General features: G+C 56.2%; 54 protein-coding genes and 2 tRNA genes (1 of these 56 running past the window's edge). 25 read left to right on the forward strand and 31 right to left on the reverse strand.

The window, feature by feature from the left end:
- Nucleotide 1: 1 nt before the first annotated feature.
- A complete protein-coding gene (tyrS, locus tag ACT3TC_RS12935; protein WP_444640306.1) occupies nt 2-1,201 on the reverse strand; it encodes a tyrosine--tRNA ligase in 1,200 nt (399 codons plus the stop codon).
- A 115-nt stretch (nt 1,202-1,316) separates the two neighbouring features.
- Between tyrS and ACT3TC_RS12940 the strand changes: the two genes are divergently transcribed.
- The 6 genes from ACT3TC_RS12940 (at nt 1,317) to metW (ending at nt 6,600) form a co-directional block, all read left to right on the forward strand.
- Entirely contained in the window at nt 1,317-2,459 is a 1,143-nt protein-coding gene (locus ACT3TC_RS12940; protein ID WP_444640307.1) for an anhydro-N-acetylmuramic acid kinase, read from the forward strand.
- Between the two features lie 129 nt (nt 2,460-2,588).
- Nucleotides 2,589-3,299 carry a YggS family pyridoxal phosphate-dependent enzyme gene (locus tag ACT3TC_RS12945; protein ID WP_441679865.1) on the forward strand — a complete coding sequence of 237 codons (711 nt, stop codon included), beginning with the start codon at nt 2,589-2,591 and terminating at the stop codon, nt 3,297-3,299.
- A 14-nt stretch (nt 3,300-3,313) separates the two neighbouring features.
- Nucleotides 3,314-4,138 carry a pyrroline-5-carboxylate reductase gene (gene proC, locus ACT3TC_RS12950; protein ID WP_172117573.1) on the forward strand — a complete coding sequence of 275 codons (825 nt, stop codon included), beginning with the start codon at nt 3,314-3,316 and terminating at the stop codon, nt 4,136-4,138.
- A 28-nt stretch (nt 4,139-4,166) separates the two neighbouring features.
- A complete protein-coding gene (locus ACT3TC_RS12955; RefSeq protein WP_172117574.1) occupies nt 4,167-4,760 on the forward strand; it encodes a YggT family protein in 594 nt (197 codons plus the stop codon).
- A gap of 65 nt (nt 4,761-4,825) precedes the next feature.
- Nucleotides 4,826-6,007, forward strand: coding sequence for a homoserine O-succinyltransferase MetX (gene metX / locus ACT3TC_RS12960; RefSeq protein WP_444640308.1), 1,182 nt, complete (start codon nt 4,826-4,828; stop codon nt 6,005-6,007).
- Complete coding sequence (metW, locus tag ACT3TC_RS12965) at nt 6,007-6,600, forward strand: methionine biosynthesis protein MetW (protein ID WP_444640309.1); 594 nt, start codon at nt 6,007-6,009, stop codon at nt 6,598-6,600. The genes metX and metW overlap by 1 nt, the downstream gene beginning before the upstream one ends.
- Here the strand turns inward: metW and sfsA are convergent.
- Nucleotides 6,541-7,362: a DNA/RNA nuclease SfsA gene (gene sfsA, locus ACT3TC_RS12970; protein ID WP_444640310.1), complete on the reverse strand. Its 822-nt coding sequence runs from the start codon at nt 7,360-7,362 to the stop codon at nt 6,541-6,543. The genes metW and sfsA overlap by 60 nt on opposite strands.
- On the reverse strand, nt 7,359-8,519 hold the full coding sequence (locus ACT3TC_RS12975) for an aminotransferase class I/II-fold pyridoxal phosphate-dependent enzyme (RefSeq protein WP_444630425.1): 1,161 nt from the start codon (nt 8,517-8,519) through the stop codon (nt 7,359-7,361). The genes sfsA and ACT3TC_RS12975 overlap by 4 nt, the downstream gene beginning before the upstream one ends.
- 185 nt (nt 8,520-8,704) lie before the next feature.
- On the opposite strand from ACT3TC_RS12975, the gene dksA reads away from it, so the two are divergent.
- The 11 genes from dksA (at nt 8,705) to ACT3TC_RS13030 (ending at nt 21,065) form a co-directional block, all read left to right on the forward strand.
- Nucleotides 8,705-9,142: an RNA polymerase-binding protein DksA gene (gene dksA / locus ACT3TC_RS12980; RefSeq protein ID WP_087108663.1), complete on the forward strand. Its 438-nt coding sequence runs from the start codon at nt 8,705-8,707 to the stop codon at nt 9,140-9,142.
- A gap of 81 nt (nt 9,143-9,223) precedes the next feature.
- A complete protein-coding gene (gene gluQRS, locus ACT3TC_RS12985) occupies nt 9,224-10,114 on the forward strand; it encodes a tRNA glutamyl-Q(34) synthetase GluQRS (RefSeq protein ID WP_444640311.1) in 891 nt (296 codons plus the stop codon).
- A 10-nt stretch (nt 10,115-10,124) separates the two neighbouring features.
- Entirely contained in the window at nt 10,125-10,301 is a 177-nt protein-coding gene (locus ACT3TC_RS12990; RefSeq protein ID WP_172117580.1) for a hypothetical protein, read from the forward strand.
- Complete coding sequence (locus tag ACT3TC_RS12995) at nt 10,291-13,233, forward strand: ATP-binding protein (protein ID WP_444640312.1); 2,943 nt, start codon at nt 10,291-10,293, stop codon at nt 13,231-13,233. The genes ACT3TC_RS12990 and ACT3TC_RS12995 overlap by 11 nt, the downstream gene beginning before the upstream one ends.
- A complete protein-coding gene (locus ACT3TC_RS13000; RefSeq protein WP_193053257.1) occupies nt 13,211-14,593 on the forward strand; it encodes a sigma-54-dependent transcriptional regulator in 1,383 nt (460 codons plus the stop codon). Before ACT3TC_RS12995 ends, ACT3TC_RS13000 begins: the two co-directional genes overlap by 23 nt.
- Nucleotides 14,594-15,433: 840 nt before the next feature.
- Nucleotides 15,434-16,819 carry a polynucleotide adenylyltransferase PcnB gene (gene pcnB, locus ACT3TC_RS13005; protein WP_444630421.1) on the forward strand — a complete coding sequence of 462 codons (1,386 nt, stop codon included), beginning with the start codon at nt 15,434-15,436 and terminating at the stop codon, nt 16,817-16,819.
- Nucleotides 16,820-16,826: 7 nt separating this feature from the next.
- Nucleotides 16,827-17,327 carry a 2-amino-4-hydroxy-6-hydroxymethyldihydropteridine diphosphokinase gene (gene folK, locus ACT3TC_RS13010; protein ID WP_444640313.1) on the forward strand — a complete coding sequence of 167 codons (501 nt, stop codon included), beginning with the start codon at nt 16,827-16,829 and terminating at the stop codon, nt 17,325-17,327.
- A 184-nt stretch (nt 17,328-17,511) separates the two neighbouring features.
- Nucleotides 17,512-18,303 (forward strand): 3-methyl-2-oxobutanoate hydroxymethyltransferase, encoded by a 792-nt coding sequence (gene panB / locus ACT3TC_RS13015; protein ID WP_444640314.1) that lies wholly within the window; start codon nt 17,512-17,514, stop codon nt 18,301-18,303.
- A gap of 37 nt (nt 18,304-18,340) precedes the next feature.
- On the forward strand, nt 18,341-19,189 hold the full coding sequence (gene panC, locus ACT3TC_RS13020; RefSeq protein ID WP_444640315.1) for a pantoate--beta-alanine ligase: 849 nt from the start codon (nt 18,341-18,343) through the stop codon (nt 19,187-19,189).
- A gap of 49 nt (nt 19,190-19,238) precedes the next feature.
- The gene (gene panD, locus ACT3TC_RS13025) at nt 19,239-19,619 is read left to right on the forward strand and encodes an aspartate 1-decarboxylase (RefSeq protein WP_087108680.1); all 381 of its coding nucleotides are present in this window, start codon (nt 19,239-19,241) and stop codon (nt 19,617-19,619) included.
- 267 nt (nt 19,620-19,886) lie between these two features.
- A complete protein-coding gene (locus ACT3TC_RS13030; protein WP_193053253.1) occupies nt 19,887-21,065 on the forward strand; it encodes an acetyl-CoA C-acetyltransferase in 1,179 nt (392 codons plus the stop codon).
- A 100-nt stretch (nt 21,066-21,165) separates the two neighbouring features.
- Here ACT3TC_RS13030 and ACT3TC_RS13035 read toward each other — a convergent pair whose 3' ends face one another.
- The 16 genes from ACT3TC_RS13035 to rlmE all read right to left on the reverse strand — a co-directional run bounded on the left by ACT3TC_RS13035 (nt 21,166) and on the right by rlmE (nt 38,313).
- Nucleotides 21,166-22,335, reverse strand: coding sequence for an MFS transporter (locus tag ACT3TC_RS13035; RefSeq protein WP_444640316.1), 1,170 nt, complete (start codon nt 22,333-22,335; stop codon nt 21,166-21,168).
- Nucleotides 22,336-22,461: 126 nt separating this feature from the next.
- Complete coding sequence (pnp, locus tag ACT3TC_RS13040; RefSeq protein ID WP_444640317.1) at nt 22,462-24,624, reverse strand: polyribonucleotide nucleotidyltransferase; 2,163 nt, start codon at nt 24,622-24,624, stop codon at nt 22,462-22,464.
- Nucleotides 24,625-24,807: 183 nt separating this feature from the next.
- Nucleotides 24,808-25,077 (reverse strand): 30S ribosomal protein S15, encoded by a 270-nt coding sequence (rpsO, locus tag ACT3TC_RS13045; RefSeq protein ID WP_018917553.1) that lies wholly within the window; start codon nt 25,075-25,077, stop codon nt 24,808-24,810.
- A gap of 201 nt (nt 25,078-25,278) precedes the next feature.
- Entirely contained in the window at nt 25,279-26,199 is a 921-nt protein-coding gene (gene truB, locus ACT3TC_RS13050; protein ID WP_444640318.1) for a tRNA pseudouridine(55) synthase TruB, read from the reverse strand.
- The gene (gene rbfA, locus ACT3TC_RS13055; protein WP_172117592.1) at nt 26,199-26,609 is read right to left on the reverse strand and encodes a 30S ribosome-binding factor RbfA; all 411 of its coding nucleotides are present in this window, start codon (nt 26,607-26,609) and stop codon (nt 26,199-26,201) included. The genes truB and rbfA overlap by 1 nt, the downstream gene beginning before the upstream one ends.
- 18 nt (nt 26,610-26,627) lie before the next feature.
- Nucleotides 26,628-29,159, reverse strand: coding sequence for a translation initiation factor IF-2 (gene infB, locus ACT3TC_RS13060; RefSeq protein ID WP_172117593.1), 2,532 nt, complete (start codon nt 29,157-29,159; stop codon nt 26,628-26,630).
- A 27-nt stretch (nt 29,160-29,186) separates the two neighbouring features.
- Complete coding sequence (nusA, locus tag ACT3TC_RS13065; protein ID WP_172117594.1) at nt 29,187-30,701, reverse strand: transcription termination factor NusA; 1,515 nt, start codon at nt 30,699-30,701, stop codon at nt 29,187-29,189.
- 72 nt (nt 30,702-30,773) lie between these two features.
- Nucleotides 30,774-31,235: a ribosome maturation factor RimP gene (gene rimP / locus ACT3TC_RS13070; protein ID WP_172117595.1), complete on the reverse strand. Its 462-nt coding sequence runs from the start codon at nt 31,233-31,235 to the stop codon at nt 30,774-30,776.
- Nucleotides 31,236-31,542: 307 nt separating this feature from the next.
- Nucleotides 31,543-31,619, reverse strand: a tRNA-Met gene (locus tag ACT3TC_RS13075).
- A gap of 152 nt (nt 31,620-31,771) precedes the next feature.
- A tRNA-Leu gene (locus ACT3TC_RS13080) sits at nt 31,772-31,858 on the reverse strand.
- Between the two features lie 34 nt (nt 31,859-31,892).
- On the reverse strand, nt 31,893-32,252 hold the full coding sequence (gene secG / locus ACT3TC_RS13085; protein ID WP_172117596.1) for a preprotein translocase subunit SecG: 360 nt from the start codon (nt 32,250-32,252) through the stop codon (nt 31,893-31,895).
- Between the two features lie 4 nt (nt 32,253-32,256).
- On the reverse strand, nt 32,257-33,006 hold the full coding sequence (gene tpiA / locus ACT3TC_RS13090; protein WP_444628508.1) for a triose-phosphate isomerase: 750 nt from the start codon (nt 33,004-33,006) through the stop codon (nt 32,257-32,259).
- Nucleotides 33,007-33,084: 78 nt separating this feature from the next.
- Nucleotides 33,085-34,434, reverse strand: coding sequence for a phosphoglucosamine mutase (glmM, locus tag ACT3TC_RS13095; protein ID WP_172117598.1), 1,350 nt, complete (start codon nt 34,432-34,434; stop codon nt 33,085-33,087).
- Complete coding sequence (gene folP, locus ACT3TC_RS13100; protein WP_444640319.1) at nt 34,431-35,345, reverse strand: dihydropteroate synthase; 915 nt, start codon at nt 35,343-35,345, stop codon at nt 34,431-34,433. Before folP ends, glmM begins: the two co-directional genes overlap by 4 nt.
- Before the next feature lie 97 nt (nt 35,346-35,442).
- Nucleotides 35,443-37,461, reverse strand: coding sequence for an ATP-dependent zinc metalloprotease FtsH (gene ftsH / locus ACT3TC_RS13105; RefSeq protein ID WP_444640320.1), 2,019 nt, complete (start codon nt 37,459-37,461; stop codon nt 35,443-35,445).
- A 204-nt stretch (nt 37,462-37,665) separates the two neighbouring features.
- Nucleotides 37,666-38,313: a 23S rRNA (uridine(2552)-2'-O)-methyltransferase RlmE gene (gene rlmE / locus ACT3TC_RS13110; RefSeq protein WP_172117600.1), complete on the reverse strand. Its 648-nt coding sequence runs from the start codon at nt 38,311-38,313 to the stop codon at nt 37,666-37,668.
- Between the two features lie 115 nt (nt 38,314-38,428).
- Between rlmE and yhbY the strand changes: the two genes are divergently transcribed.
- On the forward strand, nt 38,429-38,755 hold the full coding sequence (gene yhbY / locus ACT3TC_RS13115) for a ribosome assembly RNA-binding protein YhbY (protein ID WP_087108709.1): 327 nt from the start codon (nt 38,429-38,431) through the stop codon (nt 38,753-38,755).
- Nucleotides 38,756-38,883: 128 nt separating this feature from the next.
- Here yhbY and greA read toward each other — a convergent pair whose 3' ends face one another.
- From greA to carA, 3 genes are all read right to left on the reverse strand, one after another.
- Entirely contained in the window at nt 38,884-39,360 is a 477-nt protein-coding gene (gene greA, locus ACT3TC_RS13120; RefSeq protein WP_444640321.1) for a transcription elongation factor GreA, read from the reverse strand.
- Entirely contained in the window at nt 39,357-42,587 is a 3,231-nt protein-coding gene (gene carB, locus ACT3TC_RS13125) for a carbamoyl-phosphate synthase large subunit (RefSeq protein ID WP_444640322.1), read from the reverse strand. The genes greA and carB overlap by 4 nt, the downstream gene beginning before the upstream one ends.
- A gap of 69 nt (nt 42,588-42,656) precedes the next feature.
- Entirely contained in the window at nt 42,657-43,802 is a 1,146-nt protein-coding gene (carA, locus tag ACT3TC_RS13130; protein ID WP_444640344.1) for a glutamine-hydrolyzing carbamoyl-phosphate synthase small subunit, read from the reverse strand.
- 45 nt (nt 43,803-43,847) lie between these two features.
- Here carA and ACT3TC_RS13135 point away from each other — a divergent pair, with 45 nt between their 5' ends.
- The gene (locus tag ACT3TC_RS13135; protein WP_444628504.1) at nt 43,848-44,072 is read left to right on the forward strand and encodes a hypothetical protein; all 225 of its coding nucleotides are present in this window, start codon (nt 43,848-43,850) and stop codon (nt 44,070-44,072) included.
- Between the two features lie 243 nt (nt 44,073-44,315).
- Here ACT3TC_RS13135 and dapB read toward each other — a convergent pair whose 3' ends face one another.
- Complete coding sequence (gene dapB / locus ACT3TC_RS13140) at nt 44,316-45,119, reverse strand: 4-hydroxy-tetrahydrodipicolinate reductase (RefSeq protein ID WP_172117603.1); 804 nt, start codon at nt 45,117-45,119, stop codon at nt 44,316-44,318.
- A gap of 161 nt (nt 45,120-45,280) precedes the next feature.
- A complete protein-coding gene (locus tag ACT3TC_RS13145) occupies nt 45,281-45,565 on the reverse strand; it encodes a DUF2218 domain-containing protein (RefSeq protein WP_193056522.1) in 285 nt (94 codons plus the stop codon).
- 283 nt (nt 45,566-45,848) lie between these two features.
- Here ACT3TC_RS13145 and ACT3TC_RS13150 point away from each other — a divergent pair, with 283 nt between their 5' ends.
- The 3 genes from ACT3TC_RS13150 to ACT3TC_RS13160 are packed head-to-tail and all read left to right on the forward strand — an operon-like array spanning nt 45,849 to nt 48,779.
- Nucleotides 45,849-46,976, forward strand: coding sequence for an ABC transporter substrate-binding protein (locus ACT3TC_RS13150; RefSeq protein WP_444640323.1), 1,128 nt, complete (start codon nt 45,849-45,851; stop codon nt 46,974-46,976).
- Nucleotides 46,966-48,036, forward strand: coding sequence for a FecCD family ABC transporter permease (locus ACT3TC_RS13155; RefSeq protein ID WP_172117604.1), 1,071 nt, complete (start codon nt 46,966-46,968; stop codon nt 48,034-48,036). The genes ACT3TC_RS13150 and ACT3TC_RS13155 overlap by 11 nt, the downstream gene beginning before the upstream one ends.
- Complete coding sequence (locus tag ACT3TC_RS13160) at nt 48,030-48,779, forward strand: ABC transporter ATP-binding protein (RefSeq protein ID WP_444640324.1); 750 nt, start codon at nt 48,030-48,032, stop codon at nt 48,777-48,779. The genes ACT3TC_RS13155 and ACT3TC_RS13160 overlap by 7 nt, the downstream gene beginning before the upstream one ends.
- Here the strand turns inward: ACT3TC_RS13160 and ACT3TC_RS13165 are convergent.
- From ACT3TC_RS13165 to grpE, 4 genes are all read right to left on the reverse strand, one after another.
- Nucleotides 48,757-49,656 carry a DMT family transporter gene (locus ACT3TC_RS13165; RefSeq protein ID WP_444640325.1) on the reverse strand — a complete coding sequence of 300 codons (900 nt, stop codon included), beginning with the start codon at nt 49,654-49,656 and terminating at the stop codon, nt 48,757-48,759. The two genes, ACT3TC_RS13160 and ACT3TC_RS13165, sit on opposite strands and share 23 nt — an antisense overlap.
- A gap of 98 nt (nt 49,657-49,754) precedes the next feature.
- Nucleotides 49,755-50,906 carry a molecular chaperone DnaJ gene (dnaJ, locus tag ACT3TC_RS13170; RefSeq protein WP_172117607.1) on the reverse strand — a complete coding sequence of 384 codons (1,152 nt, stop codon included), beginning with the start codon at nt 50,904-50,906 and terminating at the stop codon, nt 49,755-49,757.
- A 111-nt stretch (nt 50,907-51,017) separates the two neighbouring features.
- Nucleotides 51,018-52,949, reverse strand: a complete 1,932-nt coding sequence (dnaK, locus tag ACT3TC_RS13175) for a molecular chaperone DnaK (RefSeq protein WP_444640326.1) — start codon at nt 52,947-52,949, stop codon at nt 51,018-51,020.
- 131 nt (nt 52,950-53,080) lie between these two features.
- Entirely contained in the window at nt 53,081-53,707 is a 627-nt protein-coding gene (grpE, locus tag ACT3TC_RS13180; RefSeq protein WP_193053241.1) for a nucleotide exchange factor GrpE, read from the reverse strand.
- A 222-nt stretch (nt 53,708-53,929) separates the two neighbouring features.
- On the opposite strand from grpE, the gene recN reads away from it, so the two are divergent.
- A complete protein-coding gene (gene recN, locus ACT3TC_RS13185) occupies nt 53,930-55,603 on the forward strand; it encodes a DNA repair protein RecN (RefSeq protein WP_444640327.1) in 1,674 nt (557 codons plus the stop codon).
- 121 nt (nt 55,604-55,724) lie between these two features.
- On the opposite strand, the gene fur is transcribed toward recN, so the two are convergent.
- The gene (gene fur, locus ACT3TC_RS13190; protein WP_172117611.1) at nt 55,725-56,177 is read right to left on the reverse strand and encodes a ferric iron uptake transcriptional regulator; all 453 of its coding nucleotides are present in this window, start codon (nt 56,175-56,177) and stop codon (nt 55,725-55,727) included.
- A 72-nt stretch (nt 56,178-56,249) separates the two neighbouring features.
- Here fur and ACT3TC_RS13195 point away from each other — a divergent pair, with 72 nt between their 5' ends.
- Nucleotides 56,250-56,720, forward strand: a complete 471-nt coding sequence (locus tag ACT3TC_RS13195; protein WP_193053239.1) for an outer membrane protein assembly factor BamE — start codon at nt 56,250-56,252, stop codon at nt 56,718-56,720.
- 5 nt (nt 56,721-56,725) lie between these two features.
- On the opposite strand, the gene ACT3TC_RS13200 is transcribed toward ACT3TC_RS13195, so the two are convergent.
- Nucleotides 56,726-57,037, reverse strand: coding sequence for an RnfH family protein (locus ACT3TC_RS13200; RefSeq protein ID WP_172117612.1), 312 nt, complete (start codon nt 57,035-57,037; stop codon nt 56,726-56,728).
- Complete coding sequence (locus ACT3TC_RS13205; protein ID WP_087108740.1) at nt 57,027-57,461, reverse strand: type II toxin-antitoxin system RatA family toxin; 435 nt, start codon at nt 57,459-57,461, stop codon at nt 57,027-57,029. The genes ACT3TC_RS13200 and ACT3TC_RS13205 overlap by 11 nt, the downstream gene beginning before the upstream one ends.
- A gap of 126 nt (nt 57,462-57,587) precedes the next feature.
- Between ACT3TC_RS13205 and smpB the strand changes: the two genes are divergently transcribed.
- Nucleotides 57,588-57,671: the start of an SsrA-binding protein SmpB gene (gene smpB, locus ACT3TC_RS13210; protein WP_444621370.1), read on the forward strand. The gene runs 408 nt beyond the window's last position; the window shows 84 of its 492 coding nt (coding positions 1-84); its start codon is at nt 57,588-57,590; its stop codon lies beyond the right edge, outside the window.

Genomic DNA, 57,671 nt, shown 5'->3' on the forward strand with positions numbered 1-57,671 from the left:
TTCAAACAAGCGTCACACGACCGTAACGTTTCTTGCCTGCCTGTATAACGTAGGCCTTACCCGTTGCCAGCATGGTGTCCTGCGCAACCACGTCGCCATCGACTTTAATACTCCCGTTCTTAAGCATGTCTTTCGCCTGGGCACTGTTTTTGGTCAGGCCTGAACGGTTGAGTACGGCAGCAATGGGGGCTTGATCAGCGCCTTCAAAATCCACTTCTATTTCTGGCAGATCGTCAGGCAGTTCGCCATCGGCCAGTTGGTTACCTGCGGACTTGTGCGCATTAGCGGCGGCTTCTTCACCGTGGTAGCGAGCAATCAACTCACGCGCCAGCTCCATTTTCACGTCACGTGGGTTCGCACCCTGCTCAACACTCTGCTTAAGCGCATCAAGCTCTTCGTTGGATTTCAGCGACAGTAGCTCAAAGTAGCGCCACATTAAGCTATCGGGCATTGAAACCAGCTTGTTGAACATGGAACCCGGTGCTTCATCAACGCCCACGTAGTTACCGAGCGACTTCGACATCTTCTGCACGCCGTCAAGACCTTCCAGCAACGGCATGGTGATAACAACTTGAGGCTCCTGGCCGAAGTGCTTTTGAATTTCACGCCCCATCAGCAGGTTGAACTTCTGGTCGGTGCCGCCCAACTCGATATCCGCTTCCAGCGCCACAGAGTCATAGCCCTGGACCAGCGGATACAGAAACTCATGAATGGCGATAGGCTGATTGGCTTTATAGCGTTTTTCAAAATCATCCCGCTCAAGCATACGCGCAACGGTGCTTTGTGCGGCCAGCTCAATCATCTTGGCGGCGGTCAGCTCGCCAAACCACTCCGCATTAAAGCGCACCTCGGTCTTTTCAGGATCAAGGATCTTGAAAACCTGCTCTTTATAGGTTTCCGCGTTGGCTTTCACATCGACTTCGGTCAGTGGCTTGCGGGTGATGTTCTTACCCGTCGGGTCACCAATACGTCCAGTGAAGTCACCGATCAGAAAAATAACGGTATGCCCCAGGTCCTGGAATTGACGCATTTTGGTCAGAAGCACGCTGTGACCCAAATGCAGGTCAGGGGCTGTGGGGTCAAAACCAGCTTTGATACGCAGCTTGCGCCCGGAGGCCAGCTTCTTTTTAAGCTCGTCCTCTACGAGGATTTCATGCGTACCCCGCGCCAACAGCGCTAAAGCCTGATCCACCTCACTCATTGCCTCTCTCCACTCTAAACGTTGCCCCATTGGGCATACAGATGAACAATAGCCGACGATGTTACCATGCCTGCCCGACCTGGTTGAGCCTTCGCACCGCCTTGGATACTGCTTTATGAAAACGCTCCCCACTGCTCCCACGCTTTATTATATGGGTTTAATGTCAGGCACCAGCCTTGACGGTATTGATGCAGCGCTTATTGCGATCACTCCCACCGCCCCGCCTCGGCTGGTGGCCACCCATGCCGAGCCCATGCCGGAAGCATTGCACAGCGCACTATTAACGCTATGTAACGCAGAGCAGGTAAGTTTCGCCCAGTTGGCCTTGGCCGAAAATGCCTTTTGCCATCTTCAGGCGCAGGCTATTAATACCCTTTTGGCCCAGCAAGGTCTTTCACCCAGCCAGATCAGTGCAATCGGCAGCCATGGCCAAACTATCGAGCACGCTCCCGATGGGCATAGTGGCGGCCCCGCCTACACGCTGCAGTTGGATAACCCAAGCCTATTGGCGGAACTGACAGGCTGTACGGTCGTCGCCGACTTTCGCCGCCGCGACTTGGCGGCAGGCGGCCAGGCGGCCCCACTTGCGCCCGCCTTTCATCAGGCGCTATTCGGCAGGCAAACGGTAGAACAACTCATCCTCAACCTGGGCGGGATTGCCAATGTTACCTGGCTGCCGCGCCATGCTGAACAGCCGGCATTAGGGTTTGATACCGGCCCGGCTAATGTATTACTGGACGCCTGGTTTGCAAAACATTATCCCGGCCGCTTTGATCAAAACGGCAGCTGGGCCAAAAGCGGCCAGGTAGATAGCGCTCTCTTGGCGCGTTGCCTCAACGAACCCTACTTTCGCCAACCGCCGCCGCGCAGCACCGGGCGCGAACTGTTTCACTTAACGTGGCTCAAGCAGCACCTTACCGGCACGGAATCACCCGAAGATGTGCAGGCCACACTTGCCGAGCTAACAGCGATCAGCGTGGCCGAAGGCATTAAGCACTTATTGCCTGACAACCAACCCGCAACCCTAATCACCTGCGGCGGAGGCGCCCACAACGCCTACTTAATGGCACGCCTTGCCCATTACCTACCTAACGCCACGTTTACCTCGCCATCGGCTTACGGCTGGCCAGAAGACTGGATTGAAGCAGGTGCCTTTGCCTGGCTTGCCCATCAGCGTTTGCACCATTTACCTGGCAACTTACCCTCGGTCACGGGTGCCAGCGGCCTGCGTGTATTAGGGGGCATTTACTCACGCTAAGCGTCAGGCGATGGAAGCTGCTGATATTTATTAGCGAAAAGAGGCCGTTCATACGCATTCTACTTTGCCGAGGATGCTCGCAGTTCGGTAATATCCCTCTCACTTCCAACTGCGGTAAGGTGCTTGAGTATGATGGACATCGCGCTTCCTGAGTCGCTCGCCCAAGCGCGAGAACGTCTGCATCAGGCGCTTTTAGAGGCCAAGCGTCCTTTAAATGACGCAACGCTGCTTGCGGTGAGTAAAACCAAGCCAGCCCCTCTGATTCGCCAGGCTTATGCACTTGGTCAGCGGGCGTTCGGCGAAAACTACCTGCAAGAAGCATTAGACAAGCAGACCGAACTTGCTGACCTGAACGATATTGTGTGGCATTTCATTGGCCCGCTACAGTCGAATAAAACCCGCGCGGTGGCAGAGCACTTTGACTGGATGCATAGCGTTGACCGTTTAAAAATTGCCAACCGGCTCAGCGAGCAGCGCCCAGGTCATTTAGCGCCGTTAAATATATGTTTACAGGTTAATATTAGCCGTGAGGCGTCTAAATCGGGGGTGATGCCTGAAGACGTTAGGGCGCTGGCCCATGAGGTAGCCCAGCTACCCCGTTTACGGCTGCGCGGTTTAATGGCAATTCCCGCACCAGCGGACACGCTAGAGGCGCAGCGTAAGCCGTTAGCCGAACTAAGGCACCTGCTGACAGAACTACAGACAACGCTGCCTCAGGCCCCATTAGATACGCTTTCAATGGGCATGAGTGATGACCTTGAAGCCGCCGTCATGGAAGGTGCCACACTGGTACGCTTAGGCACCGCTATTTTCGGTGCGCGCGGCGCAGTCAATTCATAACAAAGGACACGCACATGACAAATAAGATCACTTTCATCGGCGCAGGCAATATGGCGACCGCTATTATCGGCGGCCTTATCGACAGCGGTGTTGCACCCACGGACCTTACCGCCACCGCGCCCAGCAGCAGCGAGCTTGCGCCGGTAAAAGAGCGCCTGGGTATTAATATTCACACCGACAACAACGTTGCCGTCAGTCACGCTGACGTGGTGGTGCTGGCCGTTAAGCCGCAAATCATGCGGGTGGTATGTGAAAAGCTGCGGGAGACTATTCAGCAACAGCGCCCGCTGGTGATCTCCATTGCAGCAGGCCTGGACGCCGCGACCATCGACCAGTGGCTGGGAGGCAATAACGCCCTGGTCCGCTGCATGCCCAATACACCTTCGCTGGTGGGATACGGCGCCAGCGGCCTGTTCGCCAATTCAGCCGTGAGCGATGCCCAGCGCGATATCGCCACTCAGCTAATGGAAGCTGTCGGCATTGTTGAGTGGGTGGAAGAAGAGCCGCTTTTGGACGCGGTAACGGCGGTTTCCGGTAGCGCCCCGGCCTATTTCTTTTTAATGCTTGAAGCCATGGAAGAGGCTGCCGTAACGCTTGGCTTACCGGCTGAAACGGCGCGCCGCTTGGCCATCCAAACGGCGCTGGGCGCCGCTACCATGGCGCAGAAGAGTGACAAAGACCCTGCCACGCTCAAGCAGAACGTGATGTCGCCAGGCGGCACCACTGAGCGCGCGATTCATCATCTGGAAGAGGCGCAGTTGCGCACTACCATTGCCGATGCCATGGAAGCCTGTGCCAAGCGCGCCCAGGAAATGGCCCGTGAATTAAGCAGCCACTGAATCATCTAACGTAACGGAGACACCAGCAATGGGCAGTCAATTGGGTAGCGCCGGGTTAACGCTAGTTAACTCGCTGATCAATATCTATTTATTTTTACTGATGCTGCGATTCTTATTGCAGGCATCGCGGGCGGACTACTATAACCCGCTAAGTCAGTCGGTGGTTAAGATCACCCAGCCTGTCGTAAGGCCTTTTCAGAGCTTTTTGGGCCCTGTGGCGGGCCGTTTCGACCTTGCCACGCTCGCCGCAGGCTTTGTGCTAAAAGTAGTGAGCATGGTGGCTATCTTCATGGTGATCGGCATTGGCATCCCGCCCATTGCCGGGCTACTGATTGCCGGGGTGGCGGCGATTGCCAATGCGATCTTAAAGATCTACTTTTTTGCTCTGATTGTGATGATCATTTTGAGCTGGGTGGCTCCGAATGCCAGCCACCCGGGCGCACTGCTGGTCATGCAGGTGGTTGAGCCCATCATGGCGCCGGTACGCCGGGTGATTCCACCGCTGGGAATGATCGACCTGTCCCCCATTGTGGTCTTTATTGCCATTAATCTTCTTGATGGCCTGGTGGTTGGCTCTCTGATCCGTGCTGCCGGCATTTCAGGGGCCCTGGTAGGGCTTTAAGGTTTTAGCCCCGCTTTCCCCCGGCTTTATTCAGAAGAACCCTTTTTGCAGGACTAACGCTTTCGATGCCCGACTCAGACACGCTTGCCTTTGCTGACCGACCAACGGACGCCGTTGGTCTTGTCACGCCTCATATTGCGCAGTTCGACACGCCACTTGCCCTCGCCTGTGGAAAAGTACTTCCGGAATATGAGCTGATCTATGAGACCTACGGCACCTTAAACGCCGAACGCAGCAATGCGGTGTTGATTTGCCATGCGCTTTCCGGCCACCACCACGCGGCAGGCTATCACAGTCTGGATGACCGCAAGCCCGGCTGGTGGGATGCGCACATTGGGCCAGGTAAATCGATCGACACCAATCGCTTCTTTGTCGTTTCCCTGAATAACCTGGGCGGCTGTCACGGCAGCACCGGCCCGGTTAGCCACAACCCTGAAACCGGTCGCCAGTGGGGGCCAGATTTCCCCATGGTCACGGTCAGCGACTGGGTCGCAAGCCAGGCACGCCTGGCCGACCATCTGGGGATTGAGCGCTGGGCGGCCGCCGTGGGCGGAAGCCTCGGTGGCATGCAGGTACTGCAGTGGACAATAACCTACCCTGAGCGAGTGGCAAATGCCGTGGTGATTGCCGCAACGCCCCGGCTTTCAGCGCAGAACATTGCGTTTAACGAAGTAGCCCGTCAGGCCATTCGCTCAGACACCGAGTTCTTCGGCGGCTGGTACGCCGAGCACGACACCGTACCCAAGCGCGGGTTGAAACTGGCACGCATGGTGGGACATATCACCTACTTGTCAGAAGACGCCATGGGCAGCAAGTTCGGGCGCGACCTTAGAAGCGACGACCTTAACTTCGGCTTCGATGTTGAGTTCCAGGTCGAATCCTACCTGCGCTACCAGGGCGATGCATTCTCCACCGCCTTTGATGCCAATACCTATCTTCTGATGACCAAGGCGCTGGACTATTTCGACCCGGCCGCCACCTGCGGCGGTGACCTGGCCAAAGCGCTTGCCCCTGCACAGTGCCCTTTCTTGATTGTCAGTTTCACTACCGATTGGCGCTTCCCGCCCGCCCGTTCCCGTGAGCTGGTCGATGCCCTTATCCGAGCGGGCAAGTCGGTTAGCTACGCCAATATTGCGTCGCCCCATGGGCACGATGCGTTCCTGCTACCAGAGCCGCGTTATGAAGCGCTGTTCAGCGCCTTTATGGACCGTACTGCTCGTGAGCTAGGCCTGGAGGAGACCCGTTGATGCGCGCCGACCTTGAACTGATTTACGACTGGGTGCCTAAAGGCGCTCACGTACTGGATCTCGCCTGCGGCGATGGCGAACTTCTGGAGAGCCTGGCCCGCGACAAGAGCGTCACTGGCTACGGTCTGGAGATCGCCCCAGACGGCATTACCAGCTGCGTGGCACGCGGTGTCAGCGTGATAGAGCACAACCTGGACGACGGACTGGCCAGCTTTTGCGATCACAGCTACGACCTAGTCATCATGACCCAAGCACTCCAGGCACTGCGCCGCCCCGACAAAATGCTTGATGAGATGCTGCGCGTCGCTGACGAAGGCATTATCACCTTCCCCAACTTTGCCTACTGGCGTCACCGCGTCTACCTGGGTCTACGCGGCTACATGCCGGTCTCCAAGTCGCTGCCTCACGCCTGGTACGACACGCCCAACATTCACTTGTCGACCTTTAACGACTTCGAACAACTGTGCCGTGAAAAGGGCCTGGTAATCGTGGACCGTGCCGTGGGTGTGGGCGAGCGCCGCGGGCACTGGACCTCAAAGTGGTGGCCCAACCTCTTCGGCGAGATCGCCATCTTTCGCGTACGTCGCCGTTAAGCGAACCGGCAGCGTGCGCGCAAGCGTTACGCTGACCGGAACACCCTCCTTCCACTGAGTGCTCGTACCATACGCGAGCACTTCAACACCGCTGGCAACCGCTGCCTCAAGCCCTGCCGCATAGGCGGCGTCGATATGCGCAGCGGCTGCGACATCATTAATACCTTCGTGGGCAATGCAAAACAGCAGCACGGCCCGCTCCCCCTGCAAGGCCAATGCACTTAACGCCTGTAGGTGTTTAAGCCCGCGCACGCTTACCGAGTCGGGGAAATAACCGTATCCATCCTGCTCTTTGAGGGTTACCTGTTTGACCTCAATGTACGCGCGCCCTTTCACCGGGTCCTCAAGCAGAAAATCAAGCCGCGACTCCCCGACCTTTACCTCACGACGCTGGCAGGCATAACCGGCGAGCGCCTCCAGTTGGTTAGCACTGAGCGCCGCCTCGACAATCCGGTTGGTTCGCCCCGTATGAACCGATACCAACGACACGCTACCATCGGGCTGGGGCAGCTCAATGAGCTCCCATGTCCATAAAAGCTTGCGCTTGGGGTTATCACTGGGTGACAGCCACACTCGGCAGCCGGGCACATTGACGGCTTTCATCGACCCGGTATTGGGGCAGTGCGCTACCACTTCTCGGCCATCGTCCAAGCGCACATCAGCAAAAAAACGCTTGTAGCGGCGCAGCAGCGTACCAGGCACCAGTGACGGATAACCCAATGGAGAAGGCAATGAGGAATGCAGCGAAGAGGCCCGTGTCATAGCCGCCCCACAAAGCGGGTGATCCGCGCCACCGCCTCCTCAAGCCGAGCAACATCATTGGTAAACGCAATCCGCACATGGTGCTCGCCACCACGCACGGCAAAATCAATACCGGGGGTGATGGCTACGTTTTCCTCTTCCAGCAGCCGTTCACAAAAGGCTTGGCTATCGCGGCTATAGCGCGAGATATCCAGCCAGACATAAAACGCACCTTGAGGCGGTAAGTCGGGCGCCAGGCCAAGCGTCGCCAGCCCATCAAGCAAGACCTGACGGCGCTCAGCGAGAATTTCACGACGCTGCTCCAGAATCGCCCGGCACTCGGGAGTGAAAGCGGCAAGCGCTGCATGCTGAGAAGGGGTAGAAGCTGCCAGAAAGACGTTCTGGGCAAGCCGGGTCAAGGGCTCAACCGCGCGCGGCGGCGCGACCAGCCAGCCCAGGCGCCAGCCGGTCATACCGAAATATTTTGAGAAGCTGTTAACCACAAACGCTTCGCTGGAAAGTGATGTCGCAGACAGCGGAACATCGTCGTAGTTGAGCCCTTGATAGATCTCGTCAACGATCACTTCGCCCGAGCGCGTGGCCACAGCGTCCAGCACTTGAGACAGCTGCTCAGCACTCAAGGTGTGCCCGGTAGGGTTGGAGGGCGAAGCCAGCATGGCCAGCCGGGTTTCATCACGCCAGTGCCGCTCGACCAAACCGGCATCCAACTGCCAGCCGCTCTCACGCCCCACGGAAACCGCGTCAATTTCAGCGCCTGCCAACGCCATAAAGTGGCGGTTGCATGGATAATTGGGGTCCGCCATCAGCACCCGGTCACCGCTCTCTACAAGCAGTTGGCTTGCCAGCAGCAGCGCGCCGGATGCACCCGGCGTAACCAGAATCCGGGCAGGGTCCACGTCAGCATTAAAGTGTTCTGCGTAGTGCCTGGCAATGGCCTCACGCAGCGCAGGCAGCCCGGCGGCGGGAGTGTAACGCGTCTGACCACGTGACAAGGCCTGTTGGCCTGCCGCAATGATCGGCTCAGGCGTGGCAAAGTCTGGTTCGCCGACCTCCAGATGAATCACGTCATGCCCCGCCGCCTCCCGCGCCTGGGCCATTTCCAATAGATGCATCACGCGAAAAGGTGCCACGTGGCTGATTCGTGGGTTCCAGGCCATAACGGCTCCTTCATCTAGCAAAGTTAAAGCATGACAGGGGTCTTACAAGCAGTAGGACCATAGTCGCAAACGCACCATTATGCTTGCAAAGCGGGAGTTTTTCAGCTAAACAAGCATCCCTTTGGCGTGAGATCGTGGCATACGCTCATGATCGATCAGCAGTCATATACGTAAGGGGCAATCCCATGCCAGTAGCGGAAAAAAAACCGGAAGCGGCCAAGTCCTTCACTCCGTATGAGTCGGCACCAGGTGAAGAGTACATGAACGATAAGCAGTTGGCGCATTTTCGTCAGCTGCTGTTGGACTGGAAGCAAGACCTCATGGAAGAGGTGGACCGCACCGTGCGCCACCTTCAGGAAGACGCCAACAACTACGCCGACCCCGCCGACCGGGCAACGCAGGAAGAGGGCTTTAGCCTTGAACTGCGCACTCGCGACCGCGAGCGCAAGCTGCTCAAGAAAATCAATGAAACCATCGAAAATATCGACGACGACGATTATGGTTTCTGCGAAGCATGCGGCGTTGAAATCGGCATTCGTCGTTTGGAAGCCCGTCCTACCGCCACCCTTTGCGTTGATTGCAAAACCCTGGCGGAACTTAAAGAAAAACAGCTTGGCGGCTAAGCCGGTTATTTAACCCCTTGGTACGCTAACGCTGAAGCGGGCACCTTTGGGTGCCCGCTTTTGTTTTGGGTAAAGGTTTGCATGATGTCTTCTACCAGCTACCGGGGGCGCTTTGCCCCCACTCCTTCAGGGCCTTTGCATTTTGGTTCGCTTGTTGCAGCGCTCGGCAGTTATCTGGATGCTCGTGCCGCTGGCGGGCGCTGGTTGGTGCGTATTGAAGATATTGACCCACCGCGCTGCCCCCAAGGGGCAGACGCCACCATTTTGCGCCAGTTGGAACGCTTTGGCTTACAGTGGGATGAAACGCTATGCTGGCAGCACAACCGCCATGACGCTTATCAACAAGCGCTGGATCAACTCATTGATCAGCGCTTGGCGTATCCTTGTAGCTGCTCACGCAAACAGTGGCAATCGCATGCTATTTATCCAGGCTGGTGCCGTGACGGGTTAAGGGAGCCGGATAAGCCGGTTGCCTGGCGGTTACGCAGTGACCTGGCCAAGCGCCCGATTGTCTGGCAGGACCGTCTGTTTGGCGCGCAGCAGTTTGACCCAGTAGCGCTGGGTGACGTGGTGCTTAAGCGCAAGGATGGCCTCTGGGCTTATCAATTGGCGGTCGTCGTTGACGATGCCGAGCAGGGTATTACCGACGTGGTTCGTGGGCTCGATTTACTCGACAATACCCCTTGGCAGCGTCAGCTTCAAAGCGCTTTGGAGCTACCAGAACCGCGCTATTTACATTTGCCACTGGTCGTCACCCCAGACGGCCAAAAGCTTTCAAAACAGAACCTGGCCCCGGCGCTTGCCGAGGACGAGGACGGCAGGCGACGCCAGCTTTTTCAGGCGCTTCAAGCGCTTGATCAAGCACCACCGGCCGCTCTGGCCACAGAACCTCCTGCCAGCCAGCTACACTGGGCAGTGGCAAACTGGGCGATTGAGCGCCTTTCCCCCACCGAACACCGCCGCTCGCCGTAAGGAGTTCTCCATGTATGTCTATCGCATCATGCTGTTTTTGGTGTTTGGCGGTTATTTGCTCTCTCCGTTATTAATGGACGGCTGGAGCAATCCGAGCACGGCCTGGTACCGCCCGTTCGCTATCTGGGGCGTGTTGATTGCGCTCACGCTATGGCTTGAGCAAAAAAGGAAGTTAGATGAGCGTTGAGTTAACCGGCGTTTTACTGCTCGGCCTGGGCTTCCTGGGGCTGATGTTTAGCTGTGGCGTCGCCGTTGAGCGCGGCTGGTTGCCTACATACGTTACCCGCCACCCCATCGTTTACACCCTCGCCCTCGGCGTTTATGCCAGCGCCTGGGCAATTTATGGCAGCGTTGAACTTGCGGCCCAGGCAGGGTTTGGCTACCTGGCTTACTACCTGGGCGCGGCCGGTACCTTTCTACTTGCCCCGGTCCTGCTGGTGCCTATCCAGCGGATTACCCGCACGTATCAGCTCGCCTCACTCGCGGATCTGTTTGCGTTCCGGTTTCGTTCGCGCTGGGCAGGCTCACTGGTCACGTTAATCAGTCTTTTGGCCGTGCTGCCACTGTTAGGCATTCAAGTTCAAACCTTGAGCAGCGCTATTCAATGGCTCACCGGCAGTGCCTATAGCTCCGCGGTCGCCCTGCTATTTTGTGGGCTGATTGCGGTACTCGCCGTGATGTTCGGAGCCCGACATAGCCATACGCGCCAGGACCCGTTAATCAGTATGTTGGCGCTAGAGTCTCTGATTAAACTACTCGCCATGCTGTGCCTGGGCGCGGTGGCCTTATGGCTTGTATTTGATGGACCCAATGATTTACAACGCTGGCTTGAGGGGCCAGGCCTACAAGCCCAGCAGGCAACCTATCAGCTGGATGACGCTCAATGGCGCACGCTGTTACTGCTGTTTTTTGCAGCCGCGTTCATGATGCCCCATCTATTTCATATTACCTTTGCCGAAAACCTGTCACGCCACACCCTGCTTCAGGCCAGCTGGACATTACCGCTTTACCTGTTATTGATGGCCTTGCCGATACCGCTTATCTGGTGGGCCGCTCAATCGGTCAATAACGAGCTTCCGATCACTGCCTACGCGGTGTATATGATCAGCGAACACTGGTGGGTCAAAGCACTGGCATTTCTGGCCGGGCTCGCTGCGGTCACCGGTACGATGATCATGATCGCCCTGGCGCTATCCGGCATGGTGCTCAACCATATTGTACTGGTGGCCAGGCCGCCCGAAGCGCGTAGCGATCTTTATGGCTGGCTACTCTGGCTACGCCGAGCCTTGGTGGTCGGCGTGATTGTTAGCGGCTGGCTATTTTATGAGGGGGTTGGGCGCCATCACGACCTCGTGAGCCTGGGCATGGCCTCTTTTGTGGGTATGGCGCAGTGCTTGCCCGGCATGCTGGCACTGCTTTACTGGCCAGGTGCAAATCGCAAAGGTATGGTTGTTGGCCTTATCGCAGGTGTCATCCTATGGCTTTGGGGGCTTTGGCTACCGCTTATCTTCACGTTCCCGACCCCCGCACTGCCCTTTACTCACCTGATGAGCGACAGTGCGCCCCCTTGGTACACGGTAACGCTGGTATCACTGGCGACCAACATTGTTCTCTTGATGGTTATTTCGCTGTTTACACGTATTTCAGAGGGCGAAAAATCAGCCGCCGAGGCGTGCTCCGTCGATGCCGTTATCCGCTCCAAGCGGCTACCGCTGGAGGCTGCCACCGCTGCTGACTTTTCTACGCACCTGGCGCAAGCGATCGGCGATGAAGCCGCCCAGCGAGAAGTATCCAGAGCATTAAAAGCGCTCAAGTTTACGCCACAAGAACGCCGCCCTTACGCACTGCGCCGCCTGCGTGACCGTATTCAGGCCAACCTGTCAGGCTTAATGGGGCCTTCGGTCGCACGTGACATTGTCGACCGCTACCTGCCCTACCGCCATGACGACGCCCCGGTAACGGACGATATCCACTTTGTGGAGAGCCGCCTGGAAGCCTACCGTTCACGCCTGACCGGGCTTGCCCGAGAGCTTGACGGACTGCGCCGCCACCACCGCCAAACGCTGGCTTATCTTCCTGTTGGCCTGTGCGTATTTGGCGATGACAAAGAGCTTTTGATGTGGAACGAGGCGCTTTCCCAGCTTTCTGGCATCAGCGGCGAAAGCGTGATTGGCGCGCGCTGCGATAATTTACCTGCGCCGTGGCCTGAGCTATTGGGCAACGTCTTACTGGCCTCCCACACACCGCTTTATAAACAGGCGGTGTCGCTGCACGGCAAGGATTACTTTCTTACCCTGCATAAAGCCGAGCTTAGCGGCCACGACAGCCGAGGCGGCAGCGTGGTGTTGGTCGAAGACCACACCGAGATGAAGTGGCTGGAAGATGAGTTGGTCCATGCTGCCCGCCTGGCTTCTATTGGCCAGTTGGCAGCCGGCGTTGCCCACGAGATTGGCAACCCGATTACCGGGATTTCGTCACTGGTGCAAAATTTACGCTACGATACCAACGACCCTGCTCTGCTGGAGACTGCGGATCAGATCCAGCAGCTAACCCGGCGCGTAACGACCATTGTGAACTCGCTGGTCGGCTTTGCGCATGGCGGGCGCCAGGCGGGCCCGCCGCCCGCGTCTCCTGCGGCGCTTAACACGCTAAGCGAAGACGCATTAAACTTGATCCACCTGGCGCGCTCGGGTGAGGATGTAACGTTGACCAATGCGTGCCCTGATGGTCTTGTGGTACGCGGGGATGCTCAGCGTTTAACCCAAGTGATGGTCAACCTGCTTAGCAACGCCAGGGACGCTTGCATGCCCGGCGGCCAGGTGGTGATTACCGCAGGGCAGCAGGCAGGCAGTGCCTGGTGGCGGGTAACGGATAACGGCCAGGGAATTGATCCTCGCGTGCGTGACCACTTGTTTGAGCCATTCACCACGACCAAACCTGCAGGCGAAGGCACAGGACTTGGGCTGTCGCTTGCGTATCAAATTATCAACGAGCACCAAGGCAGAATAGACGTGGCCTCGCCGCCGCCCAACGAGCCTCGCGGCACGGCCATTACGCTTTGGCTGCCGCTTTACCAACAGGATGGCCAGCGACCCTATGCCCAGGATTCTGATTGTTGAAGATGAAGCGATTATTCGCAGTGCGCTAAAGCGCCTGCTTGAGCGTCATGACTACACCGTCAGCGAAGCAGGCAGCGTTGAAGAGGCCAACCAACTAACGCTTCCTGAGTTCGACCTCATCATCAGTGACCTGCGTCTGCCGGGCGAGCCTGGCACCACGTTGATTGGCGCTGCTGCTCCCGCACCGGTGCTGATCATGACCAGCTATGCCAGCATGCGCTCAGCGGTAGATGCCTTAAAACAAGGTGCCGTCGATTATATCGCCAAGCCGTTTGACCACACTGAAATGCTGGAGACCGTTGAGCGTATATTGCATCAGCAGTCCATGCAGCATGGCGAGCCCCCTGCGATTACCGATGATGGTGGCAGCCAGCAGATGATGATTGGCGAATGCGCGGCCATGCAGCAGGTCTATACGCGTATCCGCAAAACCGCCCCGGCCGATGTGACCGTGCTGATTTTAGGAGAATCAGGTACCGGTAAAGAGCTGGTTGCGCGGGCTATTCACCAACAAAGCAAGCGTGCTAGCGCCCCGCTAATCAGCGTTAACTGTGCCGCTATTCCCGAAACGCTGATTGAGTCTGAACTGTTCGGCCATGAGAAAGGCGCGTTTACCGGCGCCAGCGCATCACGTACCGGCCTAGTGGAGGCCGCCGACCAGGGCACGCTGTTTCTTGATGAGATTGGTGAACTGCCCCTTGATGCTCAGGCACGCCTGCTGCGTGTGTTACAGGAGGGAGAAATCCGCAAGATTGGCTCTGTGGAAACCCGCCACGTTAATGTCCGCCTGATTGCCGCGACCCACCGCGACCTGCGTGCATTATCCAAAAGCGGTGAATTTCGCCTGGACCTTTACTACCGCTTAAACGTGATGCAGATCGAGCTCCCCCCGCTGCGCGAACGCGAAGACGACGTGCTCCAGATTGCCGATATCTTGCTGGATAAAGCGTGCACGCGTCACGAGCGCCCCGGCCTACGGCTTTCAAGGGCCGCCCGCCAGGACCTGCGTGATTACCCGTGGCCAGGTAACGTTCGTGAGCTTGAAAACGCCCTGGAGCGAGGCGTGATTTTAGCCGAAGGCCATCTGATTCACCCGGATGATCTCGGACTGGCACCTGCACCGCCTCGCGCCCATTCACAGGCGAGTTCAGCGGCTTCCTCCAGCGACGAGAGCACGCCAGCGGAGGATGAGGATGATCTCTCTTTGGAAGACTATTTCCAGCACTTTGTGCTTGAGCATCAGGACCTGATGAGCGAAACCGAGCTGGCTCAAAAACTGGGCATTAGTCGTAAAAATCTGTGGGAACGGCGCCAACGGCTTGGCATCCCGCGTAAAAAAACTGCTCGGCGTCCCAACTGACGCCGCTGACTGGCTTACCCGCCAGCGCCTCACACTAAGCGCTTACGACCATCGTCTACTATACTGATTTAAATAAAAAATAACCGATTTACGTTACCCAATCATTGTTACCTACCCACACAATGCCCGTAAAAAATCGGACCAAAAACGGTAACACTTATCTGTCACCGAAGTTCCTCAAAATAAAAAATAATCATAAGAACATGAAATAAATAAACATTTAAACAAGTGGCACGACGAGTGCAATATTACTGGGTAAGAAAAATAAACTGGGCCAAGCGGTGGGTCACTAACAAAAACAACATGACACCACCCCAACCTGAGCCATAACAAAAACAACAAGGCCAGGGGAGATAACAGCACTAATAATAACAACAGGCTTCAATCTCATGACTTGCTGGCGCTAAGCACAATAAGCGCAGCTAATAAAAACAACAGGTAGCAAGTGCCCAAAATGGACGCGACGTACACCAAATGATCTGCGCCCCAACAAGAATAATTGCAGTGAGTGTGTACACCCCCGGAACCAACAATAATACGTCGGGGAAGAAAAGTTCGCGGTTGGATTATTGTTTTGAATACGAGGCGGTCGGATACTGCCTATCGACTGCGGTGCGTATTCAGGGCGATGTGCCATCATGAAGAAAAACAGCAGCATGGACGCTGATTAAATGCTTTATAGGGGAGGCTCTTTTAGCCTCCCCTTTCCGCGTTTAAAGGGGAAGGCGTTCGTAAACCTGCCCGAGGTGCTTTGCAAGCGTAAAGGGGTCGGCTACACTCATCGGCTTACCGCTTACTTCACGGTCACTTTTTCGATACCCTGCGAGTCGATATCGCCGCATGTTCAAAGGATTTACCCGTTTCTTACATAGCCCGGGAGAGCAATTGAAAACCCTGCTCGATCCCCAAGAGAGTGGAACCGCTCTCAGCCCACGCATTATCCCTCGGTCCGAGCACCCTGTTTCTCGCCAACATATCAGCGACGCTGCGCTAAAAGTGCTTTACCGCCTTAGCGGTGCAGGCTTCGACGCCTACCTGGTGGGCGGATGTATTCGCGATGCGCTGCTTGGCAAAATGCCCAAGGACTTTGACGTTGCCACCAACGCCACGCCGGAGCAGGTGCGTGACCTGTTTCGCAATTCGCGTTTGATTGGCCGACGCTTTCGTATTGTCCATGTCCGCTTTGGGCGCGAGGTCATCGAAGTCACTACGTTCCGTGGCAAGCCACAAGACGAACACGGCGAGAATATCGCTCACCAGTCGGACGCCGGCTTGCTGCTGCGAGACAATGTATGGGGCAGCATTGAGGAAGATGCCTTACGGCGTGACTTCACCGTTAACGCGCTGTATTACAACATTGCCGACTTCAGCCTTCACGACTTTGCCAACGGTGCGCGTGATATTGAATCGCGCACGCTGCGCCTGATTGGCGACCCGGCCACCCGCTACCGGGAAGACCCGGTGCGTATGCTGCGCGCCGTTCGCTTCGCGGCCAAGCTCGACTTCACTATTGAGCCGGCCACCGAAGCGCCGATGTACGACCTTGCGCCGCTGTTGCTGCAAATTCCGCCTGCACGGTTATTTGATGAAGTGCTCAAGATGTTTATGTCAGGCTATGGGTTGGCAACCTTCCGCCTGCTTAGCCATTACGGCCTGTTTGGCATGCTCTTCCCCGAATCGGAAGAGGCCATGGCCGATGCGGCGTGGGCGGAAAAGCTCATTGAATTCGCCTTGGCCAATACCGACAAGCGCATTGCCGAAGGTCGCCCGGTGACGCCTGCCTTCCTGCTGGCCGCCTTCTTATGGGCCCCGGTTGCCAATCGCCAGGCCGAGCTTGAAAGTGAAGGCATGCCCGCGATACCGGCACTGCAAACGGCATCGCAGGAGGTGGTGTCGCGTCAATTGGAACATACCTCTATCCCTAAACGCTTTGGCATGCCCATGCGCGATATTTGGGAGCTACAGGCACGCCTGCCGTTACGACGCGGCAAGCGTGCGTTCCAAACCCGCGAGCACCCACGTTTTCGTGCCGCTTACGACTTACTACTGCTGCGTGAGCAGGCGGGCGAAATCCCGCGTGGTTTGGGCGACTGGTGGACGGCCTTCCAGCAGGGCGACGAGCATGAGCAGCTTCGCTTGCTACAAAAAATTGGGGGCGACCCGGCAAGCCAGGGCGACCGCCGCCGCAAACGGCGCCGTAAACCCACGCGCAAATCGGAAAAGTGAGCAACGCATGAGCCCGACATCGCTTACGTATATTGGCTTGGGTAGTAATCTTGATGATCCTATCAGGCAGGTGCGCCAGGCGATTTCGGCACTTGCCCTGCTGCCCTTGAGCCAGTTGACGGCCACTTCCTCACTTTACGCGAGCCGCCCGGTTGGCCCCCAGGACCAGCCGGATTTTGTCAACGCAGTAGTCGCCCTGACAACGCGCCTTTCACCGCTGGCGCTGCTTGACCAACTACAGGCGCTGGAACAACAGCACCGGCGCCAGCGGCTACGCCACTGGGGCCCACGCACACTGGATCTGGATTTACTGCTTTTTGACCAGCAGACAATTGCCTACCCGCGTTTAAGCGTTCCCCATCCGCGTATGCACGAGCGCGCCTTTGTGCTCGCTCCCCTGGCGGAACTGGATGCAACGCTGACGCTTCGCCAGCAGCCGGTAAGCGAATGGCTAAATCAAATCCCCGAACCAGGCATTCAGCGTTTAGTCGAAGATGGTCCTGCCTAAGAGGTTATCTTGCTACCCTAGCCTCGACACACAACACTGGACCGGGTAACAATCGTTTTCCAGCCCACACACTAACGTTCTGGTTTGCCTTTCAGGGCCCATTTTTTAAGAACATCGCAACAGCGTGATATTAACAACGGCCGGCTGCCCATGCCGCAGCGGCCACGACGAGTGAGAGCATGCCATGAAACCCGTGACTCTAAGCACGCTACAGGCCTACAAGCGCGCTGGCGAAACGTTTAGTTGCTTAACCGCTTACGATGCCTCCTTTGCCCAAGCGGCGAGCCACGCCGGTATCGACGTGCTTTTGGTGGGTGACTCGCTCGGCATGGTGCTCCAGGGGCATACCAGCACGCTCCCCGTGACAGTCGACGATATTTGCTACCACACCCGCTGTGCCGCACGCGGCAAAGGCCATAGTCTGTTGATGGTTGACCTGCCGTTTATGAGTAACGCCTCTACGCAGCGCATGCTGGAAGACGGCGCAGCCCTCATGCGTGCCGGTGCGGAACTGGTCAAGGTAGAAGGCGAAGCCTGGATGGCCGAGGGGATCCGTGAGCTAACACGCCGCGGCGTGCCCGTATGCGCCCACTTGGGCTTAACGCCACAGGCGGTTTATCAGCTAGGTGGCTACAAGGTACAAGGACGAGACACCGCCCAGGCAGAGCGTATCCTGCAGGATGCCAAAGTGCTGGTTGAGGCGGGCGCTTCGGTTATATTACTGGAGTGCGTACCGGCAAGCCTGGGCAAGGCCATTACCGGCGCGCTTGATGTACCGGTCATCGGAATTGGTGCAGGCCCCGATACCAATGGTCAAATTCTGGTCATGCATGATGTACTCGGCGTCACCCATGGCCGCCCGCCGCGGTTTGTGAAAAACTTCATGGCAGATGCTGGCAATATTCAGGGCGCCTTTCAGGACTTCCACGAGGCGGTCAAAACGCGTGCCTTCCCAGCTCCCGAGCACTGCTTCTAACCTGCCCGTTTGCGACGTAACCTTACGACACATGACTATGCGTACATTGCGAGAGATCAACGACCTGCGCAGCCTCCTGCGCAACTACCGAACGCACGGCCAGCGAATCGCGCTCGTGCCGACCATGGGCAATCTTCATGCCGGGCATTTAGCGCTGGTTGCCAAGGCGCGTGAGCACGCAGATGTTGTCGTTGCCAGCCTGTTTGTAAACCCCATGCAGTTTGGGCCTAACGAAGACCTGGACGGCTACCCGCGCACCTTCACCGATGACCAGGCAAAGCTTAGGGCAGCCGGATGCGACGTGCTCTTTTCACCCTCGGTAAGCACGCTTTATCCCAATGGGCTAACCTCGCAAACGTGCGTTCACGTGCCTGACGTGGGAGAGGGCCTGTGCGGTGGCTCACGGCCCGGGCACTTTGACGGCGTGTCTACCGTTGTCACTCTGCTGTTTAACCTGGTACAGCCCGACGTTGCCTGCTTTGGTGAGAAGGACTACCAGCAGCTTGCCGTTATTCGCAAGTGTGTGCAGGACCTGCATATGCCGATTGACATTATTGGCGTGCCGATTGTGCGCGACGACGATGGGCTGGCGCTTTCATCGCGTAACGGCTACTTGAGCGATGCCGAACGCGCGATAGCCCCTACGCTTTACCGCACGCTGTGTGAATTGCGCGACGCGTTAGAGCAGGGGGAGCCGCTTGAAACCATGCTGGCGAACGGGTTGATTGAGCTTACCGAGGCAGGCTTTACGCCCGATTATCTTGAGCTTCGTACGCCCGAGTTAACGCCTGTCAGCACCACCACTCGTGACGCGGTATTACTGGCCGCTGCTCGGCTAGGTCCCGCTCGCTTGATTGATAATCTCAGCGTGCAACTGCCCGCTTGATCCATTACGTTTTATCGCCAAGCCGCAGGCTTCGCAACCAGGAGTTGTTATGCAAACAATTATGCTCAAAGCCAAGCTCCATATGGCACGCGTTACCCATGCAGTGCTTAACTACGAAGGGTCTTGCGCCATTGATGGCGACCTGCTGGATATGGCCGGTATTCGTGAAAACGAACAAATCCAGATCTATAACGTTGAAAACGGTGAGCGTTTTACCACCTACGCGATCCGTGGCGAAGAAGGCTCTCGTTTGATCTCGATTAACGGCGCGGCGGCGCATTTAGCCGCCCCCGGTCACCGGATTATTATTTGTAGCTACGCCCACTATTCGGAAGCCGAGCTTGAACAGCACCAGCCAGCTCTGGTCTACCTGCAGGAAGGTAACGAGGTTAGCCATACCAGCAACGCTATCCCGGTGCAGCTGGCGTAGGCTACGCCTTCTAGTCATCTACCAAGCGGACCTTCAGGGTCCGTTTTTATTTGCCTTTAAAAAAGCGCATTGCCGCAACGCACAACTTTCCCCTATGCTGAGTAGCAAGCCTGACATAAAAAACAGATAGCGTAGGTTATGCCTCAGTACATCAGGCAGTAAGAACAGATAGCAAGAACAGACAGTAAAACAGGTCCGTAAAAACAGGCCCGTACAAACAAAATAGCAAAACAGGCGGTCTACCTTACTCACGTTAGGAGTCATCTCATGCAAGAAGTGGTCATTGTTGCGGCTCGCCGCACCGCGGTCGGTTCCTTTGGCGGTTCACTGGCAGGCATTCCTGCAAGCGAGCTTGGCGCGTTAGTGATTAAGGATATCCTTGAATCAACCGGCGTTTCCCCCGACCAGGTGGACGAAGTACTCCTCGGCCAAGTACTGACGGCGGGCGTAGGGCAAAACCCTGCTCGTCAGGCGGCAATTAAAGCGGGCCTGCCGGCTTCCGTACCGGCCATGACAATCAACAAGGTATGTGGCTCAGGCCTAAAAGCCGTGCATCTTGCCACACAAGCGATTCGCTGTGGCGATGCTGAGCTGATCCTGGCTGGTGGGCAGGAAAACATGTCGGCGTCTCCCCATGTATTGCCCCATTCGCGCACTGGTCAGCGCATGGGCGATTGGAAAGCCATTGATACCATGGTGCATGACGGCCTTTGGGACGCCTTCAATGACTACCATATGGGCATCACCGCCGAAAACCTGGCTGAAAAATACGGCATTACCCGCGAGGAAATGGACGCGTTTGCCGCTCAGTCGCAACAGAACGCTGCCAACGCCATTAAAGAGGGCAAATTTAAAAGCCAGATCGTGCCGGTGCAGATCCCCCAGCGCAAAGGCGATCCCGTTGTGTTTGATACCGACGAGAACCCGCGCGAAATTACCGCTGAAAAGCTGGCGGGCATGCGCCCAGCGTTCAAAAAGGATGGCACCGTTACCGCAGGTAACGCCTCCTCACTCAACGATGGCGCGGCCGTTGTGATGATCTGCTCGGCAGAAAAAGCCAAGGCGTTAGGTCTTGAGCCGCTGGCACGTATTGCCGCTTACGCCAATGCGGGCGTAGACCCTGCCATTATGGGTATTGGCCCCGTGCCCGCTACCCGTCGCTGCCTGGAAAAAGCCGGCTGGAGCCTGGAGGACCTGGACCTTGCGGAAGCCAACGAGGCTTTTGCGGCACAGGCCCTTTCTGTTCAGAAAGAGCTGGGCTGGGATATATCCAAGGTCAACGTCAACGGTGGCGCGATTGCCCTGGGCCACCCGATTGGTGCTTCTGGCTGTCGCGTACTGGTATCGCTCCTTCATGAGATGATTGCCCGGGATGCCAAGAAAGGCCTGGCGACGCTGTGTATCGGCGGCGGCCAGGGGGTGGCACTGGCGATTGAGCGCCCCTGATCTCGGCGATTAACGCTTAAAATGTAAATCCCCCTGTCACTGACAGGGGAATTTTTATGCCTCAAGGCTTCGCACCTGACACCTAACACTCACGGGGCGCTTAGCGGTGCTTTTCACCCACAATGGTGGCGGGTGTTCGCCATACCAACAGCGCGCCCAGCAAGAATAGGCCCGATGCGGCCCACATGGTAATAGGCAGGCTAGTAGCATCAACAACCCGGCCACCGACCATCGCGCCCAGCCCAATGGAGAGGTTGAATACAAAGGCCATCAAGGCGGTCGCGGCTTCGGTATTGGGTGCGGTGCGTAAAATCCACGTCTGTATGCTCACCGACACGCTGCCAAAGGCCGCGCCCCACACCATGAGTAGCAGCACGCCGCTGACAGGCTCGACCCCGAGCAGCGGGAAAGACGCCACCACCAATAGCAGCAAGCTTGGGATCGCCAGCACCGCCCGGTAAGGATGGCGCCCAGCGAACATGCCTGCGGCGATATTGCCCAGTATTCCTGCCGCCCCATAAAGTAGCAGCAAGCTGCCCACATGGCGCTGAGCTACACCGCTTATCTCCTGAAGGATAGGGCTAATGAAAGTGTACGCTGCAAAGTGTCCGACAACTACAAAGCCCGTGACCAGAACCGCGACCCGAACGCCACGGCTAGTGAACTGCTGGGCCAGCACTTTGAGACGGACTGGCTCCCTGGGTGGCAGTGGCGGCAACCAGCACCACAGTGCCAGTGCGGTTAACAGGCTAAAACCGCCCAGAGCCGCAAACGCGATTCGCCAGTTGCTTAGATCACCCAGCAAGGTACCCAGTGGCACGCCAAGTACCGATGCAGCGGCTACGCCGCCAAAAATAATCGTCATGGCCTTGGGCACTTTATCGCTGGGCACCAAGCGCGGGGCAATACTCCCGGCCACGGCCCAATAACCGCCGATACTGACACCCACCAGCACGCGGGCGGCCAGCAGCAGAATAAAGCTACTGGCCAGCGCTGAAAGCACGCTACCAATCACCATGACGACCATGAGTAGCGTGAGCATAATGCGCCTATCCAACCGGCCTACCGCCACGGGCAGTAGCGGCGCCGAAAAAGCGGCGACCACGCCCGGTACCGTTACCATCAAACCAGCGACACCGGGCGTTACATCCATGGATGAAGCCACCTGAGACAACAACCCGATAGGCAGCTGTTCAGCGGTTACCAATAGAAAAATGCCGATCATCACGGCGACCACCGCCCACCAACGCGGTGCCTGTTCCTTCTCCATGCCTACTTCCTTCTAACTAAACGTCCACCCAACCAAACGTTCTTTTAATCACACTTTCTTTCAACCAAACGACTCCGCCCCCGCAACCAGGGGCTACGGGGGCGGAAGAGACAACCTTACGGCGACTTAGTCCGCGGTGTTCTCACTTTCAGCGGCAAACGCTGCTTTCTCTTCTTCGGTGATCTCTTTCATCGAGAGCTTCACGCGGTTGCGGTTATCGATGTCGAGCACCTTCACAATCACGTCGTCGCCTTCGTTCAGGAAATCGCGCACGTTGTTAACGCGCTCAGCCACGATTTGCGAAATATGCACAAGACCATCGGTACCCGGCATGATGTTCACAAAGGCACCGAAGTCAGCAATACGTACGACCTTGCCGTTATACAGCTTGCCAATTTCCGCTTCTGCCGTAATCGCCAATACGGTATCGATGGCTTTTTTCGCCGCAGCCTTGTCTTCAGCGTAGATGCGCACGGTGCCGTCGTCATCAAGGTCGATAGACGCGCCGGTATCGTCGCAAATCTTGCGAATGGTGGCGCCGCCTTTACCAATAACGTCACGGATCTTGTCCGGGTCGATCTTGATGGTGGCCATGGAAGGCGCATTATCGGAGACGTCGGTACGGCTCTGGCTGATGACTACATTCATCTGCTCAAGAATACCCAGGCGCGCTTTGTGGGCTTGCTGAAGCGCAGTCTCCATGATCTCTTCGTTGATGCCTTCGATCTTGATGTCCATCTGCAGGGCAGTAACACCCTCTTCTGAACCGGCCACTTTAAAGTCCATATCGCCAAGGTGATCTTCATCACCCAGGATATCGGTCAGTACCGCGTAGCCATCTTCGTCTTTCACCAGACCCATGGCGATACCCGCCACCGGTGCTTTCAACGGAACACCCGCATCCATCAGCGCAAGTGAGGAGCCACATACTGACGCCATCGAGCTTGAGCCGTTGGATTCAGTAATTTCCGATACCACACGAATAGTGTAGGGGAAGGCTTCTTCAGACGGCAGCATGGCCTGAACACCACGGCGTGCCAGACGGCCATGGCCGATTTCACGACGTTTCGGGCCACCCATAAAGCCCGCTTCACCGACCGAGTAGGGAGGGAAGTTGTAGTGCAGCATAAAGCGGTCTTTACGCTCGCCTTCCAGCGACTCGATCAGCTGAGAGTCACGCAGGGTGCCCAGCGTTGCCACTGCAATCGCTTGGGTCTCACCACGAGTGAACACCGCCGAACCGTGAGTCTTGGGCAGCGCGCCTACTTCGATCGCCAGCGGGCGCACGGTGAAGTTATCACGGCCATCAATGCGCGGCTCACCTTTTACAACGCGTGAACGTACAACGCGTTTCTCAAGGCCAGCAAAGGCACCTTTTACTTCGTCTTTGCTGAACTTGTCGTTAACCGGTTCACCGTCAATGGCTGCCAGCTGTTCAACCGACTGATCTTTCAGGGCTGCCAGGGCATCCTGGCGCTGCATCTTATCGGTGATGCGATAGGCATCACCCACCTGCGCTTCAAACGCATCCGCAATGGCGGTTTTTAGCGCTACGTTCTCAGGGGCTGGCTGCCAGTCCCAACGCGGTTTACCGGCTTCGGCAACCAGCTCGTTAATCGCGCTAACCGCGACCTGCATTTCCTGGTGGCCAAACAGTACGGCGCCCAGCATCTCGTCTTCCAGAAGCTCTTTGGCTTCGGACTCGACCATCAGCACGGCGTTTTCAGTACCGGCAACGACCATGTCCAGCTCGGAAGTCGCAAGCTCTTCAACGGTCGGGTTAAGGAAATACCCCTGCTCTTCGTTGAAACCAACGCGCGCAGCACCGATCGGGCCGTTGAACGGCACGCCAGAAATGCTCAGTGCAGCGGAGGTACCCAGCATCGCGGCAATATCCGGGTCGTGATTACGATCGGTGGAAAGAACGGTACAGATAACCTGCACTTCGTTCATAAAGCCTTTGGGGAAAAGCGGACGGATCGGACGATCGATCAGACGCGAGGTTAAAGTTTCTTTCTCGGTCGGACGTCCTTCGCGCTTAAAGAAGCCGCCGGGAATTTTACCTACTGCGTAGGTTTTTTCCTGGTAATGAACCGAGAGCGGGAAAAAGGGTTGGCTGGGGTTGGCTTCTTTGCGCGCCACCACGGTACACAGCACAACGGTATCTTCCATGGTGACCATAACGGCCCCCGTGGCTTGACGAGCGATACGCCCGGTTTCTAGCGTGACGGTGCTACGACCGTACTGAAACGTTTTTTTTACCGGATTCACGGCGACTTCCTTTAACATTAATATCTACTTGTCTATTCGTTTGGGTCGTTTTGACTCGCCACCATTCTAGGCGCTGTAGCGCCATACGGCTACCAGAAACCCAAAATCACCGGGGCAAAGCCACGGCCTGTGGGCGACATGCATAAAAAAACGGGCAGCTCACAAGGAGCTGCCCGTTTCTCAATCTTCGCCAACAATAGCTTAGCGGCGCAGACCTAAACGCTGGATCAGAGACTGATAGCGTTCGAAATCTTTACGCTTCAGGTAGTCCAGCAGTTTACGACGCTGGTTTACCATGCGGATCAGACCACGACGCGAGTGGTGATCCTGCTTGTTGGTTTTGAAGTGGTCCTGCAGGCCATTGATGTTGGCGCTCAGCAGTGCAACCTGTACTTCAGGGGAACCGGTATCGTTATCGCCGCGGCCGTATTCGTTGACGATTTCGGCTTTCGTTTCAGCGGTTAATGCCATCTGTCTCTCCAGTAAGCAATATGCCTAAAATTTAATGGGTGAGACCACGCATATTTGCAGTCTCAGGCGACTCTTTTCGACGTACTGTTTCCAGTACTATTTCAAGTACCGTTTCCAGTACTATTCAAGTGCTATTCAAGTGCTATTCAAGTGCTATTTTCGCGTAAACCGTCACATCCTTGCAACGCTTCACCCGGACTCTTACGAGATAGCGACGGTACTTAACAGTCGCTTGGGCGCTACTTCCTGAGCACCTTTTACAACACCGAGGCCGATAAACGTCTCAGCATAATAAAGTCTTGCCAATGCATCGGGAGCCAGCGTACCAATACTCAAGTTGGCCGATTGACCGTGGGCTAAGCGCCCGTAAGCCGTTTCGTCCACCTCAAGCGTCGGCAGATGATCCACCAGCACATCAGCGGGCATTAATTCAGCCTCACGCGAGGTCTGATCCGCCAATGCTTCAAGCGCTTCGAGGGTCCACATCGCGTCACCCGTAAAAGGCCCGGTTTTGAGCCTGCGGAGCTGACTGATGTGAGCACCACACCCCAGCGCCAAACCGATATCTTCGGCCAGCGTACGGATGTAAGTCCCCTTGCTGCAGGTGACTTCAAGCTCGAAGGCTTCGCCGTCAAACGCAAGCAGGCGCGCATCATACACGCTTACCCGCCGCGCTGCACGCTCTACCTGCTTACCCTCACGGGCCAGCTCATAGAGTTTTTTGCCCTGATGCTTGAGCGCCGAATACATCGGCGGCACTTGATCGATCTCACCGCGAAAGCGCGCAATCGCGGCTTCAACGTCATCCGCTGTTAACGACGGCACATCGCGGCGCTCAATCACCGTGCCTTCTGCATCACCGGTGTCGGTGATCACACCCAGCTCAACGCGGGTGCGATACATCTTGTCGGCTTCCAGCAGGTGCGCGGAGAACTTGGTGGCCTCGCCCAGGCAAATCGGCAATAAGCCGGTTGCCATGGGGTCCAGCGTGCCGGTATGTCCGGCTTTTTGGGCCTCGAACAAACGACGTACACGCTGTAGGGCATGGTTGCTGGAAACGCCCTTGGGCTTATCCAGCAGTAATACCCCATTGACCGGTAAACCGCGACGGCGACGAGCCATTAGCGCGTCTCCTCACCTTGATCAGAGTCACCCTCTTCATCCACTTGACGGGCTCGGTCAGTCGACACGGCCTCTTCAATCAGGGAAGAGAGGTGCTGCCCACGCACCACGCTCTCATCGTAATGAAAACGCAGTTCAGGGACATGGCGCAGCTGAATGCGTTTGGCAATCTGGCTCCTTAGAAAACCGGCGGCACGCTTAAGCACCTGCAGATTCTCCTTGATACGCTCAGGCTCCTGCTCACCCAACAGGGTGACATGGATATCGGCGTAGCCAAGATCACGGCTAACGGTCACGCCGCTCACCGTGATCATGCCCAAACGCGGGTCTTTCACTTCGCGTTGAATAAGTACCGCCAGCTCCTTTTGGAGCTGGTCGGCTACTCGGTCGGTACGCTTAAATTCGCGCATGGTTGTCTCCTCGCGGCCTTACAGGCTGCGCTCGACTCTGACTTGATCGAAGACTTCGATCTTGTCGCCGACCTGGACATCGTTGTAGTTCTTCACGCCGATGCCACACTCCATACCGTTACGCACTTCTTGTACGTCGTCCTTGAAGCGGCGCAGCGATTCGAGCTCGCCTTCGTAGATGACCACGTTGTCACGCAGTACGCGGATGCGTTTGCTGCGGGACACGGAACCTTCGACGACCATACAACCCGCCACTGCACCGATCTTCGGCGCACGGAACACATCGCGCACTTCGGCAACACCGACGATCTCTTCTTTCCAGTCGGGGGCGAGCATACCGCTCATCGCCTGCTTGACCTCATCGATCAAGTGGTAGATGACGCTGTAGTAACGCAGATCCAGGCCTTCACGCTCGATAATCTCGCGGGCAGCGGCGTCGGCACGGACGTTGAAGCCGACCACGATTGCCTCAGAGGCAAGCGCCAGGTTGGCGTCAGTACCGGTGATACCACCAACACCTGAAGAGACCACAGCCACTTGTACTTCATCAGTGGAGAGTTCTTCCAGGGCACCTTTAATCGCCTCCAGAGAGCCTTGTACGTCGGCTTTAAGAACGATATTAACCTTGGCCACTTCATCCTGACCCATCTGGCTAAACATGTTCTCAAGCTTGGCTTTCTGCTGACGCGCCAGACGTACTTCGCGGTACTTGCCTTGACGGAAGTTAGCCACTTCGCGGGCTTTCTTCTCATCGGCCACGACCATGAAGTCATCCCCCGCATCCGGCGTACCGTCCAGGCCCTGAATCTCAACGGGCATGGCCGGGCCGACGCTCTCAACCTGCAGGCCAAGTTCGTTGGTCAGCGCACGTACACGGCCGTAGTGCAGGCCAGCCAGAACGATATCGCCTTTCTGCAGCGTACCGTTTTGAACCAGTACGGTAGCTACCGGGCCGCGGCCTCGGTCAAGACGCGACTCAACGACAACGCCTTTAGCAGGTGCCGACGGCACTGCTTTCAGCTCAAGTACTTCAGAAACCAGCTGAATCGCTTCCAGCAGCTCTTCAATACCGTCACCGGTCTTGGCGGAAACGTGTACAAACTGCGTATCACCGCCCCACTCTTCGGAAATTACGCCGTGCTGCGAGAGTTCGTTACGAATGCGGTCAAAATCAACACCAATCTTATCGACCTTGTTCACCGCAACGACCATGGGTACTTCAGCCGCTTTGGAGTGCTCGATCGCCTCAATGGTCTGGGGCATCACGCCGTCGTCAGCAGCGACCACCAGGATAACCACGTCGGTTGCCTTGGCACCACGAGCACGCATGGCAGTAAACGCCGCGTGGCCAGGGGTATCCAGGAAGGTCACGCCACCATGGCTGTCTTCAACGTGGTAAGCACCGATATGCTGGGTAATACCACCTGCTTCACCGGTGGCCACTTTGGCACGGCGAATGTAGTCCAGCAATGAGGTCTTACCGTGGTCAACGTGGCCCATAACGGTCACGACGGGAGAGCGGGTGATCTCTTCGCCTTCATAGGAGATGCCTTCAAGCATTTCCGTTTCCAGCGCATCATCTTTCACTAGCTTGACCTTGTGGCCCATCTCTTCCACTACGATGGCCGCTGTATCCTGGTCAATCGTTTGGTTGATGGTCACAGCCGCGCCCATGTTAAACATGGCCTTGATGACTTCGTTGGCCTTGATCGACATTTTGTCGGCAAGCTCAGCCACGCTGATTGACTCAGGGATCGATACTTCACGTACGATCGGCTGAGTCGGCTTTTGGAAGCCGTGCTTGCCATTGCCGCTCTGACTTGGGCCACGGCGGCCGCCACGACGCTCGGCACGTTTTACTTTCTTCGCCCCGCCGCCGCGCTTACGCTCTTCGCGATCACCACGGTCATCTTCGTCATCACGACCTTTTTTCTTCGCGACAGCTTTCTTGGGCGGTGCAGTACGACGGTCGGTACGGCCTTCTTTCGGCGGTGCTGGCGGCATTTCCTCTGTCGCTGGCGCAGCTTCGATCTGAAGTTCGGGCACTTCAAGTTTAGGCTCAGCCGCTGCTTTCGCTTCGGCTTCTTTACGCGCGGCGTCTTCCGCTGCCTTGGCTTTAGCGGCGGCTGCTTTCTCGGCAGCTTCACGTGCTTCGCGCGCTTTACGCTCGGCTTCGGCTTCGGCCATATCGCCCACTAGCTGGCGTGGACCTGAATGCTTAGGCTCAGCGACTTTCGGCTTATCCTCCTCGGCGCTTTTAACGTACGTTTTTTTCTTGCGTACTTGCACTTCAATCGTTTTACCGCGTTCGCCGGTTTTAATACGGCTGCGCGTTTTACGGGTCAGCGTGATACGGTTTTTGCTTGTATCAGTGTCGCTGTCGCCGCCATGGCTTTTCTTCAGAAAGGTCAGCAGTTTCTGCTTGTCTTCTTCAGACACGGCATCGCCTTCAGAGGCGTGCTTCAAGCCAGCTTCTTTCATCTGTTCTAGTAGGCGGGGCACATCACGGCCCACCTTTACTGCAAAATCTTTAACTGTCATATCTGACATAGTGACCCTCCTCAGCCCGTGACCTGTTTACTGTGTGTTCGAATCCGATGCGTTATCGTCTTCAAACCAGGGCGCACGGGCAGTCATGATCAGTGCCGCTGCGCGCGCTTCGTCCAACTCCTCGATATCGACCAGATCGTCGACAGACTGCTCGGCGAGATCTTCCATAGTGACAATGCCACGGCTAGCCAGAATGAAGGCCAGATGGCGCTCCATGCCGTCCATTTCCAGCAGATCAGTTGCTGGCTGGGCACCGTCTAGCGCTTCTTCCGAGGCAATCGCCATCGTCAGCAGCTCGTCTTTCGCACGTGCACGCAGCTCTTCAACCAGATCTTCATCGAACTCTTCGATCTCGAGCATTTCTTCAAGCGGCACGTAGGCAACCTCTTCCAGGGTAGTAAACCCTTCTTCTACCAGCAGGCGGGCCACGTCTTCGTCCACTTCAAGGTGCTGAACGAACGTGTCCACCAGGCTATCAATCTCCTGCTCGCGCTTGGAGTCAGCTTCTTCTTCGGTCATCACGTTGATACGCCAGCCGGTAAGCTCTGACGCCAAGCGTACGTTTTGACCACTACGCCCAATTGCCTGTGCCAGGTTATCCTGAGCAACCGCCACGTCCATTGCGTGGGCATCCTCGTCGACAAGGATAGACCCAACATCAGCGGGCGCCATGGCATTAATGACCAGCTGGGCGGGATTGTCGTCCCACAGCACGATATCGACACGCTCATTTTGCAGCTCAGACGAAACAGCCTGAACGCGTGAACCACGCATCCCCACACACGCCCCTACCGGGTCGATGCGGCGATCATTGGTCTTAACGGCAATTTTGGCACGTGAGCCAGGGTCGCGCGCAGCCCCTTTAATCTCAATCAGCTGTTCAGCGATTTCAGGTACTTCAATTTTAAACAGCTCGATAATCAACGCCGGGTTGGTACGCGACAGCTGCAGCTGGGCACCCCGTGCATCCGGGTCAACTTTAACCAGCAGTGCGCGAACCCGCTCGTTCATGCGGTAACGCTCGCCGTGGATCATCTCATTGCGCGGCAAGAAGGCTTCAGCATTCTCGCCCAAATCGATAATCAGGCCGTCGCGAGTGGTCTTTTTGACAATACCGGCCACCAGCTCGCCTTCACGGTCCGCATATTGGCGAACCACTTCAGCGCGCTCAGCTTCACGCACTTTTTGTACGATGACCTGCTTGGCAGTTTGGGCGGCAATACGTCCAAACATCGCGTTTTCGATCTGCTGTTCAACAACGTCGCCAAGCTTCAAAGGCGGGTCGCGCTGCTCGGCGATGGTCTCTTTGATTTCGTAATCTGGCGTTTCGAATTCGTCATCTTCAACCACTGTCCAGTAGCGGAAGGTGTCGTATTCCCCTGTACGGCGGTCGATACGCACCCGTACATTGGCTTCTTCATTTTCAAAACGCTTGCGTGACGCGCTCGCAAGAGCCGCTTCTACCGCCTCGAAGATGACATCCCGGGGGACGCCTTTTTCGTTGGAGATCGCGTCAACGACCATTAAAATTTCTTTACTCATGCGTTTGCCTCGCCAGAAAACCTGTCCTTTTGTGCATCACCCCGGCAGCCTGCCGGCAGCGCCGCCACCCGGTTAATCGTCGAACTGCGGTACGATGTGCGCTGAATCAATGCTTTCAATCGGAAAGCAGAACTCCTCGCCATCCAGTTGTAGCAGTACTTCATCACCCTCGACACCTGCCAAGAGCCCCTGGTATTTGCGCCGTCCATCAAACGCCACGCGCAGCTTAAGTGCGACATGGTGGCCTTGATAGCGGGTAAATTGATCCAGGGTATATAAAGGGCGTGCCATACCGGGCGAAGAGACTTCCAGCCGGTACTCACCGGGAATGGGATCTTCCACGTCCATCACAGCACTGACTTGGCGACTAATATCAGCGCAATTTTCCACACTGACACCACTTTCGCTTTCGATGTAAACCACCAACCGCGAATGCTTGCCTTGGGAAACATGATCGATACCCCATAGCTCAAAGCCCATGGCGGCGACGACAGGTTCAATTAGCGCATGTAGCGCTGCGTGTTTAGTGGCCACAGACAAAGCTCCTATAGCCGTTGCATCAGGCACCTGGCCAGGAGTTATTAGAGAAGCCAGGAGGCTGATTGGCGTTACCCGGAATGTGTCTCCGGCAACTCGGACGATATCCGCTCTTGAGACACGCTTGTTAACAAAAAGCTTGCTAACAAAAAGCCCCTTCACAGGAAGGGGCTTTTCATAAGAAACCTGTAATACCAACCAGGGAACACAGTGCAGGATTTACCTACTTGGCAATTAACCCTTATCGACATCTCATTACCATGATCTGTCAGGCTACTCGCCTATCTAACGTGCTACCAGGAAATGGTAGCGGGGACCGGATTTGAACCGATGACCTTCGGGTTATGAGCCCGACGAGCTACCAGACTGCTCCACCCCGCATCAATCTAGGTCGACGATAATAGACACTTGAACCACTTACGTCAAGAACTCTTTTCGTCTCAGGCGCTAAACCTGGGTTTCTTTATCAAAACGTTTTTTGACGAACGTTGTTTGATAAAGAGTCTGGGAAGCTGGCGAGCCAGCAAAACAGATGGTGCCGAAGGCGGGACTTGAACCCGCACGACCATACGGTCACTACCCCCTCAAGATAGCGTGTCTACCAATTCCACCACTTCGGCATCAGGGGAGGCTAAAGAAAGCGACATCAAGCATTTACTCGCTGCTTTCCTCTAGCACTGGCGCGGTATTATCCACACTTGCAGGGCTATCGTCAAGCGTTGGAACGCTTTGCTGTTGCTCGATCAGGCGTGAATCAGGAATACCCGCTTCCGGCGCCTGGCCTGCTTGCGTTGCAAAGTACGCCAGCGCCATAGAGGTTACGAAAAAACCTGCTGCCAGAACCGCGGTGGTACGCGACAAAAAGCTACCGCTACCGCGCGAGCCAAATACCGTTTGCGAGGCACCGCCTCCAAACGCGGCACCCGCTTCGGCACCTTTACCCTGCTGAAGCAGGATCAATACAACCAGGGCGACCGCAATCACCACGTGGACCATAAGAATTGCAACTTGCATGGCGTTATCCTGCTGACTGACAAATGGCGTAAAAATCATCGGTTTTGAGCGAAGCACCGCCCACTAAACCGCCGTCGATATCCGGCTGGGCAAGTAGCTCAGCCGCATTTTTTGCGTTCATACTGCCGCCGTAGAGCAACCGCATCTGCTCAGCGAGCGCTGCACTAAACTCTGCGAGGTAGGCGCGGATTCCGGCCATTACGTCCTGCGCCTGCTCGGGCGTTGCTGTCCGCCCGGTACCAATCGCCCATACGGGTTCATAGGCAATCACGACCGCTTGGCGCTGCTCGGGCGCTAAACGCGTCATCGCATAGCCTACCTGGCGCAATACCACATCCATGGTCTTCTCGGCATCGCGTTCGGCAAGTGACTCACCCACACACAGAATGGGTGTCAGGCCATTATCCAGCGCCGCCAATAAGCGATCAAACACCTGCTCATCGCTTTCACGGTACAGCTCGCGACGCTCGGAGTGACCCACCAGCACATACGCCACTTCGAACTCTTTGAGCATACGTCCGCTCACTTCACCCGTGTGCGCACCAGACTCGATAGGATTAAGCGTCTGGGCGCCTAACGCTAGCGATGTATTGCGAAACGCCTGACGCGCCGCGTCCAGATAAGGAAAGGGGGGAATAAGCACAACGTCCAAGGCTGCAGGTAACGAGACATCAGCAAACGCGCTGCCAAAATCATTTATCAGTGCAGCGGACCCGTTCATTTTCCAATTACCGGCAATTAATGGCGTACGCATGAACTCTCCTCACTCAAGGTGGAGCGAAATGGTATAGGAGCGGCCTTGACAAGACAACCGCTGACAAGCACAGCTGCCTTATTTGAGCAAGGCTTGAACACGATCAGCCAGCCCCTGAGTCAACTGATCAACATTCAAGTGACCGCAGCCTTCTACCATCACGCGAATCAATGGCTCGGTGCCGGAGGGCCGCAACAACACCCGCCCTTGATCACCCAGCTGTTTTTCAACGTCAGCAACAGCGTCCTGCAGGGCGCTTAATGCCATGACATCATGCGCCAAGGTCCCAGCGGGCAAACGCACATTCACCAAGGCCTGCGGGACTTTCTCAAACCCTTTCAGCAATTCCGGCAGCGATGCTTGCTCACGGATCATCAATGCCAACACCTGTAGAGCAGCGACAATGCCGTCTCCAGTGGTTTGCACATGACCGCATACAATATGCCCCGACGCTTCGCCACCCAGCTCCCACTCGTTAGCCGCCATCATCTCCATGACAAAGCGATCACCCACCTTGGCCCGTTTAAAGGGGATACCCAGCTTTTCAAGCGCGACAGCAAGGCCAAAGTTACTCATTAAGGTGCCTACCACGCCACCTGCTAACAGGCCTCGCTCATGACGGTCACGAGCAATCAAATAGAGGATATCATCGCCATCAATTTCGCGGCCATCACTATCCACCATCAACACGCGGTCCCCATCACCATCAAATGCGATGCCTAAATCGGCCCCCCGGTGAATGACCGCAGCACGTAGCGCCGCAGGATGTGTAGAGCCTACTTGATGGTTAATATTCAAGCCGTCTGGTGACGCGCCGATAACGCTGACCTCTGCGCCTAGCTCGCGAAACACGTTTGGCGCAATGTGATAGGTCGCACCGTGGGAGCAATCCAGCACAACGTTTAGCCCATGCAGGCTTAAGCGGTCTGGCAGTGTCGATTTGCAAAATTCAATATAGCGGCCAGCGGCATCACCGATCCGAGTTGCCTTGCCCAACTGGGCCGCTTCAGCGGTCGTTAACGGCGCCTCCAGCATGGCTTCGATACGGTCTTCTGTCTCATCGGGGAGCTTTTTGCCCTCTGCCGAGAAAAACTTGATGCCGTTATCATCAAACGGATTATGTGATGCTGAAATCACGATCCCTGCATCGGCACGAAACGTGCGGGTGAGATACGCAATACCCGGTGTCGGCATGGGCCCCAAAAGCGACACATCAACGCCTGCGGCTGAAAGCCCGGCTTCTAACGCCGACTCAAACATATAACCTGAAATACGCGTGTCCTTACCAATCAACACCCGCGTCCGTCCCTTTTCGCGGCGCAATACCTGGCCCGCTGCCCAACCAAGCTTGAGCATAAAATCGGCAGTGATTGGTGCTTGTCCGACCGTGCCCCGAATCCCGTCGGTACCAAAATAGCGTCGTGTCATGAATATTTTTCCTCGTTTAGCGGCATGTCGCACCCCTCCTGGAGTACCGCCCAGGCCATATTAACGGCATCGACCGTCGGCCCCACATCGTGCACGCGTAGGATTTTAGCGCCACGTTCAACGGCCATGGCAGACAGCGCAAGACCACCCGCCAAACGCTCTTCAACCGGACGCCCCAGCACTTTGCCAATCATGCTTTTACGCGACATTCCCACCAATAGCGGCAAACCAAGCGCCTGCAGGGCATCCATATATTTTAGCAGGCGCAAATTGTGTTCAACCGTTTTACCAAACCCAAAGCCCGGGTCGAGCAGCAAACGGCTGCGACGCAGGCCAGCAGCCTCGCACTCCGCGACACGCTGCGCTAGATAATCAGCGACAGCCACTTCCACCGGCTGGTCATAAGAAGGTGACTGCTGCATATCCTGCGGCTCACCCTGGCGGTGCATTAAACAGACAGAAAGCCCGCTGCCAATGGCCGCCATTAAGGCATCTTCACGCTCAAGCGCACGCACGTCGTTAATCATTCCAGCGCCCAGCGCGCTTGATTCGCGCATCACCAGCGAGCAGCTGGTATCGACTGATACCAACGCATCCAGCTCACGAACCAGCGCCTCAACAACCGGTGCGACCCGATCAAGTTCCTCTTGAGCACTTAGCGGCTCAGCCCCGGGGCGCGTCGACTCACCACCCACATCAATAATCACGGCACCTTCGGCAAGCATACGCTCGGCATGACGCAGCGCGTCATCCAGCGCTACGTGCCGACCACCATCAGAAAAAGAGTCAGGCGTAACATTTAAAATCCCCATAACGCGAGGAAAAGAGAGATCCAGTACATGGCGCCCACAACGCATGTGCACATTCTCATTCATTGCGGGTGATAAAGAGGGGTCAATTATTGATTTCATGCGGCTGCCTATTAAAAAGAAGCACTGCTACTGCCTGAATAACAGCATAACAAAAAGGCGCCCCATATTGGGGCGCCTTTGCAGTGGCCGGAGCGTATCAGGAGCCCGTTGAACCACCTAGCGGGTCAGAGGGGCGTCGGCGAGGCTTGTCATCATCCTCGTCACCCTCATCCCCTGAAGCACCATCACCAGACGCATGATCAGTGGCGTTCGATGAATCGTTCTGCGTCGTCGGTGCGTCATCGCTAACGGGCGTGCCACCACCCGGTGAGTCACCGTCGTTCCAACCTTCCGGCGGACGCGGGTCACGGCCTTCCATAATATCTTTCAGCTGGTCGGCATCGATGGTTTCGTACTTCATCAACGCTTCGGTCATGGCTTCCAGTTTATCGCGATTATCGGTCAGGATCTGACGCGCCTGCTCATAACAATCGTCAATAATCTTGCGTACTTCTTTATCAAGACGCGTCGTTGTGTCACCCGACTTCATCTTGCTGCCGCCTTGGCCCGGGCCACCGAGAAACTGATGTGACTCATCTTCGTCGTACATGATCGGGCCCATCTCGTCTGACAGCCCCCATTTCGCGACCATGTTATGAGCCAGTTCGGTAGCGCGCTTGATGTCATTAGAAGCACCGGTGGTGACACCGTTGGCCCCCAGCGTCATCTCTTCAGCGATACGGCCACCGAACAGCGAACAAATCTGGCTAAGAATCTGCTGACGCGACAGGCTATAACGGTCTTCCTCGGGCAGGAACATGGTGACACCCAATGCCCGGCCGCGCGGAATAATCGTTACCTTGTAGACCGGATCATGCTCAGGCATCACCAGGCCGATAATCGCATGGCCCGATTCGTGATAAGCCGTATTCAGCTTCTCTTTATCGGTCATGACCATCGATTTGCGCTCAGCGCCCATCATGATCTTGTCTTTGGCAAGCTCCAGCTCTTCCATGCTAACCAGACGCTTGTTACGGCGTGCAGCAAACAGCGCGGATTCGTTAACCAGATTAGCCAAATCGGCGCCAGAGAAGCCTGGCGTACCGCGAGCAATGATCGACGGCTTCACGTCTTCTGCCAGCGGCACTTTGCGCAGGTGAACGCCCAGAATATGTTCACGGCCACGAATATCCGGCAAGCCAACGGTTACCTGACGGTCAAAGCGGCCTGGACGCAGCAGCGCCGGGTCGAGTACGTCCGGGCGGTTGGTGGCGGCAATCACGATAACGCCTTCGTTGGCTTCAAAGCCGTCCATTTCAACCAGTAGTTGGTTGAGCGTCTGCTCGCGCTCGTCGTTACCGCCACCCATACCAGCACCGCGTGACCGGCCAACCGCGTCAATCTCGTCGATAAAGATGATGCAGGGCGCCTGCTTCTTGGCCTGCTCGAACATGTCACGCACGCGAGACGCACCGACACCCACGAACATTTCAACGAAGTCAGAGCCTGAAATCGAGAAGAACGGCACCTTGGCTTCACCGGCAATCGATTTTGCCAGCAGCGTTTTACCGGTACCCGGCGGGCCCACCATCAATACACCGCGAGGGATCGTACCGCCCAGGCGCTGGAATTTCGTTGGATCGCGCAGGAAGTCGACAAGCTCTTCCACTTCCTCTTTCGCTTCATCACAACCGGCTACATCGGCAAACGTGGTTTTGATCTGGTCCTGAGAAAGCAGCTTGGCCTTGGACTTGCCAAAGCTCATCGGGCCGCCTTTACCGCCACCAGCACCGCCCTGCATCTGGCGCATAAAGAACATAAAGATGGCCAGGATCAACAGAATCGGGAAGCTTGCGATCAGCAGGCGCATCCAGATGCTTTGCTGCTCTGGCGCTTTACCCACAACCGTTACATTATTGCTTAGCAGGTCATCCATCAGCTTGGGGTCTTCAGCCGCCGGACGAATCGTCTGGAACTGCGAACCGTCCGTACGCTCACCGCTAATGGTATAGCCATCAATGGTAACGCTACGCACCTGCTGATTTTGCACCTGCTCCACAAACTGGGAGTAATTGGTGCTTTGGGGAGCGCTTTCGGTACTAAAATTGTTGAACACTGTCAGTAGCACAGCCGCGATGACCAGCCACAGAATCAGGTTCTTCGCCATATCGTTCAAGGGGCTACCCTCATTACAAGAATCCGTCAGTTAAACGCCAATACTGAGACCTTACACCAGTACCTGGCGTTCAACCATTGCCAAAGCACTATTAACTTTGGGCCATCTGTATCACGCTTATCTCATGCGTATAATGTGACACACCTTGCGCCTGCCTGTCTGGCAATCGCGATGATAAATCTTTGCTATGCACGACCTGTCAGTTTAGCCGCGAAACCCCTCCGCTAGAAAGTAGACTTCCCGCGAACGAGCCCGCGAGGCATCTGGCTTACGGATCACGACACGATCAAAACTGCCGCGCAATTCTTTAAGGTAGGCGTCAAATCCTTCCCCCTGAAACACCTTGGCCAGAAAGCGGCCTTTGGGGGGCAGTGTCTCACGGGCGAGCTCTAGCGCCAGCTCTACAAGGTACATAGCCTGAGGCTGGTCAATCGCAGCCATACCACTCATATTGGGGGCCATGTCGGACATCACAAGGTCTACCTGACGATTTCCCAGCCGTTCAAGAATCGCATTAAGCACCGACTCTTCCGTAAAATCGCCTTGAATAAAGTCCACCCCTGCCAGCGCGTCCATCTCCAGTATGTCAGAGGCGATCACCACACCGTCCATACCGACTTTCTCAGCGGCGATCTGGCTCCAACCGCCAGGCGCCGCGCCCAGATCAATGATCGTCATGCCCGGGCGAAGCAGCTTATCTTTTTCATCCAGCTCCAGCAGTTTATAGCTTGCGCGAGAGCGATAACCATCCTGCCAACTCTGTTTCACGTACTGGTCGTCAAAGTGCTCTTTCTTCCAGTTGTTGCTGGTTTTGCTCACTGAATGTTTACGACTCGGGGGCTTTTGCTGCATATCAGAATCTAACACTGCAATATAGAGATGGGCGCATTAACGCGATAGCTTTCACTTGGTGGCATTTCACCGTAAGATGGAACGTTAAGCGCTAACCGGGATACCGCAAGATACCATGAGCTTGTCACAGGCACAAAAGAAAGCATTTCGCAGCATTGGCCACCATTTGAACCCAGTGGTCACCGTTTCTGAAAACGGCGTCTCCGAAAATTTGCTCACAGAACTCAACCGCGCGCTCAACGATCACGAGCTTATCAAGGTAAAACTTGCCCTGCCTGAGCGTGACGACCGTGCGGCCATGCTAAACGAACTGGTCACCGGCAGCCGCGCCGACGTCGTGCAAACGATTGGTAAAATGGCACTGCTTTATCGCAAAAACCCTAAAGCCAATCCGAAGCTCTCTAACGTTTCACGCTTCGAGGGTCATCACGGCCGCCACTAACGCGTCACTGCTTGGCTGTTACAAAGAGCGATAAAAAGCCCGCGACTCGGTTGATATCAACCTGATAAGCGGGCTTTTTTATGGGCGCCCATTAAGCTGGGCACCCACTAACTCTATAGACCTAGCGCTTAGACATATTCAACGCTTTCGATCTCATACTCAACGTCACCACCGGGTGTTTTCACCACGGCAACGTCGCCCTCCTCTTTACCGATCAACGCACGTGCAATCGGGGACGTGACAGAAATGCGGCCAGACTTAATATCTGCCTCATCTTCACCCACAATGCGGTAGGTCACGCTGGCATCCGTATCCAGGTTGAGCAGAGCGACCGTGACACCAAAGATCACTTTCCCTGTATTCGGCAGCTTGGTGACATCAATCACCTGCGCTACCGAAAGCTTGCTCTCGATTTCCTGAATACGACCTTCGATAAACCCCTGTTGTTCACGGGCAGCGTGGTATTCGGCGTTCTCCTTAAGGTCGCCGTGCTCACGCGCTTCGGCAATCGACGCAATCACTCGCGGGCGTGCTTCGCCCTTCAAATGATTGAGTTCTTCGCGAAGGCTTTTTTCACCCGCAACCGTCATCGGGACCTTGTTCATTGACTTGCTCCTGCATGCAGATCCTGAAGGCGACGCACCGTAATCTCCCTACCGTACTCAAGTGCCATACAAACGGCATTAGCGCCCGCCAAGGTGGTTGCATAGGGCACCTTGCGCGCAAGAGCAGTACGGCGAATGACCGAAGAGTCATTTATAGCCTGACGACCTTCGGTAGTGTTCACGATGTAGGCGATTTCGTCGTTCTTAAGCAGATCGACGATATGGGGACGACCTTCATAGACTTTATTGACGTGCTCGACCGCAAGCCCAGCGGCTTCCAGTGCTTCGGCTGTGCCGCGTGTCGCGCATAGTGTGAAGCCTAATGTTAGCAGAGAACGAGCGACTTCGATAATCCCCGCCTTGTCCGGCTCACGCACGGAAAGGAACGCCTTGCGATCCCCCTCAAGCGCCGGGATTGCTTCGCCAGCACCCAACTGCGCCTTAAAGAATGCTTCTGCAAAGGTCTCGCCTGAACCCATTACTTCACCGGTGGACTTCATTTCCGGCGACAGAATCGGGTCAACGCCCTGGAACTTATTGAACGGGAAAACCGCCTCTTTCACGCTATAGAAGTGCGGAATGATTTCGCGCTCAAAACCCTGCTCGGCAAGTGTCGTGCCCGCCATGCAGCGTGCCGCAATCTGGGCCAGCGAGGTACCAATACACTTGGACACAAACGGCACGGTACGCGACGCACGCGGGTTAACTTCAATCACGTAGATCTCGCCATCCTGCCAGGCCAACTGCACGTTCATTAAGCCCTTTACGCCCAGCTCCACGGCCATCTGCTTGACCTGCTCGCGCATTTCATCCTGCACATCGGCGGGCAGCGAGTAAGGCGGCAGCGCGCAGGCGGAGTCACCGGAGTGAACGCCCGCTTGCTCGACGTGCTGCATAATGCCGCCAATGACTACCTGCTGGCCGTCTGATACCGCATCAATGTCGATCTCAATGGCAGCACTCAGGAAGTGGTCCAGCAGCACCGGTGAGTCGTTGGAAACCTTGACCGCATTGGTCATGTAGTTCTCAAGCTCGGAGGCGTCGTAGACGATCTCCATGGCCCGACCGCCCAACACGTAGCTGGGGCGCACGACCAGTGGGTAACCAATGGTTTCCGCCTTGGCGAAGGCTTCTTCAAAGCTGCGTGCGGTAGCGTTAGGCGGCTGTTTCAGGCCAAGCTTGTCAATCATCACCTGGAAGCGCTCGCGGTCTTCAGCACGGTCAATCGCATCCGGTGTGGTGCCGATAATTGGCACACCAGCCGCTTCCAGCTCACGAGCCAGTTTCAGCGGCGTTTGACCACCGAACTGAACAATCACGCCAACCGGCTTCTCTTTGTCAGCAATTTCAAGCACGTCTTCCAGCGTTACCGGCTCGAAGTAGAGGCGATCAGAGGTGTCATAATCCGTCGACACGGTTTCCGGGTTGCAGTTGACCATGATGGTTTCATAGCCGTCATCGCGCATGGCGAAGGCGGCGTGCACACAGCAGTAGTCAAACTCGATGCCTTGACCAATACGGTTCGGCCCGCCACCCAGCACCATGATCTTCTGGCGATCAGATACGTCCGCTTCACACTCCTCTTCATAGGTGGAGTACATGTAGGCGGTATCAGAAGCGAACTCGGCAGCGCAGGTATCCACGCGCTTGTAGACCGGCCGAACACCAGCGGCCTGACGCGTTTGGCGGAACTCTTTTTCGCTCACGTTCAGCAGCGTGGCCAGGCGCGCATCACCAAAGCCTTTGCGCTTGAGCTGATAGAGTTCGCGCGCAGAGAAATCGCTTAGCGAGCGTTTGGCAACAGCGGCTTCGGTCAGTACCAGGTCTTCCATCTGGACCAGGAACCAGGGGTCGATATTGGTCAGTGCGAAGACGTCATCCACGCTCATACCTGAACGCATGGCATCGGCCACATAGAAGATACGCTCAGCGCCTGCCGCCTGAAGCTCCCCCTTGATCAGGGCCATATTTTCCGGGTTGAAATCGGTAATAATCGGGTCGAGACCGTCGTTACCGGTTTCCGTACCGCGCAGTGCTTTTTGCAGCGACTCCTGGAAGGTACGGCCAATGGCCATGACCTCGCCCACCGACTTCATCTGAGTCGTCAGGCGATCATTGGCCTGCGGAAACTTCTCAAATGTGAAGCGCGGGATCTTGGTGACCACGTAGTCGATAGACGGCTCGAACGACGCTGGCGTGCGTCCACCGGTAATATCGTTTTGCAGCTCATCCAGGGTGTAGCCAATCGCCAGCTTGGCGGCAATTTTGGCAATCGGGAAGCCGGTTGCCTTGGACGCCAGTGCGGAAGAGCGTGACACCCGCGGGTTCATCTCGATCACGACCAGGCGGCCGGTTTTCGGGTCCATTCCGAACTGCACGTTGGAGCCACCGGTTTCTACGCCAATCTCGCGCAGCACCGCAAGGCTTGCGTCGCGCATGATCTGGTACTCTTTGTCCGTCAGCGTTTGCGCCGGTGCGACAGTAATCGAGTCGCCGGTATGCACACCCATCGGGTCAAAGTTTTCAATCGCGCAGACAATAATGCAGTTATCTTTTTTGTCGCGCACGACCTCCATTTCATACTCTTTCCAACCCAGCAGCGACTCATCAATCAGCAGCTCGTGGTTGTTGGAAAGCTCGAAACCACGCGTACAAATCTCTTCAAACTCTTCCTTGTTGTACGCCACGCCGCCACCGGAGCCGCCCATGGTGTAGGAGGGCCGAATAATGGTCGGAAAGCCAAGCTCGGCTTGAATTTCCCACGCTTCGTCCATGGTGTGCGCGACTTTCGCTTTCGGGCACTCAAGGCCAATACGCTTCATGGCCTGGTCAAACAGGTCGCGGTCTTCGGCCATGTTGATGGCGTCGGCGTTGGCACCGATCATCTCCACGCCGTGCTTTTCCAACACGCCATGTTTTTCCAGATCCAGCGCACAGTTAAGCGCGGTCTGACCGCCCATGGTGGGCAGAATAGCATCGGGCTTTTCAGCCTCGATGATCTTCTCAACGGCCTGCCAGGTAATCGGCTCAATGTAGGTAGCATCCGCCATGGCCGGGTCGGTCATGATGGTGGCCGGGTTGGAGTTCACCAAAATAACCCGGAACCCCTCCTCGCGCAGCGCCTTACACGCCTGGGCGCCGGAGTAGTCGAATTCGCAGGCCTGGCCGATAACAATCGGGCCAGCGCCAATGATCAAAATACTGTTTAAGTCGGTACGCTTAGGCATAACGGTTCCCGCAAAAAATGGTGACGAAGAGCGACAAAAGCGGCATACAGTGATGAAGCAGAGCCTGCGTTAGCGGCGTGCCTGCATCATCGTGATGAAGCGATCAAACAGCGGCGCTACATCACGCGGGCCGGGGCTGGCTTCCGGGTGACCCTGAAAACTAAATGCGGGTCGGTCGGTGCGCTCAATACCCTGCAGCGTGCCGTCGAACAGCGAACGATGGGTAGCGCGCAAATTGGCCGGAAGACTCGTTTCATCGGCGGCAAAACCATGGTTCTGGCTGGTGATCATCACAGCGCCCGTGTCCAAATCCTGAACCGGGTGGTTAGCACCGTGGTGGCCATGGTTCATTTTGACGGTTTTGGCACCCGAGGCGAGCGCGAGCAACTGGTGGCCCAGGCAAATACCGAATACCGGCGTGTCCGTTTCGAGTACATCCTGAATGGCTTTGATGGCGTAATCGCAGGGCTCGGGGTCACCTGGGCCGTTGGCCAGGAAAACACCGTCCGGATTCAGCGCCAGCACGTCAGCGGCGGGCGTTTGCGCGGGCACCACCGTCAGGCGGCAGCCGCGGGCAGCCAGCATGCGCAGAATGTTGAATTTCACGCCGTAATCAAACGCCACAACATGGTAAGGGCGCTCGCCTTTCGTTGCATCCGCATAGCCTTCGCCCAGCGTCCACTCACCTTCTGTCCACTCATAAGCCTCTTTGCAGGAGACTTCTTTGGCCAGGTCCATACCTTTCAAACCAGGAAAGGCGTTGGCGGCCGCCAACGCGCGCTCAACGGCGTCATCACCTTGTGCGTCTTCGCCTGCCAAAATCGCACCGTTCTGGGCACCTTTATCGCGCAAAATACGCGTCAGGCGGCGGGTATCAATATCAGCGATACCCACAACGTTTTGGCTTGCCAGGTAGTCAGACAGCGTTTGCTCAGAGCGGAAACTGCTGGCCATCAGGGGCAAGTCGCGGATAACCAAACCGGCGGCGGCAATAGAAGCTGACTCAATGTCTTCAGCGTTAATGCCGGTATTGCCGATATGGGGATAAGTGAGCGTTACGATTTGGCGGGTATAGGAGGGGTCAGTCAGGATTTCTTGATAGCCGGTCATGGCTGTATTGAACACTACCTCACCGCTTGTTAATCCGTCCGCGCCAATGGCGATTCCATGAAACACGCTGCCGTCTTCCAGGGCCAAAATCGCAGGTTTGCTCAATGCGGGGTTATTCAAGTCAAGGTCCTCCCATGCTGGTGGGAGCCTGTGGGCGCAGGCTCAGCGATGCTGGTTGAAAGCATCCGCAGGATGCCCTCACCAGAATCGAGATTAATGTTTGAAGTCTGGTTTTTTAAACCCGGTGTTGAAACCCAGCTACCAAAACTTCAGTATCAAATGCTTAAAACTCGGGTCGTAAAAAAGCGGGACGAAGCCGATAAAGAAAAAATCGGTTTCATCCCGCTTGTTGTTCTGGGCATCTCAGGTCTGTGATCAGGCCTATATGCCAAAGGCAATACAGACGCTGTAGCTAATTTCGCTGTCACTAAATTCGCACTAACGAACCTGAGCAGGCAGTGGGCTGACCAACGCAACAAGCGCGCCGTCTGTTTTTCATGGGCCACCCGGCCAAAATTTATGGAATGTTACAGCATATTCTGGCCTTTGACTACCCATAAAAACCCGCAACGCGTGGTGCGCTTCTAAAGCGGGCCAAGACCGATGCGATGCTTCTCACTAAAGCCCTAACACATCCTGCATGTCGTAACGGCCATGCTTTTGGCCTGCGACCCAGCGCGCCGCACGTACAGCGCCTTTGGCAAACGTCATGCGGCTGGAAGCCTTGTGGGTAATTTCGATGCGCTCGCCTTCGGTGGCGAACATCACCGTGTGCTCGCCGACGATATCGCCCGCACGTACAGTGGCAAAGCCAATCTCTTTATCGGTACGCGGACCACACTGACCTACTCGCTCAAACACGCCGTGCTCTTTTAAGGTACGACCGAGGCTATCGGCCACCACTTCGCCCATTTTAATCGCAGTGCCGGAGGGCGCATCCACCTTGTGGCGGTGATGCGACTCGATAATCTCGATATCGTAACCTTCATCGCCCAGCGCTTTAGCAGCGGTTTCCAGAAGCTTGAGCGTGAGATTAACCCCAACGCTCATATTAGGCGCGAACACCATCGCCACTTTATCGCGGTAGCTATCCAGCTGGGCGAGCTCATCATCGCTCATGCCCGTGGTGCCAATCACCATGCACTTATCGTGCTTGGCACAAAATGCCAGATTCGCCAGCGTTACCTGAGGCGCGGTAAAGTCGATCAGCACATCGAAGTCGTTAACGATTGCATCAAGGGAGTCGACTGCGCTAACACCGCGCTTGCCCACGCCCGCTAACTCACCAATATCCGCACCTGCCAACGAGCTGCCTGGCTCGACAATTCCACCGGCGAGCGTCGCGCCAGCATCCTGCTCAATAGCGCTTACCAGCGTACGGCCCATTCGGCCAGCCACGCCTACAATGGCAACTCGGGTCATGCGAACTCCTGCATTTTGCGATCAATTACGTCGAATCAAACTGAATAGTAACCAGGCCGCCATTATAACAGACGCTTCAAGCAGTGCTGTGCTTGTGGTTCAGGCGGCCTGACTTTCCTTGCCGCTGGTTTTCAAAACGCCAGCGTCTAAAACTAAAAGCGTCAGTTTTGCCAAACGACAATCAGTTCCTCGTCTTTCGCCATGCGCACAAGGTGATCTTCCACCACGCCTTCCAACTGATCCAGATGCTCCTCTTCCAGAGCTTCGATAGACACCAGCAACTTGTCAGCTTCTGCGTGCAACAAGCAGGTGCCTTTGTCAGGAAATACAATCCTGCCCTCCTGCTGGCTGTGCTCAACCTCCAACTTATGCGCCCAGTGCTTGCAAAGCCGGTTAATGATGCGCTCGCCTGATGCAGTCGCAATTTCAGCACGTGATAAAGGCATAGTATTCTCCACTGGATAAAGGGTGTTACCCCTAGCTTATGGTTAACAGGGATAGCCGCCAAACAGTTAAATGCCTTGATAGCGCAACAGCGTGTTCAGCATCTCTGAAAAATGTTCTCACCGTAACAGATGTCATCTCGACAGCTACATCGGATTCCATGATAATGCATCACTATGAGAATGCGAATTATACCCAAAAACTTCATATTCGATGCTATGCGCTGACACCAGCTCCAGCCTGGCGCACTGACAACCGACCCACCCACAAGTGATCAATACGCTTATGACGTCCTCTCTTTTAAAAACGCTGATAAGTACGGCAGCGGTTGTGAGCTGCACTGCGGCAGCGGCAGACCCTGTTACCGTTACCGATGTTACCGGCCGTGAAGTCACACTGGAGGCGCCCGCTGAGCGTGTTATCCTGGGTGAGGGTCGTCAGATCTACTTGCTCGGCCTACTGGAGCCTGAAGCCCCGTTTGCGCATATCGTCGGCTGGCGCGAAGATTTTTTCCAAGCAGACCCTGATAACTACGCCCGCTACGCGGAACGCTTTCCTGAAATTGAAGCTCTGCCAACGTTTGGCGGCTTTAAAGACGGCACCTTCGACGTTGAGCAGGCCGCCTCGCTTAACCCTGACGTGGTCTTTATGAACCTTGAGGCCAAAGCCGCCACCGAAGATGCCGCCTATGATGACAAACTTGCTCAATTGGGCATTCCGATCATCTACGTCGATTTTCGTGAAGACCCCATCGAGCACACCATCCCCTCCATGCGCATCATGGGCCAGGTCATGAACGACGAAGCGGCAGCTGAGGAGTTTATTGACTTCGCTGAGGCGCAGCTGGCGCGGGTGACCGATGTCATTAACGAAGCGAACCCCGAGCGCCCCAGCGTCTTTATCGACCGCGCGGGTGGCTACTCGGATGAGTGCTGCATGAGCTTTGGGCCCGGCAACTTCGGCGAGTACGTGACACTGGCAGGCGGCATCAATATTGCCGACAGCATCATTCCCGGCAGTTTCGGCACGCTGAATCCTGAGCAGATCATTGCTGCAAACCCTGATCACGTTGTTGTGACCGGCGGTAATTGGGACGCCTACGTACCCGGCGGTGCCTGGGTAGGCGTAGGGCCCGGCTCTGATATGCAAGCCGCTCACGCCAAGCTTGAAGCGCTGACCTCGCGTACCGCCATGACCGGCATCCAGGCGGTGGAAGATGGTAACTTCCACGCTATTTGGCACCAGTTTTACAACAGCCCCTACTACTTCGTGGCCATTCAGCAGCTCGCCAAATGGCTGCACCCATCACTGTTTGAAGATTTAGACCCTGAAGCCACCATGCAGGAGCTTCACGACCGCTTCTTGCCTATTGATTACGAGCCGGGTTACTGGGTATCGCTCCATGACGACTGAGACTATCGCCGCCGACAGCTACTCACAGGGGCGCGCCTTCTACCGCACTCAGGTATTCCGCCGCCAGATGATTCTTCTGGCGCTGGTGGTGGCGCTGCTGTTTAGTCTCTGCGTTGATTTGGCACTGGGGCCAGCCCGCTACAGCCTGGGCGAAGTGGTCGCCGCTCTGCTGACGCCCCAAAGCGTCAGCCAGCAGGCACGTGTCATTCTCTGGGAAATCCGCATGCCGGTGGCACTGATGGCCCTGGTGGTGGGCGCCAGCCTTTCGGTAGCCGGCGCGCAGATGCAAACCATTCTAAGCAACCCGCTGGCCAGCCCCTTTACGCTGGGCATTTCCGCTGGGGCAAGCTTTGGCGCCGCCCTTGGGCTTGCCTTCGGCGTGGCGATTGTGCCCACTGCCATTGAGTTCGTGGTGCCGCTTAACGCCTTTATCATGGCCATGTTCACCGCGTTTCTCATCCACGCGCTGAGCCTTAAACGCGGCGTGACGGTGGAAACCATCGTACTGCTCGGCATCGCCATGGTGTTCATCTTCAACTCACTAATGGCGCTGATCCAGTTTTTTGCAAGCCAGGAAGCCGTCTCGGCAGTGGTGTTCTGGACCATGGGCAGCTTAACCAAAGCGACATGGCCCAAATTCTGGATTGCGCTGGGCATTCTTGCCGCCGTTATGCCGCTGCTTGCCCGTCACGGCTGGGCGCTAACCGCCATGCGTCTGGGCGATGCCAAGGCCGAAAGCATGGGCGTTAACCCGCGTGCGCTGCGTTTGGAAGTGCTGGTGCTGGTATCGCTGCTTGCCGCAGTGGCCGTGGCGTTTGTGGGCACTATCGGTTTTATCGGCCTAGTGGGGCCGCATATTGCGCGCATCCTGCTGGGTGAAGACCAACGCTTCTTCCTGCCGGGTTCAGCACTTTGCGGTGCACTGATTCTTTCGGTGGGCTCGGTGATCTCCAAGATTATTATTCCAGGCACGATTATTCCCATCGGTATTATCACATCGCTGGTGGGCATTCCCTTCTTCCTGTTTCTGGTGCTCAACCACAAGAAGGCTTCATGGTAACCCTACAGCTAACCCGCGTTTCGGCCCGCTACGGGCGCCGCTCAATTCTGGAAGATATCACGACACCCTGCTTTCAAGGCGGTCAAGTCGTTGCCCTGCTGGGCCCTAACGCCGCCGGGAAATCGACGCTTTTCAGGCGTATTCTAGGCCTGCTGAAAGGCGAAGGTGACGTCGCTATTCGCCATACAAACGCCGAGCGCCCGGTGGCCTATATGCCCCAGGACACCGGCGCCAAAGCGGTATTGACGGTTTATGAGTCGGTGCTGCTCGCACGCATGCAAGGACGCAGCCTGAAAGTGCAGCCAGAGGATCTGGCCCAGGTGGACCGGGCCCTTGAAGAGCTTAATATCACGCCACTTGGCGAGCGTGACATCGGCGATTTAAGCGGCGGCCAACGCCAGTTGGTCAGCGCGGCACAGGCACTGGTACAAGAGCCCGAGATTTTGATGTTGGATGAACCCACGTCGGCGTTGGACCTTAACCGCCAGATCAACCTGCTAACGGTTTTGCGCCGCTTGGCAGATGAGCGCCAGATGCTGATTCTGGTGGCGCTCCACGATTTAGGCCATGCGCTGCGCTTTACCGATGCCTCCATGGTGCTTGAAAACGGCCGCCTGATCGCATGCGGCCCCACCGAAGAGGTCATTACTCCTGAGCTTTTGCGCCAGGTGTACAAGGTCGCGGCACGTATCGAGCCGTGCTCGAAAGGCCGCCCCCAGCTTATCGTCGAAGAAGCTGTCTAAACCGCCGCCCTTCCAGGGCGGCGAGCGCCACCCCACTGAGCATCAAGGGAAGCGCCAGCAAAAAATTACTTGATACCGGAATACCGAACAGCACCCAGTCGGCGGCTACTGGCCAAATCAGCGCAATGTACTCAAACGGTGCAAGCCGCGATGCCTCGGCATAGCGAAGTGCCAGCGTCATGGCAATATGCGCCGCACCACCAAACAGCCCCGAGAGCACCAACAGCCAAAGGGCCTTTGTATCCAGCGCCGCCCACCCCAACGGCAGCGTGGCCAGCCCCGCAAGCGCAGACACCAAAATAAAGTAAAAGGCGATAGAAGCTGCTGTTTCAGTACGTGAAATGCGCCTAACGGTAAGCAGCGCCCCTGCCGTTAAAAGTGCGCTTAGCGCGCCCAACACATAGCCGGTCATCAGGCCACTTTCAGAGCTGGCATTAAGGCCAGGCAGTACCAGCACCGCCATACCGGCAAGCGCCAACAAAATGGCCCCAGCGCGATAAAACGAGAACCGCTCACCCAGCAATAGCACCCCGCCCACCGCCATAAACACCGGCGTTAGCTGAGCCAACAGCGTTGCCTCGGCAACGGGCAGCAGTGCGACCGCCGCAAACGAGGCAAACATCGCCGCCGCCCCCAACCCCGAACGCAGCGCATGGCCCAACGGACGACGCGTCGCCAGCCCTCCCGGGAACTCCCGGCGAATCATCAGAAAAGCCATAATCGGCAACAGCGCAAACAACGAGCGGAAAAACACCGACTGCCCCACCGGCACGTCATCACTCACCGCTTTAATACACACCAACATGCCGGTAAACAGCAGACCGGAAAGAATTCTGAGCCAAATGCCCAACGTGGGCTTGTCCTGCAAGCTATCCATTACGCTTTATGTTCCTTAAACGTCAAAAACCCCCGGCCTGGGCCGAGGGTCTACGGAACCTAACATTGTACAATTACGTTAGGGCAGTCACACCAAAATCAGGACTTCATCTCTTCAAAGAACTTCTTCACACTGTCGAAGAAGCCAGTTTTCTTGGGTGAGTGGCTATTGCTGCCTTCCAGGCTTTCCTGGAATTTACGCAGCAAATCGCGCTGTTCTTCACCCAGGTTGACCGGGGTTTCGATAACGACTTTGCAGAGCAGGTCGCCCGGCGCACCACCGCGCACTGGTTTGACACCTTTGCCGCGTAGACGGAAGAGTTTGCCGGTTTGCGTCTCCGGTGGAATCTTCAGCTTCACACGGCCATCCAGCGTAGGCACTTCAAGCTCGCCACCCAGCGCTGCATCAACAAAGTTGATCGGTACGTCGCAGTGCAGGTTTTTACCATCGCGCTGGAAGATATGGTGCGCTTTGATAGAAACCTGAACGTAAAGGTCGCCCGCTGGGCCACCATTAACGCCGCTTTCGCCTTCGCCGTTCAGACGAATGCGATCACCGGTATCAACACCCGGCGGAATCTTCACAGAGAGCGTACGCGTTTCACGCACACGGCCTTCGCCATTACATTTGTGGCACGGCACTTTGATGTGCTGGCCGCTACCGTGACAGGTCGGGCAGGTTTGCTGTACCGCGAAAAAGCCCTGCTGCATACGCACTTGGCCGTGGCCATGACACGTGGGGCAGGTTTCCTTGGAAGAGCCTGGCTCAGCGCCGTCGCCATCACAGCGGTCACACTCAATGTGGCGTGGCACACGGATGTCGACAGTGGTACCGGCTACCGCACTCTCAAGGTCCAACTCCAGGTTGTAGCGAAGGTCGGAGCCACGTGCGGGCGCATTAGGACCACGACGGCGGCCGCCGCCCGCGCCACCGAAAATATCACCAAACACATCGCCGAAGATGTCGCTAAAGTCACCCGCGCCACCACCACCGAAACCGCCGCCACCAAAGCCACCGCCCTGGCCATCAACACCGGCATGACCAAACTGGTCGTACGCCGCACGTTTTTCGCCATCGCTAAGCACTTCGTAAGCTTCTGACACTTCGCGGAATTTTTCCGAGGCAGTATCATCGTCCGGGTTTCGATCAGGGTGGAATTTTTGCGCCAGGCGGCGGTAGGCCTTTTTGATCTCTTTCTGATCGGCCCCTTTATCGACACCCAGGACTTCGTAATAATCGCGTTTGGACATGGGTCCTACGCCTCCTGGTTAACTATGCTCTTGATTAGGCGTCTTGACCGCGGAAACAGCAACGCGGGAGTCTCCTCCCGCGTTACCTTCTTCCTTGGTAGAAAGAGGATGTTACGACTGTTTTTTGTCGTCGTTGACTTCTTCGTACTCGGCGTCAACCACGTCATCTTCCTGCTTGGTGCTGGCATCCTCAGCACCTTCATCCGCCTGCTGAGCAGCTTCCGCCTGTTCGGCGTACATCTTCTGCGCCAGCTGACCAGACGCTTCGGTCAGTCCATCCAGTTTCTTCTGGATGTTGTCCGTGTCGTCAGTCTTGACGGCTTCTTCCAGCTCGCTGATCGCGGTTTCGATGGCCTGTTTCTCATCATCCGTCGCTTTGTCGCCCGCTTCTTGCACGGTTTTGCGCGTTGCGTGGATCATGCCGTCAGCCTGGTTACGCAGCTGTACTAACGCTTCGAATTTTTTATCTTCGTCAGCGTGGGCTTCAGCGTCGCGTACCATTTGATCGATCTCTTCATCCGTCAGACCGCTGGACGCTTTAATGACAATCGACTGCTCTTTACCGGTCGCTTTGTCTTTGGCAGAAACGTTCAGAATACCGTTGGCATCCAGGTCAAACGCCACTTCGATCTGCGGAACACCGCGCGGCGCAGGCGGAATATCAGACAAGTCGAAACGACCGAGCGACTTGTTCTGCGTCACTTGCTTACGCTCACCCTGAACGACGTGAATGGTCACGGCCGTCTGGTTATCATCCGCTGTGGAGAAGGTTTGCGTCTTCTTCGTCGGGATGGTGGTGTTCTTGTCGATCAACGGCGTCATCACGCCACCCATCGTTTCGATACCCAGAGTCAGCGGGGTAACGTCCAGCAGCAGTACGTCTTTCACGTCGCCGCCTAGAACGCCACCTTGAATCGCTGCACCTACGGCAACCGCTTCGTCAGGGTTAACGTCTTTACGCGCTTCTTTACCGAAGAAATCAGCGGCTTTCTGCTGCACCATCGGCATACGTGTCTGGCCACCGACCAAGATCACTTCGTCGATTTCAGACGCAGACAGACCCGCATCTTTCAGCGCCATTTTGCAGGGCTCAAGTGAACGCTGAACCAGCTCTTCTACCAGCGATTCCAGCTTGGCACGAGTCACCTTAACGTTAAGGTGTTTCGGGCCAGTGTTGTCAGCCGTGATGTAGGGCAGGTTAACGTCGGTCTGCTGGGCGCTTGAAAGTTCAATTTTAGCTTTTTCAGCGGCTTCTTTCAGACGCTGCATGGCCAGGTTGTCACCCGACAGATCAATACCGCTGTCAGACTTGAACTGGTCGACCAGGTAGTTGATCAGCGCCAAGTCGAAATCTTCACCGCCCAGGAAGGTGTCGCCATTGGTGGCGAGTACTTCAAACTGGGTTTCGCCTTCAACGTCGGCAATTTCGATGATCGAGATATCGAACGTACCGCCACCCAAGTCATAAACGGCGATGGTTTTATCACCGCGTGACTTGTCCATACCGTAGGCGAGTGCGGCTGCGGTCGGCTCGTTGATAATACGCTTAACGTCCAGACCCGCGATGCGGCCTGCATCTTTAGTGGCCTGACGCTGGCTGTCGTTGAAGTAAGCCGGTACGGTGATAACTGCTTCCGTTACCGCTTCGCCGAGGTAATCTTCGGCGGTTTTCTTCATTTTCTTCAGCACTTCCGCACTTACTTGCGGCGGCGCCATTTTTTTACCTTTCACTTCTACCCATGCATCGCCATTGTCAGCTTCAGCGATTTTGTAGGGCACCATCTTGATGTCTTTCTGAACAACGTCGTCTTTAAAGCGACGGCCGATCAGACGCTTGATGGCGTAAAGCGTGTTTTCCGGGTTGGTAACGGCTTGGCGCTTGGCGGCCTGGCCTACCAGAGTTTCGCCGTCATCGGTGTAAGCGATGATCGAAGGCGTGGTACGGCCACCTTCAGCATTCTCGATAACTTTAGCACTGTCGCCATCAAGTACTGCCACACAAGAGTTGGTAGTACCCAGGTCAATACCAATAATGCGTCCCATAGCAAAAACCTCGAATTCAGTTGTCTCAATACTTAAAACGTGTGCGGGATTTCCCCGCGGGGTTGACCTTTATCTGGGGGCCGCCAGTGACTTTTCAAGGGCTTTTTTACGCTTTACGTCACTAAATCGGCTTAATTTGCCTTCTGACTGACCACGACCATCGCCGGGCGAACCAAACGACCATTGAGCAAGTAACCTTTCTGCATCACTTCCATTACGGTGTTGGGCTCAAGTTCGGGGTTCGGCACCATCGCCATGGCTTCGTGCACCTGGGGGTCAAAGGGCTCGCCCTGGGGCTCAACGCTTTCAACACCAAATTTATTGAGCACCCCTAGCTGCATGTTGAGCGTCATGGAAACGCCCTCGCGATGCGCCTCAGAGGCGTCGTCCTGCATGGATTCAAGCGCTTTTTCCAGGCTATCCACCACCGGCAGCAGCTCTTTGACAAATTTTTCCAAGGCAAACTTGCGCGCCTTGTCTGCTTCCTGTTCGGCACGGCGGCGAACATTCTGCGCTTCAGCGGCGGCGCGCAACGCTTGGTCCTTGGCTTCTGCCAGGTTTTGCTCCAGCTCATTTACCTGAGCGGCGAGTACATCGGCCTCCGGGTCGGCGAAGCTGCCTTCAAGCGGCGCCTCGTCGTTAATCAGGCCTTCCAGCTCCCCATCAATCAAGCGCTCTTCAGACTCTTGGTCCATATCGGCCTCACGCTGTTGGCGAGCGAGTTCGTCATCTAATGGAGTTTGCGGTTCTTTTGCCATGCCATGCTCCTCAAAAGGGTTCGGGCTTTTTCTGCCCAACACTGCTCATAAAAAATAATCAATAAATCAGTTTTAAAACAGCCTTAAACACGTATAGAGGCTATATGGGGGCCATAAAAGCCATCTCAAGAGGAGCATTGAAGTCAGTTATCGACTACTGTATAAAACAACATTTATTGGATAAGTATCCAGCTTCTGTGTCGCACCGCCTCAGGAGGCATCATGCTTACTCAGCTAGCGATTCAAGATTACGCCATTGTCGACCGCCTTGAGCTTGACCTGACCCACGGCATGACGGCCATCACGGGGGAAACAGGTGCAGGCAAATCCATTCTTCTAGGCGCACTGGGCCTGTGCCTTGGTGAGCGCGCCGATGCTGGCAGCGTGCGCCACGGCTGCGAGCGCACCGACCTATCGGCGCGTTTCGACATTCAGCACCTGCCCGCCGCCGTCGAGTGGCTAACGGCCCGCGAGCTCCCCACCGACGAATGCCTACTGCGCCGTGTAGTGACCGCCAGTGGACGTTCAAAAGCGTGGATTAACGGTCAGCCAGCGACCATTTCGGACTTAAAATCGCTTGGCGAGCAGCTCATTCAAATTCATGGCCAGCATGCCCATCAAGCGTTAATGCGTGAAGAGGTGCACCAGGCCCTGCTGGATGACTATGCCGGGCTACGGGAGGCTCGCCAGCAACTGGCAGAAACCTTCCACGAATGGCGCAATGCGCGACGACGGCTTAAAAAGCTCAGTGAAGAAGGCAGTGAAGTAGAAGCCAAGCGCCAACTGCTGCGCTACCAGGTTGAAGAGCTGGACCAGCTGGGCCTGGGCGAAGGCGAACTACAGACGCTTGAAGAGGAGCAACTGACCCTTGCGCATGCCGAAGAGACCCTGCGTGAAACCCAGTTGGCTGCCGACTGCTGCGCCAGCGATGACGGCGGCGCGCTGTCGCTTCTTAATCAAGCTTATGCACACTTAAGCGCCCTGCCGGGCAGCGATAAGGGCACGCTTGCCAATACGCTCGCCATGCTCAGCGATGCGCGCATTCAGGTGGAAGAGGCCTCAAGCGAGTTGCAGCGCTTTGCCAGCAGCACCGAGCTCGACCCAGAGCGCCTGATGTGGGTGGAAGAGCGTTTGACGGATATACACCGCATTGCGCGCAAGCATCACGTCGCGCCTGAAGAAATTTACGCCCTGCATAGCACCCTTCAACGTGAAGTGGCTCAGTTGGAAGCCAGCGATGAGGACCTTGAAGCGCTGAGTGGACAGGTCGCCGAGTATCGTGAGCGCTACCGCAGCGAAGCCAAGAAAATCAGCGATACCCGTCAAAAAGCTGCCCTGCGGCTGGGTAAAGAAGTTCAGCAGCAGCTGGCCTTTTTGGCCATGGGTAAGGCCCGCTTTGAAGTGGCCGTTGCTTCGCGTGAAACGCCTACGCCTGAAGGGTTGGATAGCGTGCAGTTTTTGATCAGCGCCAACCCAGGCCAGCCTGCTCGCCCGCTCGCCAAAGTCGCCTCTGGGGGTGAGCTTTCGCGTATCAGCCTGGCGATTCAGGTGGTGGCCGCCTCGCACTCGACGATTCCAAGCCTGGTGTTTGACGAGGTGGATGTGGGTATTTCAGGCGCCACGGCGGAAATTGTCGGCCAGTTACTGCGCAAGCTAGGTGAGAACGGCCAGGTAATGACCGTAACGCACCTGCCCCAGGTGGCCGCGCAGGCGCATCAGCACCTGCATATTGAAAAGCGTGCCAAGCGGGATACTACGCGTACCTATATGGCCTTGCTGGACGAGCGAGGCCGCATCAGCGAGCTTGCGCGCATGCTAGGCGGGGTCACGCTCTCTGACCAAACACTGGCTCATGCCCAGGAAATGCTGCATGCCAGCCAGCGCCCGCCTCATTAAGAGCTTTCTCACATCACTATCTAATTAACGGCTACCACGCAAAATACCCCCATGCTGCTCCCTGTAAAAAGGAGCGACATGAGGGTTTGCATCACGGCCAAAACAGGTTTTGCGGGAAACCCTATTTTTTATTGATCGGCACGTTAACCTGGCGCGTTACGTCCGACCCGCGAGGGCGTACGTAAAGCACCAGAGCGTGATCGACAAGCTCGTAGCCGTGCTCTTCTGCAATTTCTTGCTGGCGTCGTTCAATGATGTCATCAAGAAACTCGATGATTTCACCACTTTCTAAACACACCATATGGTCGTGATGGTCTTCTTGCGTCATCTCAAAGACTGCGTGGCCACCGTCAAAATTATGACGAATTACCAAACCTGCTGATTCAAATTGCGTCAGCACGCGGTAAACGGTTGCCAAGCCAACATCCTCGCCCGCATCAATCAGTGTTTTATACACTTCTTCTGCGCTAAGGTGGTGTTGACCCGAAGCATTTTCGAGAATCTGAAGGATCTTGACGCGCGGCAGGGTCACTTTCAGCCCGGCTTTGCGCAGTTCATGGTTCTGATCGGCCATGGTTGCTCTTCGCAGTAACAGGTTAGGTCGGGTATGATCGACCGAAACCACGATAGTGAAGAACAGGTCCAAATGCAAAAATTGACTCGCATCATTACGCTTTCCGTTGCCCTTACTGTTGTAAGTGGCTGTAGTTACGTCGGTGTTTACAAACGTGACATCCCTCAAGGCAATCTGGTAACCGAAGAAATGGTTAGCCAGCTTCAGCCGGGCATGACGCAGGAGCAGGTCACCTACGTTATGGGCCGCCCTTTGTTGGAAGCCCCGTTTGATTCAAACCAGTGGGATTACGTCTATCGATTGGACGAAGCGTACGGTGGCGTTGTACAGCGACGCGTCACACTTACCTTTGACCCGATGGGCCGCTTAGCCAATGTTCAGCAGCAGGGCGATTTTTCCACCGATCTTCCGCTAAGCACCGACACCAGCCTGGGGCCTGCCGTTGAAGGCGCCGACCCGCTGAATGCGCTTCCCCAGGAGAATGTAAGTACGCAAACACCGGAGACAGCACCCGCGCCTCAGCCCGTATTGCGCGCTGAGTAGCAACGTTACTGGCCGCTTGCTTGGCGCTTGGCACGTTCCAGGCGGGCAGCTTTAGGGTCTATCTCAAGCGGGCGATAGACTTCGACACGATCCCCGGTGCGCAATGTGTGCGTCTCGGGGTTGCGTAGCGCTTTGCCAAAAATACCCAGCGGCGCCTTGCTGAACGTGTCTTCGGGTAATTCCGGAAATAGTTGAGGCAGGTTAGCAAGTGCTACCGCCTGCCGGGCAGTGGTGCCCTCAGGCACTTCCAGCGCCACCAGGCGTTGCTTGGCAGGCAACGCAAAGGCAACCTCTACCTGAAGTCGATCACCGCCCATACAGCTCGTCAGCGCGCTTAGTGAAGGCATCGACCAATTGACCGGCGATTTGCTGGAACAATCGACCAAAGGCCATGCTGAGCAGGCGGCTGGCAAACTCAAATTCCATTTCCAGACTCACCTTGCAAGCATCATCTCCCATCGGAGTGAACCGCCAGTGGCCTTTCAAGCGCTTAAATGGCCCTTTTACCAGCGACATCTCGATTTGCTCGGGGGCAAACAGGTCGTTACGTGTAGTGATCGTTTGCTCTATCCCCGCACGGCCCAGCGTCATTTCCCCAATTAAGTGGGTGGCGTCACGCTCTACCAGTCGCGCCTGACGACAGCCTGGTAAAAACTCGGGGTAGTGTTCGAAATCGTTGACCAGATCGAACATTTGCTGGGGGGTGTGCCGCACCAGGGCGGAACGATTGACGGTTGGCATTGACCTCTCCGCTGACTTCACAGTGCCCAAAGCGTATCATGGGAAACATTTATTCAGACCTTGAATGGTATCACGCCTCCCCATATAACGAAGGGGGTGCCACCGACAGATTATAGATGAGGTTTCATGGCCACTAAGAAAGGTAACAGCAAGGGCCCCGGCAGCAGCGTTATTGCCCAGAACAAGAAGGCAAGATTCGAATACCATATC

This window comes from Halomonas sp. AOP27-A1-41 (genome assembly GCF_052378605.1).
Lineage (GTDB): Bacteria > Pseudomonadota > Gammaproteobacteria > Pseudomonadales > Halomonadaceae > Vreelandella > Vreelandella citrativorans.

Coding starts and splice junctions, on each gene's coding strand:
- dnaJ (WP_172117607.1), bottom strand. CDS start 50,906: ATGTCCAAACGCGATTATTACGAAGTCCTGGGTGTCGATAAAGGGGCC.
- dnaK (WP_444640326.1), bottom strand. CDS start 52,949: ATGGGACGCATTATTGGTATTGACCTGGGTACTACCAACTCTTGTGTG.
- ACT3TC_RS13150 (WP_444640323.1), top strand. CDS start 45,849: ATGACGTCCTCTCTTTTAAAAACGCTGATAAGTACGGCAGCGGTTGTG.
- truB (WP_444640318.1), bottom strand. CDS start 26,199: ATGGCTCGTCGCCGTCGCGGTTTACCGGTCAATGGGGTATTACTGCTG.
- tpiA (WP_444628508.1), bottom strand. CDS start 33,006: ATGCGTACGCCATTAATTGCCGGTAATTGGAAAATGAACGGGTCCGCT.
- yhbY (WP_087108709.1), top strand. CDS start 38,429: ATGAGCTTGTCACAGGCACAAAAGAAAGCATTTCGCAGCATTGGCCAC.
- panC (WP_444640315.1), top strand. CDS start 18,341: ATGCGTACATTGCGAGAGATCAACGACCTGCGCAGCCTCCTGCGCAAC.
- ACT3TC_RS13205 (WP_087108740.1), bottom strand. CDS start 57,461: ATGCCAACCGTCAATCGTTCCGCCCTGGTGCGGCACACCCCCCAGCAA.
- dapB (WP_172117603.1), bottom strand. CDS start 45,119: ATGACCCGAGTTGCCATTGTAGGCGTGGCTGGCCGAATGGGCCGTACG.
- rbfA (WP_172117592.1), bottom strand. CDS start 26,609: ATGCGCGAATTTAAGCGTACCGACCGAGTAGCCGACCAGCTCCAAAAG.
- folK (WP_444640313.1), top strand. CDS start 16,827: ATGAGCCCGACATCGCTTACGTATATTGGCTTGGGTAGTAATCTTGAT.
- ACT3TC_RS13195 (WP_193053239.1), top strand. CDS start 56,250: ATGCAAAAATTGACTCGCATCATTACGCTTTCCGTTGCCCTTACTGTT.
- ACT3TC_RS13145 (WP_193056522.1), bottom strand. CDS start 45,565: ATGCCTTTATCACGTGCTGAAATTGCGACTGCATCAGGCGAGCGCATC.
- ACT3TC_RS12945 (WP_441679865.1), top strand. CDS start 2,589: ATGATGGACATCGCGCTTCCTGAGTCGCTCGCCCAAGCGCGAGAACGT.
- nusA (WP_172117594.1), bottom strand. CDS start 30,701: ATGAGTAAAGAAATTTTAATGGTCGTTGACGCGATCTCCAACGAAAAA.
- ACT3TC_RS13160 (WP_444640324.1), top strand. CDS start 48,030: ATGGTAACCCTACAGCTAACCCGCGTTTCGGCCCGCTACGGGCGCCGC.
- rlmE (WP_172117600.1), bottom strand. CDS start 38,313: ATGCAGCAAAAGCCCCCGAGTCGTAAACATTCAGTGAGCAAAACCAGC.
- ACT3TC_RS13000 (WP_193053257.1), top strand. CDS start 13,211: ATGCCCAGGATTCTGATTGTTGAAGATGAAGCGATTATTCGCAGTGCG.
- ACT3TC_RS13155 (WP_172117604.1), top strand. CDS start 46,966: ATGACGACTGAGACTATCGCCGCCGACAGCTACTCACAGGGGCGCGCC.
- grpE (WP_193053241.1), bottom strand. CDS start 53,707: ATGGCAAAAGAACCGCAAACTCCATTAGATGACGAACTCGCTCGCCAA.
- metW (WP_444640309.1), top strand. CDS start 6,007: ATGCGCGCCGACCTTGAACTGATTTACGACTGGGTGCCTAAAGGCGCT.
- pcnB (WP_444630421.1), top strand. CDS start 15,434: ATGTTCAAAGGATTTACCCGTTTCTTACATAGCCCGGGAGAGCAATTG.
- metX (WP_444640308.1), top strand. CDS start 4,826: ATGCCCGACTCAGACACGCTTGCCTTTGCTGACCGACCAACGGACGCC.
- carB (WP_444640322.1), bottom strand. CDS start 42,587: ATGCCTAAGCGTACCGACTTAAACAGTATTTTGATCATTGGCGCTGGC.
- ACT3TC_RS13030 (WP_193053253.1), top strand. CDS start 19,887: ATGCAAGAAGTGGTCATTGTTGCGGCTCGCCGCACCGCGGTCGGTTCC.
- greA (WP_444640321.1), bottom strand. CDS start 39,360: ATGAACAAGGTCCCGATGACGGTTGCGGGTGAAAAAAGCCTTCGCGAA.
- ACT3TC_RS12975 (WP_444630425.1), bottom strand. CDS start 8,519: ATGGCCTGGAACCCACGAATCAGCCACGTGGCACCTTTTCGCGTGATG.
- secG (WP_172117596.1), bottom strand. CDS start 32,252: ATGCAAGTTGCAATTCTTATGGTCCACGTGGTGATTGCGGTCGCCCTG.
- recN (WP_444640327.1), top strand. CDS start 53,930: ATGCTTACTCAGCTAGCGATTCAAGATTACGCCATTGTCGACCGCCTT.
- infB (WP_172117593.1), bottom strand. CDS start 29,159: ATGTCAGATATGACAGTTAAAGATTTTGCAGTAAAGGTGGGCCGTGAT.
- panB (WP_444640314.1), top strand. CDS start 17,512: ATGAAACCCGTGACTCTAAGCACGCTACAGGCCTACAAGCGCGCTGGC.
- ACT3TC_RS12940 (WP_444640307.1), top strand. CDS start 1,317: ATGAAAACGCTCCCCACTGCTCCCACGCTTTATTATATGGGTTTAATG.
- gluQRS (WP_444640311.1), top strand. CDS start 9,224: ATGATGTCTTCTACCAGCTACCGGGGGCGCTTTGCCCCCACTCCTTCA.
- rpsO (WP_018917553.1), bottom strand. CDS start 25,077: ATGGCATTAACCGCTGAAACGAAAGCCGAAATCGTCAACGAATACGGC.
- ACT3TC_RS12955 (WP_172117574.1), top strand. CDS start 4,167: ATGGGCAGTCAATTGGGTAGCGCCGGGTTAACGCTAGTTAACTCGCTG.
- ACT3TC_RS13165 (WP_444640325.1), bottom strand. CDS start 49,656: ATGGATAGCTTGCAGGACAAGCCCACGTTGGGCATTTGGCTCAGAATT.
- folP (WP_444640319.1), bottom strand. CDS start 35,345: ATGAAATCAATAATTGACCCCTCTTTATCACCCGCAATGAATGAGAAT.
- glmM (WP_172117598.1), bottom strand. CDS start 34,434: ATGACACGACGCTATTTTGGTACCGACGGGATTCGGGGCACGGTCGGA.
- sfsA (WP_444640310.1), bottom strand. CDS start 7,362: ATGACACGGGCCTCTTCGCTGCATTCCTCATTGCCTTCTCCATTGGGT.
- pnp (WP_444640317.1), bottom strand. CDS start 24,624: ATGTTAAAGGAAGTCGCCGTGAATCCGGTAAAAAAAACGTTTCAGTAC.
- ACT3TC_RS13200 (WP_172117612.1), bottom strand. CDS start 57,037: ATGGGCGGTGATCGACTTCAGGTAGAGGTTGCCTTTGCGTTGCCTGCC.
- tyrS (WP_444640306.1), bottom strand. CDS start 1,201: ATGAGTGAGGTGGATCAGGCTTTAGCGCTGTTGGCGCGGGGTACGCAT.
- ACT3TC_RS12990 (WP_172117580.1), top strand. CDS start 10,125: ATGTATGTCTATCGCATCATGCTGTTTTTGGTGTTTGGCGGTTATTTG.
- proC (WP_172117573.1), top strand. CDS start 3,314: ATGACAAATAAGATCACTTTCATCGGCGCAGGCAATATGGCGACCGCT.
- dksA (WP_087108663.1), top strand. CDS start 8,705: ATGCCAGTAGCGGAAAAAAAACCGGAAGCGGCCAAGTCCTTCACTCCG.
- ACT3TC_RS13035 (WP_444640316.1), bottom strand. CDS start 22,335: ATGGAGAAGGAACAGGCACCGCGTTGGTGGGCGGTGGTCGCCGTGATG.
- panD (WP_087108680.1), top strand. CDS start 19,239: ATGCAAACAATTATGCTCAAAGCCAAGCTCCATATGGCACGCGTTACC.
- fur (WP_172117611.1), bottom strand. CDS start 56,177: ATGGCCGATCAGAACCATGAACTGCGCAAAGCCGGGCTGAAAGTGACC.
- ACT3TC_RS12995 (WP_444640312.1), top strand. CDS start 10,291: ATGAGCGTTGAGTTAACCGGCGTTTTACTGCTCGGCCTGGGCTTCCTG.